Origin of the sequence: Leptolyngbya sp. CCY15150 (assembly GCF_016888135.1) — a bacterium.
Lineage (GTDB): Bacteria > Cyanobacteriota > Cyanobacteriia > RECH01 > RECH01 > RECH01.
Map to the genome: position 1 here is coordinate 1 of NZ_JACSWB010000132.1, position 57671 is coordinate 57671.

Genomic DNA, 57671 nt, shown 5'->3' on the forward strand with positions numbered 1-57671 from the left:
ATTGAGAACAGTGTCAATAGATTTGTTGAAAAAGCTCATTCTTTCGTTCAGGATTCGGCAGATTGGGCAAGCTACTGGTCAAAATGAGAATTGCTGACTCCCTCCTATGCAGACTATTTGCAAAAAATCCATCCTGATGATCGCCCGACGCTGATTCAATATGTGGAACGGGCGATCGCCCATGGAATACCCTATACCTTTGACTACCGAGCCATTCAGCCCGATGGCTCCATTCGCTACCATGAAGGGCGGGGTAAGGTGGAGCAAGATGCCCAAGGGCAGGTTGTGCGACTCTTTGGCACTGCCCTGGATATCACGAAACGCAAGCTGATCGAAGCGGCTTTGCAGGCCAGTGAATCTCGATTCCGGGCTATTTTTGAGCAGGCCGCTGTGGGGATCAACCAAGCCGATCGCACCGGCCGCTTGGTGGAAGCCAATCAGTATTTCTGTACTCTGTTGGGATATTCTAGGGATGAGCTGTTAGCGCTCACGGTTCAAGATATCACCCATCCCAATGATACGGTTTTCCATGGCCGTCCTGCTCCGCGCATCTTTGAGGGAGATCTAGATGCATTCACCGTAGAAAAACGCTATCGCCACAAAGACGGTACATGGATCTGGGCAGAGGTGACCATTTCAGCGGTGCGGGATGCCCATGGATATCCCTACTGCGATTTAGCCATCGTGGTAGATATTCGCGATCGCAAACGCCTAGAGCAGGAACTGAAAGCATCTCAGGCCCAACTCAGCAGTATCCTCAACAGTGCTGAAGCCTCCATCAGTAGTTTCCACTACTACGATGACCAAACCTGGGAAACGCTTTACCACTCTCCCGGTTGCACCGTTGTGTTTGGCTATCCCCTGGATGACTTTCCTGCGGAAAAATGGCTGTCGTCCATCCTGCCCGATGATGCTGCTCGGGTCATGCCCCAACTGCTGCAAGCTATTCATGATCAGCAAACAACAACGGTGGAATATCGTTATCATCGTCCCGATGGCAGAATTTGCTGGATTGCAGATACCATCACGTCGCGACGAGAGGAGTCTATCTCGGGCTGGGTGGTGACCCTGGTGGGCATTGATATCAGCGATCGCAAGCAGGCAGAAGTTGCCTTAGAGCGAGAGGTGCTCCGTCGTAGAACTCTCTTTGAGGCATCGATTGATGGCATCGTGATCCTCGATCGAGCTGGCCATGTGATGGAAGCCAATGCTAGCTTTGCCAGAATGTTGGGCTATTCTCTGGATGAAATGACCAGCTTGAACATCATGGATTTTGAAGCCTATTGGTCGCCTGAAGATCTAGATGCTAAGGCTGAAGACATGGCGTTTTGCGGTACCACCTTTGAAACCCTGCATCGTCGTCATGATGGATCGACCTATTCTGTCGAAATTAGCGCGAATTCCGTTGATTGGTATGGAGAACCGGTACACTTCTGTATCTGCCGCGATATTAGCGATCGCAAACAGATGGAGGCAGAACCTGTCCATAGCCGAGATTTCCGCGAGTTGATTTTCAACGAATCGAGCGATGCTCTCTTTCTGGTGGACCTAGACACTATCCTGACCACAGACTGCAATCAACGGGCCGTCGAGCTGTTTGAAGCCTCTTGCAAAGAGGATTTGATCCAGATGGAGGGGCATCGACTGCAAAAGCGACCGTTTACAGAATCGGAAATTGCTAGTATTCAGCAAGAGATCCAGCAGAAAGGATTCTGGAGTCTAGAGTTAGAATACATTACCTTCCAAGGACGAGAATTCTGGGGTGATTTATCTGCTAAGAATATTACCTTTGGCGATCAGCGTTTTCAGTTGGTGCGCGTAGCGGATATTACCGATCGCAAGCAGGCGGAGCTAGCGCTGCAACAACTGCATGAAGAGCTGCAAACCTTCCTAGACTATGCGCCAGCGCTGATTAGCTTATTTGATCAAGAGGGTCGCTATGTGCGGGTGAATCCAGCCTTTGCTCAGACCTTAGGGCGATCGCAGTCGGATATTGTTGGCCATACCTTTGAAGAGCTTTTTCCAGATGCTATGGCAATGGTGTTTCGAGAACGGCTGCAGCGACTGATCATCAGCCGATCGCCGCTGATGGTGGAAGATGATGTGGAGCTTGAAGGCGAGTTCAGAACGTTTCAGTCGATTCTGTTCCCTGTTGTCAGTAGCGGTGAAACCGATAGCTATTGGGCGATCGCTACGGATATCACTGAGCGCAAGCAGATGGAACAAGCGTTGCAGGTTCAAGAACAACAGTTCCGAGGTATTTTTAACTCGGCGGTGCGGTTTATTGGTCTCTTATCTCCAGACGGTAGGTTCTTGGATATTAACCATACTGCTCTGCAACTCTGCTCCGAGACTCGTCAAGATCTGATGGGTGTACCAATATGGGAGGGGCCGTGGTTTGTATCGTATCCAGAAACTCAGGCGATTATGCAAGAGGGGGCAGAACGAGCTAGCCATGGAGAGACAAGCCAGGCTGAAATTTTGGTGATGGGGATTGATCAGGTTGAGCGCTATGTGGATGTTACCTTCAAGCCGTTGCTGGATCCAGATGGACAGGTTTATCAGATTCTCGCGGAGGGGTCAGATATTAGCGATCGCAAACGGGCAGAGATGCACCTACAGGAAGCTCGCATTGCCGCAGAAACTGCCAACCAGGCTAAGAGTCGCTTCTTGGCCAACATGAGCCACGAGCTGCGCACGCCCCTGAATGCTGTGCTGGGCTATGCCCAAATTCTCATGCGCGATCCTGACCTAGCCTATCAGTATCAAGACTACGTCCAAACCATTTTTAGCAGTGGTCATCATTTACTGAGCCTGATCAATGATGTTTTGGATCTGGCTAAGGTTGAATCAGGCCATATGGGTATCGATCTAGAGGCCGTGAATCTGCCATCCTTACTCGACTCGATCTATGGCCTACTCCGCCAGGAGATTAAAACGCGCGGTCTAGCCTTCGACATTGAAGCTGATCCAAGATTACCCAAATCCATCATTACCGACGGTAAACGCTTGAAGCAGGTTTTAATTAACCTCTTAGGAAATGCGATTAAGTTTACGCCCCATGGCTCCATTACCCTGCGGGCGATCGTCGGTGCAGCACCTTCTCCATCTAACCTGCCTACGGCGGCTCTGACGTTCCAGGTGGAGGACACAGGCATCGGCATTAGCCCTGAGGATCAGCAGCGGATTTTTGAGGCGTTTGAGCAGGCCGATGCTGGCCGGCAACTGTCGGGCAGTACAGGGCTGGGGTTAGCCATCAGCCAGCAGTTGGTGACGCTGCTGGGCGGCCATCTCCAACTGTGCAGTGAGGTTGGTCGGGGCAGCACGTTCCAGTTTACGCTGGTGGTAGACCTAGCTGGAGACGTCTCCAATATCCTTACCTTACCACCGACCGTTACGGGGCTAGCTATCGGGCAACCACCCTGCCGCATTTTAGTGGTGGATGATCAAGCGGTGAATCGGCAGTTTTTAGAGGATGCTTTAAGTCATTTAGGATTTGAGGTTTATTTAGCTGAGAATGGTCAGGAGGCGATCGCCTCTTGGCAATCCTACCAGCCCGATCTGATTTTGATGGATCAGCGTTTACCCGATTTCCGTGGTGAGCAGGTTACGGCCAACATTCGAGAATGGGAAGCCCAGAACCAGCTATCTGCTATACCCATTTTTATGGTATCAGCCAGTTCTATGGAGAGCGATCGCGCTACTGCGATCGCGGCAGGCTGCAATGCATTTTTGGAAAAGCCCATTCAAATTCCTGAACTGTTGCAGTTCATTGCTCAACATTTAGACGTAGCGTTCACCTCAGAAGAAGCGATCGCCCTCTCAAATACGGCTGCTCTGACCTTAACACCAGAGGATCTGAAGGTGATGCCCTTAGACTGGATCTCTCAACTGTATGAAGCCGCTACCCAATGCCGAAATGATCGGATTGATCAGCTCATTGCAGACATTCCAGATGACTATACTGTTCTCAAACAGGCGTTGTCGGACTATAACTACAATATTCAGGTCGATGTGATTATGGATCTATCGTTTGCCTGTTTAGAAACTTAAGGAGCGATCGCTAGACGAGGCCAGAGCTTGATGGACTCCCGCCATGATGTCTATTCAAGGATTGGATAGGCTGAGAAAATCAGGGCTTGATCTCTTTTGCCGAGCTAATCAACGAGAGATTAGGATGGCATACCCTTGTCTCAACTGCATCCTCTAGTCATCCTCGCTATGTTTTTGATGCCAACCTTGCCTATAGAACTGAGTGAGGGCACTTTGATAGCGCTGTACTAACGGCTGGAGACTGTAGACCCGATCGGGGGGATGGGTAAGGGCATGACGCACATCAGCGGCGATCGCTTCTTCATCAATCCCAACTACCTGACCCGCAGAGACCACCGGATGCCCGGCCACGTATAGGCTATCCACATATCGAGATGCTCCCCGAGCCATGACCAGCGCCGCCTCATCGCAGAGATCTGGCACCACATCCGCCATCAGCGCCGCGCGGTTGAGCATGAGAATATCCGCTGCCATGCCCGGCTCCAAGGTACCAATGTCCTGGCGGTGGGTGACGACGGTGGCCCCGTAGCGATGGGCGCGGAAGAAGTGCGATAAGGTCAACGATTGTTCCATGCCTACCTCAGCGTGCAGATGATAGTTCAGCCGCAGTTCTTTCAGGGCATCATCATCATCATTGATGGCCATCCCATCTAAACCAAAGGCCGCTGGCACCCCGGATTGCACCAGTTGCCGATAGGGAGCTAGCCCCGATCGCAACCGTAGGTTAGAACTAGTATTCACGGAAACGATCACACCGCGCTCCGCTAGCCGCTCCATTTCAGCAGGAGTTAGCCAAATGCCGTGGGCGATGGTCAATCGAGGCGACAGCAGGCCAATCTCATCCAAGTAGGTGATCAACCCTTGGGGGTAGTGGGCGTCGGCCCATTCCCGCTGGTAGCGAGTTTCCAGCACATGCATATGCACCCGCCGTCCCGTATTGGCCGAGGCTTCAGCGATCGCTTCTAGCAGCTCCGGTGAACACCACTGGGGGCCGCGCGGGCCATACTGGATGGTGATGCGATCGTCATCACCACAGGTGGCGGCCAGATCGTCTACGAGCTGAAGCTGCTCTTGGGGCGATCGCGGTGGCTGGTTCCAAAGCTGTTCTACGGCAGAGCGATCGCTCTCTGGTATAAGGTTGAGTAAGCGATCGGTATGGCCATAGGATAAGGAATTGCGATCGTTCATCGATACCGCCAAACCCAAGCGTACGCCCACGTCTCGCGCCGCTTGACAAACCTGGAGCATTTCCTCCATCACGTTGGGGCTGGCGGGATTATGGCAATGCATCACCGACCCCACGCCACCTCTGGCCATGCGAGCCATGGCTAGGGCGGCGGATTCATAGACTGGAACAGATGGGCTGAGCTTCAGGGACGGTAGCCACAATTCTAGGGCCTGATCCAGGGCTCCAAACACGAAGGGAGCTACCCCGCGCCCATGGTCGTGGGCATTGGCTAGGGCCGGCAGAGCCAGCCAATCGGGATGGTCAGCCAGGTCGGCAGGGGCGATCGCTTGGATCACGCCATCGTTGACGGTCAAACTCACTTGATGTTGCGGGGGTTGGTCTCCAGGATGGGATAGGAGGGTACCAACAGACTTCGACCAAGTGGGCAGAGGGTTCGGCATGAATCAACTCAAGTGAATAATTTCGTTCTCGTCCGCCAGCAGAGCGGTGGATCACGGTGGAGTGTCTGGCTGCAACACCAGGACAGACTGAGACCTACGGTTCAGTAAGTCCATCGCTGTCATTGTCCCATGGGATGGAGCAAGAGGAGGTTACATGAGTTGACGATCGCCCAATTCAGGCAGGAAGCGATCGTCGAAGACATCCTCAGGTTTAGGCGTGGTGGGCAGTTCAAAGGCCTCTACGACTTGACCGATGGTTTTCTCAAACCGCGTGGGATCCACCGCTCCAAAACCGTTGGCCTCCACCTCCGGCGACAGGAAAAGGGTGTCGATGGCAATCTGCAGCCGTTCTCGCTCTAGGGGAATCTCGTAGAGTTCGTCAAACTGGGCCATGATCTCCACGGCCTCATCGGGATTGGCAAGGGTATCTTGCAAACCCTTGGTCAGCGCGCGCAAAAAGGCCGACATTTGCTCAGGGTTGGCTTCTAGGACATCTTGCCGAGCTAAGACCGCGTTGCCGTAGAAGTCTAGACCATAGTCAGCATAACGGAAAATATTGAGCTTATCTGGAGGATAACCCTCGGCGTTGAGGTTAGGTAGGGCGGAAATGGTGAAGGGGGCGATCGCATCAATTTCCTTGGTCAGCAACAACGTCTGCTGCAGGCGCGATTCAATGGCCGGCACTTCCACTTGGTCTAGATCAAAGCCTGCCGTTTGGGCAAACAGGGGCAGCATCCGTCGGGTAGCACTACCGGCTGGAATACCCAATATCTTACCTTCTAGCATGGCTGGCTCTGTAATTCCAGTCTCTTCCAAGGACATGATACTCATGGGCGACTGATTGTAGTAGATGGCGATCGCTTTCACCGGCGTATCGGGATTGGTGATGTTGAACTCCATCAGACTATTGATATCGCCAAAGCCCATATCAAAGGCTCCTGCTGCCACCTTGGTGATCGAATCGGCAGATCCTTGACCGCGCTCAAACTGCACGTCTAGCCCCTCATCTTCAAAATAGCCCTTGGCGATCGCCACGCCTAGGGGCGCATGAACTCCTTGGATGGCCCAGTCAAGGGTGAAGCGAATGGGGAACAGCTCAGACGGCGCTGATTCGGTAGAACTATCGGCAGCCGCATCAGGGGCGGAAGAATCGGCAGATGGCGATGGATCCGATGGTGAGGCGCAGGCTTTGAGGAGCAAGGTTGCTCCCACGGCGGCAGATGCCCGCCCCAAAAATTTGCGTCGATTCATAGGTACCATGGTCGATCCCTCTTAGTTACTGGCTTGGTCATCGCTCAACCCGCGTCAGAGTCGAGGTTTCTGTAAATCATATATGATGTATGATATATCCTATATCGCTATGCGTTGTAGTGTGGGCTACTAAATGGGGTATCCTGCCTGAGGGCTCCATGAGAGCTATCTGAGTATGGGGTTAGATTAAAATAAGTTTTGACGCTGACCGTTTTTTTGAAAACAGATTAGGGTAACATCATCTTAGTTGAGCTCAAAATCTGGCGTTGCTGAATAGCAGTGTAATTCTGCAACATTCTACAGGGAGTATCAGATCCCGTAGCTATAGGTTTATTTCCTGGGTCAGCAACGCTCAAGCTCTGTTGCTCATCGGCTTCAGGGTGTGCCATGGGTGTAGATATAGTCCTGCGGTACATCGGAGGCTGCCTAGACATGGGTAACATCTGTTCCTAGATCATGCCTAGATTAGAGGGTAGGAGGTTCGATCCTATGACTATTCGCGCATTGTTTCGCGCCGCAGCAGTGCAGGGTGTAGCAGCTCCCTACAATACCCTACACCTAAAAGTTTTTTATCCAGGGCAGATATCAAAGAATGACCCAACTCAAAACTTGGGGGTGGTGCCTGCTGATGTGAGCCAAGCCCCTTTTCCAATCGTGATTTTCTTCAATGGGATTAACTGTGGTGCAGAGCTATACCAATGGCTAGCGGTGACGTTGGCAGAACGCGGCTTTGTGGTCGTCACGTTTAACTGGGTGGCGGAAAATAGTCCCGGCATGGTGGCCATAACGCCCGGCGTAGATCTTGCCATGATGGCCCCTGCTCGATACGGCACTGGCCCCAGTGCAACAGCCCTACCAACCATCATCCGTGAACTAGAGCATCTACAGACGGAAGGGGTGTTGGCAGGTTTGCTAGATCTTGAGCGGATGATCCTGGGTGGTCATTCGGCTGGGGGGCGGGTCGCGATCGAAAATGCCAATCCCACCTTTTTCTCCAACGTTGTTGCAACGTTTGCCTATGGCGGCCATGCAGCGGCAGCGGTGCAGCTTGGCTATGAGGCGGGTCAAATCTTACCCCTGCCGGATCAGGTACCTATGTTGCTGATGGGGGGCACCCGTGACGGGGTGATTTTTAACAGCAGTTATCGCTACGGCATCACCTGGGATCAGGCACAAACGCCGGTGGTGCGAACCTTTCAGGAAGCGATCGCTGGTGGTAGGAACGATAGCTATCTCTGTATTGTAGAGGGCGCAAATCATTTTTCAATCGCGGATGGGGTTGATGGTACGACCGGCTGCCCCTTCTTGGATTACCCTGAAACTCAGCCAGCAGCAGCGGTGCGATCGCTTTTGGCTGACACTATTGGGCTGTTTATAGATGCCCATGGTCGAGGAAAGGAGGGAGCGATCGCGACTCTGAATCAACTCCCTGTCACCCATCAATCGTTAATCGTTCAATGGGATAGGAAATAAGGCGTTACTAAATTGCCATAGGATTTGCGCTAACGAACCGTCAGTGAGATGCTCATACTCACCATTCATTCACCATGAAGGTAGTGTCAGCATCTTGCTCACATTCCGATGCCATATCTTCATTAGACTTAATCGGAATTAGGAAAAACAATCAAGTCTTGGCCCGAAACCGATCGATCGTATGGTTACTACATCCATTTGGATATCGAGCAACTCATGACCGATCAGGTCTATTCAGTAACGCCGAAACAACGAGCTAGGGGGACGCACATGTTGAACCATGGGATGTGTGCGTCTGAATGGCCCTATTCAGCCATAAGAACGCCCCGGAGCTCTCCACCGCGATACCAAGTTGTATGAACATCAACATAGAGCATGTTGCTATCTAAGGCGGCTAACTGCTCGTCGGTGAGCATGTAGTCTCCCATCACCCGTCCACCGTAACCAGTCTCATCCAGCATGACGTCTAGAGCATATTGAAAGGGGCCGTTTTCACTGGCCATGCCCTGATGAATGTGAAAAGCAGAGGTAATGTTTGGATTGGGAGGATCTAAGGGATCGGTTGCATAGTCCCGTAATGGGCTAGACATATCTTTAAAGCTGCCTCGCACGATCAAGCGATTGCCCGCAAGCGCTGCGCCTACCGTGCCGATGGATGGAGCCATCACAGCATTGGGGACAATCTGATCGCCCCCCATAATCGCTACATAGGTTTTAAAAGGACTAACCGTCATCCCTTGAGCCATCAACACGGACTGAGCAGCCCGGAGGTTGTTTTGAATGTCTGCCTTAGTAGCCAGATCGGCAGGTTGCTCAAGAGTATGGGGCGTAGCGTTTTGAGAGATGGCGGACAAAAGAGATTGTCCGATGCCTGGGGATGAGAATCCAATGACACAGACAAAGCTGAGGGCAGCTATAAGCATTGTCTTGAACCAGTTTTGCATGGCGTATTTGCTTCCTAGGTGATTTGAATACATCAACAGTAGCCCTTATGGTTTGCAAGGGCCTAAAGATAGTACGGCGCTCCCCGCATTTTGGATGTCCTAAATTCAGAAAACCCAACATCATCCTATGGAATGATGATCTTCTGTAAAGCAAGGGGGCGTAGATTTACCGAGCCTGTGAATTGGGACTAGCATTTCAAAAATACAAAATGAAATGAAGCGCAAGATTAGTTTACAAAAAAGAGTTGTGCCAACAAGCGATCGCTGCCCCCATACCATCACCCCATGACCAGCATTACCATGACGTGTAACGTTTTGTCGCTGCTGTCATCAGCAGAGCGCATAATCCCCATGGAGGAAGCGATCGCTATTAATGTTCAGTTCTCGATAATCTAGAACAGATGATATTTTGCTTGCCTTATATTATCCTCACAGCATGATCCTTTCAATTCAATCTAAGCTTGAGTTGAAGATCAATCACCTGATTGAGATTAGCATCAACGATCTGGATTGACTGGAGATTCTTCTGGACTAAAACGATGATCTAAGCTATTCAGATTTGAAAAAATGGACTAAGAGATGAACGCTAAAACCTGCCCAATCTCAATTCATAGACTATGATTCAATATGCCAAATACCGGGAAAGCCAAGCCAGCCCACTTCTCAGCGATCGCCACTAGTTGAGGAAATTCAACACAGATCATTCTGAAGTAGCCTCAGATTACTTTACAGAAAGCATCAAGAACTGTTGCGTATTATGTATATTTAAGGCTTATACAGTGTAATGATTATAACGCTAACATCTACGACTTGTTACAAACCCTGCAGTATCCAGGTTCATGAATGATCACGTCGTGAAATCAGTAATTATCCTATGGGTTACCTATCACCAGGGTTGTTATAAATGAAGTGTTGAACCGAAGATTGAATGTATCGCCTAGCAACTCCACGGAGCGTCTATATAGAACAACCCATCATTTCCCAGAAATCTATTCAACGGCTTAACCACTGTTGCTCGCTCATCCGACTCAGTCAGCTCATACTCAACAACAGCACCATGAATCACTCTAGTCTTCTCTACAGTATTCATCCCTGCGACCAGCTATCCGGATGTCTAGAGCATGATTTCTCATTAGCCGCTGATCTCATATAAGACAAACAAGCCCCTACCCAATCGTTCGATAAAAGGAATCCGAAGCTATGGCTATTAACGTTGAAAAGCTCAATACACTTTTACAAAACTTTGTGTCTGCAACCAGTGATGTTGAAGGTGCTGCCCTAGTAACTCCAGATGGTTTACCGTTAGCAACCAGCTTGCCCGGTGGCATGGATGATGAACGGGTATCTGCTATGTCTGCTGCTATGCTGTCCTTAGGTGAACGCATTGGTAGTGAGCTAGCCCGAGGCAGCATCGATCGCATCTATGTTGAAGGAACTCACGGCTATGGTGTATTGACCAGTTGTGCCGAAGATGCTGTATTTCTAGTCTTGGCTAATCGATCAGCTAAGCTAGGGGTCTTGATGTTAGAAATCAAACGGGCGATCGCTGAACTGAAGCTTGTTTTAATGTAATTGCTGCGCAATTGCACCTGTATCTCGTCTTGCTTTACTAGTCCTGTCGTCTGTGGTGATCCAACTCATGGAAATCATGCGCCTAGTTGTCACCGGGCCCGTCGGAGCTGGGAAATCTACTTTTATTCGCTCAGTGAGTGAAATAGATGTAGTTGATACCGACCGACGGGCAACCGATGAAGCCAGCCTCCTCAAACCAAAAACGACCGTCGCATTTGACTTTGGACGACTTCAGTTCTCTCCTGATATGGCGCTTCACCTCTATGGAACGCCTGGACAAGCTCGGTTTGACTTTATGTGGGACATTTTAATTCAACGTGCCCACGCCTACATGTTGCTTGTTGCGGCCCATCGCCCTCGGGAGTTTCACTATGCTCGTCGAATTCTTAGTTTTATGCAGCGGCGATCGCGGGCTCCTCTCATTATTGGGTTGACCCATACCGACCAGCCCGGCACCTGGGATGAAGAAAATATCCTGATTGCCTTAGGCTTTCCAAATCCAGACCGCCATCCTCCGATCGTTAGCGTCGATGCAACCGAAGCCGGATCCGTTGCCGTTGCAATCATGACGCTGCTACAACACTATAGCCAAGTCCAGCAACGGAATGTAGAACAGCCTACACCGCATCGATAAGGTTCAAGCACGCTGATTGTATGCATGATTTTCACAGGATATAAAGCCTCAAGTCACTGTCACACATCAGCCCTGAATTTGTAAACCCATTTAGCGATGATTGACAACAAGGAACATTATGGCAATTACAGGACATTTAGTAGAATTTTCCTTGGCGGAAATCTTTCAATTTCTAGAACAGGGGCATAAAACCGGGCTGCTGACTATCTTTGAGCAACCAGAGCCTGCCCCGCCTCGTGGCCGAGAACATTATATTTGGTTCAATCAAGGTCGTGTTGTCGCTGCTGCTAACCGATCCGACCACCGAGGACTGATTAGCAGCCTCAGCCAACGAGGCCTCCTGGGCGATCGCGCCGCTAGTCGTTTGGCCCAATCCTGTGGGCCCAAGGTGCCGCTCGGGTTATATCTGAAATCTCAAGGGATTTTAGACGCCGAGCAGCTAAAACTCTTGTTTTACACCCAAGTGATGCGGCAGGTTTGCGCTTTATTTTCCGTGGTGGATGGATGGTTTCATTTTGATAGCAAGGCCGTGCTGCCCTGTGATGAAATGACCGGTCTGAGTGCTCCTGCAACAGAAGTTACCCTGGCTGGTCTGCGAGCGCTTCGTAATTGGAGCATGTTAGAGGATAAGCTACCGGATCCTATGTCAACTATTGTTGCTTTGGTAGAGGGCCAACCTAGTCTCCGGTTGAATGCTGTAGAGTGGCAAGTTTGGGAATTTACTGGAGGAAAAGATTCACTACAAACCATCGCTCAACATTTGCAGTTGCCGATTCATAAAGTTCAAGAAATTGTGTTTCGGCTCAATGTCGTGGGCTTATTAGAAGAAGTACCCATGATGGCCATTGAAGCTGAAGCGGCTCACCAGCATGAGGAAGAGGACGAACAGCAGGTGCCATCACCCTTACCTGATGCGGCTGTTAGTCAGTCATTTCTCAACAATCTGGTTAGCTTCCTAAAACATAAAGTGTAGGCGCTACAAATCCCTACGCTAGATCGGTTCAGATGAGTCTAAGCAAATTGCGATCGCCTCAAACACCAGTGATTTGCTAAACACAACCTACGCTGATTTTCATCAACATCACAACAGAGGTCATAATTATGGCTACTGAAGAACAAAAAAGACAAAATCAAGTTCGCCTGTCGAATTTGGCTTTATTAAGCTTAGCCGCTGGAGTTTGGGATATTTTAGGCAAAGGCGTCAATGCTTTCAGTGGCTCCATGGGCGATGCTATTCTTGAAGTCATGGAAAACGAAATGGGGCTAGAAATTGCAGGCGAAGACCCTGAGGCCGTGATGCATGAAATTAGCCGTATCTTTGTTGATGAATATGGATTTGCCAGTGATATTGAAGTCGTCATTCAAGATCAAGAACACTTCCAATTACGGGTCAAAAACTGTGTAAACCGCGGCTTCACAGATAAGCTCATGCAGGCAGGGGTGGAAAAGCCATTCATTTGTCCCATTATGAACTCTTGTCGCTCAGCTCTCAAACGCATGGGCTACAAAATGCATGAAGATATTGTGCAATGGAAGGAAGGAAAAGGCTCTATTATCTCGTTTTCACAAGTCTAGTTTGGCACAGAAGTTGTGGTCGTTCAACGATGATCTGAATGAGCGACCCCAAGGAGGGCTGCATTCATGAGAGATCCGATTATCCTGAACCACCGATCGCCCCTAGCACCGAATGAAGCTCGATACTGGAAAGACTTACTTTATCGAGTCACTAAGGTGGGTACAGAGATTGAGGTCGCGCCACCCAAGCGGGTTAAGCGAGAGGATTTTGAAGCCGATGTGCAAACGGCACTGCAGCCATCCCATGACTTTGCTTGTTTAGGAACCCATGGGGTCGTAGATGTGGTTACGGAGCATTGTGGCGTCGAAATTCAGGTTATTGGACGACAGCCTTACTTTCGAACGTTGCAATCTCAATATGCCAGCATTATGTCTTTTTTGCACCGTTCAGGTGCCCGCCCTAGAGCTACCTGTGGGCTACACTTCCACCTGCTCACCCCTGGATTAGCCGAGCCCGTTCCAGAAGTCATTGTTGCCAACCTCTGGAATTTAGTCCGACGCTATGCACCAGAGCTTAAGTTTTTGACCAGCGGAGGTGATAAACGGGAAACGCTCTGCCGGCGGCGCAATTATAATAGCCATCTAGAGATGGTTCAACATTCTCCTGTGATCATGACGATGCAAGAGATTCATAGGGTGTTAAAAAACAGTTCCGTTGTGCCTGAGCATCAAAACTTCTTAAATTTAGAACATCTGCAGTTTAACGCTACAGGAGATGTTCTGCCTTTTCATCTAGAGTTTCGCTTTCCCGACGCGGATCTTGCCCCTACATCAGTGACGGCAAAGACGTTTTTATTCATGGCGCTGCTACTTAAGGCTGTGGATTTAGGACAGTACGGCGTGATTCATGTGGGCAAGATTAGACCTTGGCGACGCAAGATAGAACTCCTCAATCTGTTGAGCAATAATGACGGTAGTTTAGCCGCTAGCGATACCAGCGGCGTCACAAATACCGTGATTGAGGAACTCCAGCAGGGACTCTATGAGCTATTAGATCTGCTTGCACCGACGTTTAATTACTTTGTGGATAATCCTGCCCTACCTGTGCTCACAGCTTTGGTAGAACAACCTATCTCTCTACGGCGCTGTGCTGGCTATGATTGGGCTGAGATTGAACAAACGTTGAGCGATCGCACCCGCTTAGATGATATAGGCTTTGATGAAACCGATCGCGATATGATGCAGCATATTGACCTAGGAGATTGGAGTCAGTTTCCATCGCTGGAAGCTTGGTGTTGGTATGCAGCGCGAGAACTCTATTTAACACCACAAAACTTAGAACACCGCCTAGAGCATCTTGAGACATTGCGGGGTATTCGCTGGGATGAAAACCAAGGAACTCTAGTATTTAATAAGTAGCTAGTGTAGCCTGTACATTTTGTTACAACCAGACTTTTAGCTTATCCTATGACTCAGGCTATTTAGGTGTACGGGGTAGACAAATAGGTAGCTCAATAATGAACTCAGTGCCAACGCCTGGAATAGATTGACAACTGAGGCAGCCGTGGTGCTTCTCAATAATTTGATGGCTGATGGATAACCCTAAACCGGTACCACGACCTACTGGTTTGGTGGTGAAGAAGGGATCGAAGATTTTTTGCCGTACCTCGTCGGCCATGCCAATACCGTTATCTTGAATACGAATCATAATCCATTGGGGCTCCCCATCACAGATAATTGCTGTCTGAGCATCATCATAATCAGGCGTGTCCTGCGATCGCCCTGCTCGCACTGTTGTTGTTAGGGTAATGGTACGGGGAGCCGGTTGATGTTCTAGGGCATCAATAGCATTGCTCAACAAGTTCAGAAAGACTTGGTTAATTTGGCTAGCATAACAGTCGATCGCTGGAAGATCGCCATAGTTTTTAATGATCTCAATGGCGGGAGACGAGCCGTTGGCTTTTAGGCGACTCTGTAAGATCACCAGGGTATTATCGATGCCTTCATGCAGATCAACCGCCTTTACCTCCGCCTCATCTAGCCGAGAAAAGCTGCGCAGGGATTGTACGATTTGACTGATGCGATCGGTGCCTAGCTTCATGGAGTTCAATAAATTCGCGTAGTCATCCAGCAAAAACTCTAGTTCAATGTCTTGAATGCAGACTTGGATGTCGGGGGTGGGGGTGGGGTAATGCTGTTGATAGAGACGCAGTAGACGCACGAGGTCACGGAAATAGCTATCGGCATAGGTAAGGTTGCCGCTGACAAAACCAACGGGATTGTTAATCTCATGGGCAATACCAGCTACAAGCTGACCCAAGCTTGACATTTTTTCGCTATGGATCATTTTAGACTGGGTTTGCCGCAGGGTCTGGAGGGCATCACCAAGCTGCTGGGCCTGCTGCTGGGCCGCCGTGGCCGCTGCCCGGCTTTGGGCATAGAGTTCAGCTTGATCGATGGCGATCGCCAACTGGTTGGTGACGGCCTGCAGCAATTCCACCTCTGCCTGACTCCAGTGGCGAGTGCCCTGACCGTGGCTACAGACGATCGCCCCGAGTTGACCAGCATGGGTTTCTAGGGGCATCAGCAGGAAGGACTGAATACCCCAATCCTGCAGCCAAGCATAGAGATCCGTCGAAGCCGGGAGGTCTGTCGTTTGGTCGAGGATCAGCGGTTCTAGGTGCAGCAGATACTGGGTGAGCGATCGCCGCAGGGTTGGTTCGCATTCTCCCAGTAAACTAGGTAAGTTAGCATAAAGAGACTCGTGGGTAATGGCGAGGGTGGGCGGTTCATCCACGGGGGCATCGTCTTCCCGCAAACACCATAGAAAATAGCAGCCATCGATATGCAGGAGATGGCGAATTTCCTGGACGGCTGCTCCCAAAATTGTATTGAGATCTAGGGAATTGCGGATTTGGCTGGCCAATCGAAATAATAATGATTCGCGACGACTGAGCAGTTCAGCCCGCGCCATACTCAAATCAATGGCGATCGCCATACTGTTGAAAATCCATTGCAGCGTGGCATAGGTACCTTCCAGGATGGGGCGACGGCTGAGGAGGGAAATCACGCCAATCAAGCGATCGTCCACAATCAAGGGATAGCCCACAAACGCCGTAATTTTTTCCTGGGTAGCCCAATCCTGCAGTCCCAAACAGGCATCCCGACCCACCTCATTGGTGAGATAGGGCTGTTGACTTTGGGCAATCACACCGACAATGGAAATACCGAGGGAAATGCGGCGGGGGAGATCGGGCACGGGGGGCACCGTACCGGCGATCGCCTGTAGGTCTAGCACATTGCTGTCTGGGTCAAACAGCCAGATACGCGCTAGGGTGATTTCTTCTAGCCCATTCATCAAGGCTTGAACACACCCTTCCAAGGTATCGGATAGGCTGCCAGCCCTAGCTAGGACTTGGCTAATCGAGGTGTTGAGGCTAGAAAGACGGGTATGTTCGAGAAGCGAGGCGACGGCTTTGCGATGCACGGTCACATCCCGGAGATAAAGAAATAATCCCCCCAAATGTGGACAGGCGATTAACTCCAGCACCAGGCCAAAGGGAGCATAGGCATGTTCAAAGCGGATTTCGGTTTGTTGGGCAATGGCTCGATGGCAAGCTTCTTCCACATCCGACTGAGCAAAGTTGGGAATGGCCTGCCACAGCGATCGCCCGATTACCTGGGTGCGATCGCAGCAGAGAATTTGTTCTGCCCGTAGATTGAGGTGGCTAATACACCATGACTGATCAACGGCAATGAATCCATCCGGCAAATGCTTATACAGCTCACTAGCCTGGTCTTGAGAGCAAGGGAGCTGGTCTTGGATAATGCCCTCTAGGTCACAATAGTTGCGAATGGGGCGGTTGATTTGCAGCATCAAACTCGGCTGGCCCCGATCGGTCAACTGCAGCATCCAAGAGCTATTGATGGTGAGCCGCTGGCGATCGCGGGTGGACTGCACCATCACCCCATCCCATTGACCCTGTTGCAAACACTGATGCTGAATGGCCGCGATCGGCGCATCGGTGACCGGTTGCAGCAGCGTGGTATAGTCTTGCCCCAAGGCTTGAGCTTTCTTCCAGCCATAGAGCTGCTCTGCCCCACGGTTCCAAAAGGTGATCCGGCCGCGCAGATCGAGGGCCAGGATCGCATCGCTCGCTAGGTTCAGCAGGTGCGACTGGGTGGTGAGGGCCAGGGCGGTTGCGGGAGCAGGCGTTGCTAGGTGCTCGACCTGGGCCACCACTTGGCGGGCGATCGCTTTGAGACCTTGCTGTTGCCCAAACTCTAAGCGCCGGGCGGCGCGATCAAAAACCGAAAGCGTGCCCAGCAACTCTCCAGTACTGGTCACCAGCGGCACCGCCGCATAAAATCCTAAGCCTAGGTTGGCGATCAACGGATGGCGCTGCACCGTCGCTGGCAGTTGGTGGGCAGCGATCGCCTCGGCGACATCTGGAATCAGCCACAGCGTTTCCACGGAGGGCGATCGGCGCGCCCACTGCGCACAGAGACTTTGTTCGTAGGGCACAGAATGCAGGGAGGTGCCATAGGCCACCTGCACCCACTGACGATCCTCTGTCCATCCGCCTAGGAGAGCGATCGGAGCATGACAGACTTGGGCTGCCAAGAGGACAGCATCCTCTAGGGCGCTGGATGTCACGGCATTTAATCGTTGATCACAAAGCAAGGGTTTAATGCTGTGGCTCAAACGCCCAGAATAAAGTGAGGTCATGTGGACTTAATGTATCCATTAAAAGAAACCAAGGCAAGAGACCATCACCCTAAACGTGACGGCGTCTTTAGTTCCCCTTCAGCACTAGATGCGAGGAGGTCAATCGATGCTGGGGTCGCTGCGATCAGCTCCGATGCTTCCACTCTCCACCCCTGAAGAGAACTACGTAGATATCCCTGATTTCCCGGAGGGGGTTCTCTACTACAGCTTGATAGATCGTGAACCCCTATGTCAAAGAACGTATTGAAATATTAAAATTACGACACAACCCTAAATTTTTGTACAGGTAGAGAATTCACCTGTTCTTGATGGCAGCGCCTAGCAGGGAGGGCGATCGCCCTCTCCAGTACAGAGGCTTTCAGCGCAGGAATGTGTTATCACATCATCAGATCTGTCCTTTCATTCAGGCATTCAGGTCTGTCCTTCTATCATGATGGGTCTTGTGCCCTATGCTACCCTCCACATCCGGTATCCTCTCGTCCCCATACCGCGACCTGATTCGCCTTGCCACCCTGGCCCCCTCCGGCCACAACACCCAGCCTTGGTTCTTTACCCAGGGCGATCGCTGCATCCATCTCCACCCAGATCAATCGCGACGGCTGCCGGTGGTGGATCCCGATGACCATGCTTTATGGATCAGCCTAGGTTGTGCCCTAGAAAATCTAGCGATCGCTACCCGCTGCACAGGTTTCAGCCCTCGCATTCAGCCGCAGCTTACGACCGAGCACCCTGTTCTCAGCGTATATCTAGAACCCAGCGATATCCCTCCTAGCCCCACTGACCTAGCCCTGCAGGAGGCTATTTCCCAGCGCCAGTCTACCCGCTGTGCCTACGATCCTCGTGAAATTCCTGCCGACCATCTCCAACGCCTCATCCAGGCTAGCCAGCAGACCGGCGTCCAGGTACGCCTATTCTCAACGCCCGATGCGATGGCACCCTTCATCGCCTGGGTGCGCGAGGGCAATCGCCAGCAGTTTAGCGATCGCGCCTTTGTTGAAGAACTGATGCAATGGATCCGCTTTAGCCGCCGAGAGGTGCAGCGCCATCAAGACGGTATTCCTAGTCGTGCCATTGGGATGCCCTACGTGCCGCGCTGGCTCGGCAAACGGCTAATGACCTGGTTTGCCACGCCCCAGAGCCAAGCCCAGCAGTTTGAGCAGCGCATCCACCAATCCTCCGCCCTGCTCCTGTTCATCGCTGACCACCACGATCGCCCCCATTGGGTCAACCTAGGGCGTAGTTTCCAACGCGTTGCCCTGACGGCCACTAGCCTCGACCTAAAACATGCGCATTTGAATATGCCCTGTGAGGTGCTATCAGTGCGATCGCAGATGCAGCAACACTTTGAGCTAGGCAACGCTCAGCCCCTCCTACTCATTCGCCTGGGCTATGCCAACGCCATGCCCCGTGCTCCCCGGCGATCGCTCGACGCGGTCATCCAAGCTAGGGCCATGGATGATCCTTCCCCATCCAGCCCAAGCGAGTAGATGATCCAAGCCTGGAACTGCTACAGCTATACACAGCTATGCACAAGAGCCTGCAGCGCCGTGGAGCCATACTACGAGCAACGCCGGATTATCGATGAAGCAGGGGTTGAGTAATATTCACCAGTTCTTCAAAGCGGTAACTGCTAATCAGAATTTTTAATTGTTGGACTAAGTCGTGATGCTGACTGGAGGTTTTCTGAAGCAGGGCGAAAAGTTTGGTATCGTTGCATTCTAGGGCTGCTGTGTAGAGCTGTTCTGTCCACTGTTGGGGCATCGCAGCTAGGCGGGCTCTAATCTGGTCATGGCTGTACTTGCGCTTAGGAGTTTGGGGAGGAGAGGAGGAGAGGGTATCCTGGTATATATATTGAATTTGGAGATGCTGCGCTATCCTATCTAGGAGGTCAGAAATCTGAAAAGGCTTCCCAATCACAGCATCACACCCAGCAGATAAGCAAGACTCCTGTTGTTCTAAAAAGGCGCTAGCTGTAACGGCAATAATGACTGGATCTGTCGATTGATGATCAGATGAGTCGCAGGCGATCGCTCGTTGAGATACCTGTTGGCGAATGATTCGGGTCGCTTCATAACCGTCTAGCACTGGCATATGCATATCCATAAAGATAAGATGAGGCTGCCAGCGTTGCCATTGCTGTATGGCTGTTTGTCCATTTTCTGCTTCTGCGACGTCAAAGCCAGTTTTAGTCAGGATTCTCACCAACAGCAAGCGACTCACTGGGTTATCTTCCACTACCAGAATACGAGGGGCAGGTCTATCAGGAGGAAGGGCAATGGTTTGGATGGCGGGTTGATCCATGGCTTCTGCATCGCCTGGTATGTCCACTTGGATGGAAAACCGAAAGCAGCTACCTTGACCAACGGCGCTCGTAACGGTAATGGTTCCACCCATCATGTGTACAAACTTCTGGCTAATGCGTAACCCCAAACCTGTCCCCTCTTGAGACTGAAGACCTGATTTGGTTTGGGTAAATGCCTGGAAGAGCTGGTTCATTTCTTCCGGCGCAATGCCCTGACCAGTATCCTCGACTTCAAAATGAAGCTGTACCGGAATCGATGCATCCATGGACTCCATGGTGCGATCGCAGAAAACCCGCAGCGCCACAAACCCTTGATCGGTAAATTTAATAGCATTGCTGAGCAAATTAAGAATCACTTGCCGCAGCTTATTTTCATCCGTGATGATTGAGGTGGGTAGGGTAGGATCCATATCGAGCTGAAGCTTCAGATTTTTGTCCGCTGCTTTCATTCTCAGCATAGCTTCAATTTGCTGCAGAAATGACCGAAGCTTAACAGGAGCTGTATACAGAGTGGTTTGCCCTGACTCAATTTTAGAAACTTCGAGAACATCGTTAATTAAGGACAGTAGATGTTCGCCACTGCTGTTGATAATCGACACATATTTTTTGTGTGTAGGGGCGATCGCTTGATCGCGCTGCATGAGTTGGGCGAAGCCTAAAATAGCATTGAGGGGCGTGCGCAATTCGTGGCTCATATTGGCTAGAAACTCGCTTTTGGCGGAGTTGGCCGAATCGGCGACCTCTTTGGCCTTCTGCAATTCCTTAGCCTGGTGCTGGGTATGGGCAAACAGCTCGGCTTGGCGCACCGCCACCCCCAACTGGTTGCTAATTTGCAAGACGATTTGCACCTCGGATTCTTGCCAATCTCGGGGGCGATCGCTTTGGTAGATAGCCATTAAACCCCAGAGCTTTTGTCCACAGAGAATGGGGGCAATCACATAGGCCCTGGCCTGAAATTGTTCTAGAAAGTTGATATAACAGGGGCTCAGCTTTGCCTCATAGATATCTGCGACGCAGCAGCAGGCATCTTTTTGGCGATAGATACCTCCGGATTGGGTTTGGAGGTAGGTGTCCGTGTGGGCAAGCGGACTAGACGTGAGCTGGTTAACCGTACAGCGATCCTCTTGGGCAACGACTTGAGAAAAACCTGGATCTTGGGCCCGGCTAGGGAGAATAGGCGTGAGGCGGCTGTCTACAGATTCTGCCATGATGCTGCCGCTCCAGTCTGAATTGAAACGATAAATCAAGACGCGATCGCAGCTAATTTCCTGCCGTAACTCATCGGTAGTCGTGTCAAAAATCTGGTTAATATCTAAACTTTTGCGCATCTGCACCGTCACCCGATTGACAGCCTGCTCCCGCCGCATGGCTAGCTCCATGGCTGCTTCTGCCGCCGATCGCTCTGCCACCTCCCCCTCTAGGGCCGCATTGGCCGACACTAATTCGGCGGTGCGCTGCTCAACCCGTTCCTCTAGATCGTCATAGGCTAGATGGAGCTGTTCTTCGGCCCACTTGCGCTGCAGTTCGGCCGCTGCCCGATCAGCAAAGATGCGGATGAGCGCTTGGGTGCGATCGTTGATGTGCATGGGTTTGGTATTGAAAATACACAGGGTACCAATCACATCCTGCTCTTGGTTGATTAACGGTGCGCCGATGTAGCTTTCTGCATTCCGGCTGGTTAACGAGGGTTGGTTAGGAAAGGCATCCTGCAAACCACTGGAGTACACTTGTAGTTGCCGAGTTTGAATGACCTGCCCCGGAGGCAATCCCTGCACGCCACACCGACTATTTTGGCCTAAATGATCCACGTCCCATATCGCTAGACTGCTGACCTGTTCTCCATCGTCGATGAGTTCAAAAATGCCCACGTAGGAAACCTGCAGGGCCTGAGCCAAGCTTTGGGCCAAGACCGGGAAGAAGTCATGACCGGTGACAGATGCGGTGCCTATCAAAATGGCCTGTAGAATATCTTCTGCCTGCTGTCTCTCTTGGATCTGCTGTTCCAGTTCCTGGTTCACCGCTTCCAGTTGTTCCGGTGTACGCAGAGACAGAAAGCGCGGCAAAAGCTCCACCAACATCAGCGCTGTGTAGCAAGAGACTAGGGCCGTGATGGCCTGCTCAATGCCCGATACCCAATAGTTGGGGTGCCAAAGCGTCCAAATATCCAGTAGATGACCCACCCCACAGCAGAGGATGAAGGCGCTAAACAGGATGAAGACCTTCGAAAAGGGAATGTCACCGCGTTTACGCACAAAGTAGATGAGCAGGGCCGGGATGGAAAAATAGGCGATCGCAATCAAGGCGTCACTCAGGAGGTGAAGTCCTACCAAAGGTGTTTGCCAAAGATAGCAGTGACCATGGGGAATATAGGAAATCTGGAAAGGCAGCATGGGCAGTGAGTCTACAACTGAAAGTGATACGGGCCCATTTAACGGCTGGTGTTGTCTCGTTGCATGGACGTTAGATCGTTGAAAAACCTACGTTCTTGGGCTGATCTAGAACAGTTTGAGGTAGACAAGCAAGGTGGTGAGATGCCATGGTGTAAGCTGTCGAAGACCAAGCGTAGTCATATACCAAGCCTAGATATGCTAGGCAAGGGTGTCATTCCTAGTCTTGGGATAATGGAGGCGATGTGGTGGGATCAGGTAGGCAGTTTCAACAATGTTAACATTGACGCATTTAGAGTCGATACCTAAGCATTAATACTGTGTTTTGGTAGGGATGACCGGTGCGAATGGATGAGAAAACAACGCTTGAACTGCACCAGAATGAATAGAGCCAGCATTAATTGTAGTAGTGCATCCCTATCTAGAAACAGCATAGCGAACTATAGGGTGGTTTTATCAATGAGTCGATGATGAAAGATGATGATACCTAGGGAGCGATCGCTCTCTGTGGGGTACAACCTCTAGCAGATTAGGTGTTTACCTTGATTGAACTCTCATATCTTCATCAGGTCTTCATCTAGTTACCAAGTAGATTAACGAGCAGGTTAAGTCTCAAGGGGCTCTGTCCTATATATGCCATGGTATGGGTAGGGCATGGTTTGAGATAGATCGTCCCCAACAGCATGTTTAGCAGCCGTCTACGTCAGCAGCCTGTACGTTTAGACCAGGTTCCAGACCTAAAAGCCACGATGTAGCAGGTTGTCTAGCCGCCCACGGACGTCACGATCCAGCGATCGCGTTTCGGCTACAGGGCGCAGGGCCGGTGTGCTTTTATGATGAGCTAGCGGTGCCCAGTGGTGATCTCTACCGTCGATCGTTCGCCCAGGTTCTAGCTTGCTAACCATTGAAGTCAGCGATCGCGATCAATCTTGCCCCGTTTGTTCAGAACTCTCCTAGGATGATGAAGAGATATGAAGCATCTCTAGTTGAGGATCATGGTGACGAGCTACTTTTTGACGTCTAATTTAGAGCGAGCCCTGCCCGAATCATCGGGAGAGTTTGCCGGCTGGGTCAGTGCGCTGATTATTTTGCTGCTGGTGGCAACGGCGGTGGCCTTGGTCACCCGGCGGCTGCGGATTCCCTATGTGGTGGGCTTGGTCTTGGCTGGATTGGCGATCACCCAAGATGCCCTGCCCGCCTCCATTCGCCTCAATTCAGATGTCATTTTGAACCTCTTTCTGCCAATTCTGATTTTTGAAGCAGCCATCAATACCGACATCAGTCGCCTGCGCAGCACCATCAAACCTATTGCCCTGTTAGCCGGCCCAGGGGTCGTCTTGGCAGCGGCGATTACGGCAGCTTTAATCCAGCTAGGGCTGTCGCTACCCTGGATTACCGCCTGTGCCATCGGCGTCATTTTGACGATTACCGATACGGTCTCGGTGATTGCAGCCTTTCGAGAGGTCTCGGTGCCGGGGCGCTTGGCGACGATTGTGGAGGGAGAAAGCCTCTTTAATGACGGCATGGCCCTGGTGCTCTTGGGCATCATTACCACCATCCATCTGCAGGGATCGTTTACCGTGGGTGAGGGGCTTGAGCAACTGCTGATTGCCTTTGTCGGCGGTGGGGCGCTGGGGTGGGGGCTGGGCTACCTCTGCGTGGGCATTTTCCGCCAGTTGGACGATGCTCTTAGCCATATTTTGCTGACGGTGGCGGTGTCCTTGGGCACGTTTCAGATTGGGCAACTGTTGGGGGTATCGAGTGCGATCGCTGTTGTGGTAACAGGTCTGGTGATTGGTAACCTCGGCTTCCGTCAAGCGTCCGCCTCTACCAAAGTCGCCCTCACTAATTTTTGGGAATATGCTGGCTTTGGGGTGAATACCTTTATTTTTCTGCTGGTGGGTATTGAAGTCAACCCGTTGCTGTTGCTCGATGCTCTGCCCGCTACGTTATTTGTCGTCGTCGCCTACCAACTGGGCCGCATCTTTTCCATCTACCCGCTGTTGGCGTTGCTAAGTCGCTTCGATCGCCCCTTGCCCCTGCGCTGGCAGCATGTTTTGATTGCGGGAAATGTGAAAGGATCGCTATCCATGGCCCTGGCCTTGAGCCTGCCCGTTACCTTACCCGATCGAATGCAGGTGATTACCCTCGTGTTTAGTACTGTACTCGTATCTTTAGTAGGCCAAGGTCTGAGCTTACCGTGGCTAGTAAAACGGCTACGCCTCTCAAAACCTTCTCCCACCAAGCAGCGTATTCAGTCCTTGCAGCTCAACCTGATTGCTTCCAAAGCAGCCCAGCAGGAGCTATCCGAATTACTGCAGTCCGGCAGTTTACCTAAATCCTTGCATGAGGAATTGTTCGCGACCTATCAAGCTAAGATTGCCAGCTCTGAACGCGAGTTGCGTGATCTATACAATGTCCGTGGAATGGTGGGGCAAGGTAGCGTTGATGACCAAAATCCCCTAGACAGTCTGCTGCGGCGCTTGTATCTAGCGGAAAAAGGAGCGGTGAACCAAGCTATCCGCAAGGGATTGTTATCGGATGACCTAGCTCAACCCTATCTAACAGTACTTAATGAAAAACTTCTGTCTCTTAAGGACGATTAGACAACTCCGTTCAGACTAGCTTGGGGCAAGATGCTGGCGCTCGGGCCGCAGTCCTGGGTGCATAACCCCATGAATTCAATCATTTGCCGCACAAGGTGGGGTTTGGTGACCGCTAGGATGGTGGAACCATTTTCTAGGATGGTGCTGCCATTGGGAATAATCAGGTCTTCATGGGGATGGGCTTGGTAGCCGATGATCAGGGAGCCGGAAGGGAAGCGCGGATCTTGGGCCACTTCGGCGACGCTGCGCCCGACGATGTAGCACTGCTGGGGAATCGATAGCTTCAGGACTTCTACCTGTCCTTGCTCGAAGTGCATCATGGCATCCACTTGGGGATATTCGATAGCGTTCACGATACGGGCGATCGCTAACTCGGTGGTGCTGATGATATGGGTGGCTCCGGCGAGACGGTAGGGGGCGGCAAAGTCGCGATCGCGCATTCTCACCACAATTTGATCGACGCCATAATGTTTAGAAAGGGTGACCATGGCGAGGTTGAGGGCATCGTCCTGGAGGGATGCGATCACGGCGTCGGCTTTGCGGATACCGGCTTCCATCAGCACGGTGGTGTTGACAGCACTGCCTTCAAAGGCCATGACGCCAATTTTCTCTCGGGCATGTTGGCAAGCAAGGGGGTTGGTATCCACGATGGCGATGGTATGACCCATTTGCAGTAGGGTGGTGGCTAGATCTAGCCCCATCATGCTAGCGCCTCCAATCACAACGTACATAAGCTAAACTCCTCGTGCGATCGCCTGTGCTTCTACTTTAGATGGTTTTTTACGTTTTAGGACATTGACACCATGAGGGTAGCGTTCCTTATAAAAGTCTGATAGCTTTAAGCCTAATTTATTGAGTCGTGAAGCGATCGCTCGCCCAGGTGATCGTTTTCTTTGAGTAAGCAACTGATAGAATTCTCCAATCAGGACTGGTTCGTTTGCAGCATTATTATATTTTTCTGAATGAATTTTATTGATGCTTTTAGGTCAAAACCTTGCAGCTTCCGGAATCTGTCGCTATGGTTTTAGAGTAAAGCTATCATCTGATTAGCCTTTGTGGCTCAACGTCTGGTGATATCACGGTATACACTGCTCACAGCGATCGCATGACCCCCAACGACGTCCAACGGATTCAGGCATTTATTGAAAAATGGCAAAGCTCAGAAGGAAATGAGCGAGCTAATTACCAAACCTTCTTTGGCGATCTTTGTGCTGCTCTCGGTGTCGAGGGGCCGCCGCCGAAGGGTAGTGTATTGGGGGATCCCTATTGTTTTGATAAGGACATCAAGTTTTTCAGCAGCGACAAGGCAGAATCTACCCGCTTTGCCGATTTCTACAAAGAAGGCTGTTTTTTGATTGAGGCGAAGCAGGGGAGTAGTGAGTCGGGCAAGGGGCATGGCAAGCGGGGCACGAAGGTCTACGACGACAACATGCAGAAGGCGTTCAACCAGGCGAAGTCCTATGCCTATAACCGTATGTTGGGGGCGATGCCGCCGTTTTTGATCACCTGCGATATTGGCTCTCATTTCAATATTTGGGAAGGCTTTAGTGGGGAATATGGCAGCTATGGGGCGCGGCAGCGGATCAACCTAGCGGATTTGCGCGACCCGGAGGTGTTCGATCGCTTCGTCAAAATGTTCACGGATCCGCAAGCGCTCAACCCTGAGAAGTATCGGGCCAGGGTGACGCGGGAGGTGGCGGCAGAGTTGGCGAAGCTCACCCGCTGGATTGAGGAACAGGGGCACGATCCTCAAGAAACGGCTAATTTTTTGATGCGCTGCATTTTTACGATGTTTGCCGAGGATGTGGAGCTGCTGAAGGGGGAGGTGTTTACCAAGGCGTTGCGCGATCGCTGGATTGCGAACCCGGCAACCTTTAAGCCCGAGATTGAGCAGCTTTGGCAAACGATGAACACCGGGGGTAGCTTTGGGTTTGAGCGCATCTTGAAGTTTAATGGCAGCTTTTTTGAGAACGCCAGTGCGATCGCTCTCCCCAAGGAACAGCTAGAGGTTTTGTATGCCGCTGCTGCGAAGGATTGGAGCCAGGTGGAACCTGCGATTTTTGGGACGTTGCTGGAACGGGCACTGGAGAAGAAGGAACGCAGCCGTCTGGGTGCCCACTACACGCCGCGATCCTATGTGGAACGGTTGGTGCGTCCGGTGGTGATGGAGCCGTTGCGGGAGGAGTGGGATGGGATTGAGATTGAGCTAAAGCGTTTGTTAGAACCTGCTGCTGGTCAGGAGAACCCCACCGCCACCCAGCGCAAAAAGGCAGAGCAGGAAATCACCACTTTCTTGAAGAAGCTGCGCACGATCAAGATTCTTGATCCGGCTTGTGGGACGGGCAATTTCTTGTATGTGTCGTTGGATTTGCTGAAGGGGTTGGAGGCGGAGGTGCAAACGCGCCTGGTGGATGTGGCAGGGCAGGTGCAGCTCAATGTGTTGGAGCAGATTAACCCATCGCAGTTTTTGGGAATTGAGCTAAATCCCAGGGCGGCCGCTATTGCTGAACTGGTGATCTGGATTGGTTATCTCCAGTGGTATTTCAAACGCTATGGCAATGCAGAACCGCCAGAGCCGGTGTTGCAGGCGTTTGGCAATATCGAAAACCGGGATGCGGTGTTGACCTATGATGGCAAGGAGCCGGATGTAGACCCGAAGACGGGGCAGGTGCGAACCCGTTGGGGTGGGCGAATGATGCGGCATCCAGTGACGGGGGAGGAAGTACCCGATCCCATGGATCAGGTGGTGATTTATCGATATTTGAATCCTCGCCCTGCGGAGTGGCCGGAGGCGGATTATGTGGTGTCAAATCCACCGTTTTTAGGAAAACTCTTTATGTTCGAGAGATTAGGAGAAGGCTATGTTAAAGCTCTTAGAGAAGCTTACAAAGGTCAAGTTCCTGATAGTTGTGACTTTGTAATGTACTGGTGGTATTTTGCAGCCGAATTAGCATCTAATAAAGAGCTTCAACGTTTTGGACTCGTAACTACAAACAGCATTACCCAAACCTTTAATCGTCAAGTTCTTAAGAAGGCTTTACAGCCACCAAAACCCATTCATTTAATTTTTGCGATTCCCGATCATCCGTGGATTGATAGTGAGGAGTGTGCTGCTGTAAGAATTGCAATGACAGCAGCAGAGAATGGAGTAGGTGCTGGACAACTCAATTTAGTCACTACAGAAAGCGATATAGAAGATGGAATAGCGTCTATTAGCTTATTAAATAAAAAAGGAATCATTCAAGACAATTTAAGTATTGGCGCTAATACAAGCTCTGTCATGCCACTCAAAAGTAATGATGATTTAAGTGGTATGGGCATGATGCTGGGTAACCGAGGATTTATTTTAGATGATGACGAAGAGTTTTCTGAACCAGTCATTAGGCCGATTATTACTGGTCGAGATATAACAAATACAATCCGAAATCGTCGAGTTATAGATTTTTATGGGCTAACTCCAAAAGAAGCTCAGAAAATAGCACCTCAGTCATTCCAGAAAGTTCTCTTAAAGGTCAAACCTGAGAGAGATGTAAATTCACGCAAGAGCAGAAGAGAAAGCTGGTGGCTTTTTGGAGAAACGATGCCAAGAACTAGACGAGCTATCGAGGGATTATCGCGCTATATCGTTACTCCAGAAACTTCAAAGCATAGGATTTTCATGCTAATTGATGGAGCGGTTTTACCTGAACACGGTTTGATTGCTATTGGAAGTGATAGTGGTTTCATTTTCGGTGTTTTATCCAGCCGAGTTCACGTGGACTGGACTCTTTCTGTTGGAGGCACCTTAGAAGATAGGCCACGTTATAACAAGAGCGTCTGCTTCGACCCCTTCCCCTTCCCAGATCCCACCCCAGAACAAAAACAGAAAATCCGCGAACTGGGCGAACGGCTTGATGCCCACCGCAAGCAAGTCCAAGCTGCCCATCCCGACATCACCATCACCGGGATGTATAACCTCCTCGAAAAACTCCGCGCCGGGACACCCTTCACCGACGCAGACCGAGAGTACAACAACAAAGCCCTCGTCTCCACCCTCAAACAAATCCACGATGAGCTAGACACCGCCGTTCTCGATGCCTACGGCTGGCCCCACGACATCACCGACGAGCAAATCCTCGAACGCCTCGTTACCCTCAACGCCGAACGCGCCGCCGAAGAACGTAACGGCCTCATCCGCTGGCTCCGCCCCGACTACCAAGCCCCGGAACAAGCGCAACCTGTTCAAACAGCGATCGAAGGTGTGGGTGCCCCCGAAGAAGTGATCATCGCCCCTGTCGAAGCGCAAAAGTGGCCCACCCAGCCCAAAGAACAACTCGCCGCCATCCGCGACCTGCTGCGCACCACCCCCGGCGAATGGACAGCCAAACAAATTGCGGCTCAGTTCAAAGGACGCACCACGCCAAAGAAACTCCAAGACATCACCGACAACCTCGAACGCATGGAGTTTTTCAGCCAGGTGATCGCCGAACAGCGCGACGGCATAACCTACTGGCACTATATTGAATCGTCCGTTGCCGCCTAAGGACAATGCACCATGTTGTTTAGCCCCAACGTTGCCCTGTTTTTTAAGAATCGCTCTGTAATGCTTCAAAGCCAGCGATAATATCGAGAAGTTCCTCCGTCACTAACGTTTGGCGATGCTGATTGTAGTCACTTTGGATTTGGGCAAGGCGTTCTTGGATATTTTTTTCGGCCACCTGCATCGCGGCCAGACGGCTGGCATTTTCGCTGGCGAGGGATTCCGCACAGGCCCGGAATAGTCCTAGAAAGAAAAGCTGTTGGAATAGGGCAGAGAACAGTTGTTCTGGAGGTAGAGTAATCATCGGCACCTGACGCGATCGCCATGGCTGATGCCGTAGATGGTTCAGCCAATCAGCATCCAGGGGATAGAGCTGAAACGTTTTCGGTCGATAGCTAGATCCACCCAGGAAGCGATGATGAAATACATAGATAGAGCCAATAGCTGAGTGCGATCGCCATTCCTCAAGCTTTTGCACAATCGTTTGCACCATGGGCGTGATGCCGCTCACCGAGCTGGGCACGCTGAAGCTACTATCGGTGGCATAGCCATCATCAGCCAGGCGCGCAGCCAAGCGGGTGCCCACGGTGATTAAACGAGGAGGGAGCGATCGCTCGTTAGCCTGGGAAAGGTGGTTTTGTAGATGGTCTAAAACAGCGGCGGCTAATTGTTCATTGAAACGACCACACATCCCTTGGTCGGAGCCGAAGATAACTAAGCAAGGCGGTGCAGCGGTGGGACGGATAGGTAAGCCGTTGGGCGTATGGTGTAACAAGACTTGTAGGCTTAGCTCTAAGACCTGTTGGTAGGTGCTTAGGGACGATACGGCCCGTTCATATTGGTGGATGCTGACGGCAGCCAAGGCCTTCATGGTTTTGACAATGGACTGTAGTTCACGGGCGCTGCTGATTTTGCGTTGGAGGGCTTCAGTCGTGGGCATGGGGTTCTAGGCTCCTAACCACAAGAGTTGCTAAGTCGAGCAGGGCTTTATGGTCACCCTCGGAGAGGGGAATGCCGCTATGGATGCGATCGCTCACATCGGGCAATTGCTCTTGGAGTGCTTGATGAATCTGGGCTTCAGCGGTAGCAATCTGGTGGCGAGGTAGAGCATCAAACACCCCTTGGGTCACCGCCAGCAGCACGGCAATTTGAGTGGCGGCGGGCAGATGAACGAACTGGGATTGCTTCAGCACTTCCCGCACCCGCTGCCCCCGATCCAGGGTCTTTTGGGTAGCATCATCTAGACGAGTGCCAAAGCGGGCAAAGAGTTCTAGCTCCTCAAACTGGGCGTAGGACAGCCGCAATGCTCCGGCCACCTTGGCATAGGCAGGGAGCTGGGTCTTACCACCTACCCGCGACACCGATCGCCCCACGTCTACAGCAGGTAAAATACCCTTCTGAAATAAGTCGGGGGTTAGGTAAATTTGTCCGTCGGTGATTGACACTAAGTTAGTGGGAATGTAGGCGGATAGGTTTTGGGCTTCTGTTTCCACAATGGGCAGGGCCGTCAGGGAGCCACCGCCGCGCTCGGTGCAGAGATGGGTAGCCCGTTCTAGCAGGCGAGAATGGATATAGAAAATGTCGCCAGGAAAGGCTTCCCGTCCGGGGGGACGGCGCAGCAGTAGGGACAGTTCTCGATAGGCGCGGGCGTGACAGATCAGATCATCGTAGACAATCAGAACATCGCGGCCCTGTTCCATAAAATATTCGCCCATGGTGGTGGCGGCATAGGGGGCCGTGTACTGCAAACCGGGGGTTGTGTTGCCAGCGGCGACCACAACGATGCAATAGTCCATGGCTCCTTCCTGCTGCAGCGTGGCAATCAATCGGGCCAGGGCCGATCCCTGTTGGCCAATGGCGCAGTAAATGCAGATCATATCCTTACCGGCTTGGTTAAGGATCGTGTCGAGGGCGATCGCTGTTTTACCAATTTGGCGATCGCCTAGAATTAACTCCCGCTGACCTCGACCTACGGGAATCAGGGCATCAATCACCTTAATCCCCGTCTCAAGCGGTACCGTCACCGGGGCGCGATCGAGGATCGATGGGGCAGGGCGTTCGATGGGCCAACGGGCGATCGCAGCAATCGGGCCACGACCATCTAAAGGACGACCCGTAGCATCCATCACCCGCCCCAATAGAGCCGGCCCCACCGGCACATCCATCACCCGCCCCGTGCGGCGCACCTCGCAGCCCGCCTGCAGCCCCTGGCTATCATCCAGCAGCACCACGCCCACTTCGTCTGCATCCAGGTTGAAGATCATGCCTAGGCGATCGCCCGGAAATAAAACCAGTTCTTCCGATTGTCCATGGGGTAGCCCCACCACTCGGGCAATGCCATTACCTAGATACGTAACGGTGCCGACTTCTTGGCTGGCCAATTCAGGCTGATGATCCTGAACAGCTTGCCCAAAGGTTTGAAGGGCCTGGTCGAGGGCTGATTGTAGAAATACGTTGGATTGGGTCATGGTTATGGTTTCTCCGCTTAGGTCACCTCATTCAGCCTGTAGATCGGGCATTGCCCATCCTAAAGATATAAGTTGCTTATCTAGTATGACTGAGGGCGCTGGCAAGCTTGGTGTCTAGTTCATCTAGGTAATGGGCAATATTCCAATCGAGGAGATAGCCAGCGGTGGTCAACTGAATGCCGCAGATCAGGCTTGGATCGGTGTCGAGGTCAAGGGCGATCGCCTCTGGTACATGGTCACCAATCGCTTGGCGCAGGCGATCGCTCTGGGCTGTAGACAGGGGAAAGCCGCTGCGAAGGGTCAGATGGCGATCGGGGCTGTGGGTGAGGGCAGTGTGGAGGCGGTCTTGCTCCTGGGTGGATAGATGGTGAAGTTGGTGGATAAAAACCTGAACGATGTGTTCCTCCAGATCAACATTGGCAAGGTGGGTCAGCACTTGGCGCGTTGTGACTACCAACTGCTGTGTAGTTTGCTGATGAATTGTATCCCAGATCTGCTGATGCTCCTGCTCTAGATCCTTGAGCCACTGCTCCCGAGCGATCGCCACCGACTGCTTAGCCTCGTCTAACCAGGTCTGACGCTGCTGTTCTACCTGTTGTCGCGTTTGTTCCAGCCAATCATCATGCTGAGCCTTGAGGGTCGCCTGCATCTGGCGATAGTATTCGGCTTCTTGGGCTGCTTCTGTGAGGCTGGTTTGGGCATCGGCAAGCTGGCTAGCAATCAGCGCCTCGCGTTTAGACATAGCCTGGGTAATTGGCCCATAGAGAAAGCGTTTGAGCAACCAGACAAGAACAAGAAAGTTAAAAATCTGGGCAACAACGGTGAACCAATCAATGAGCATGGTCTAGCCTCCTTGCTCAATCAAATAGGCCCAGTAGGGATTGGCGAATAGCAAAATTAAGGACACCACTAAGCAATAAATTGCGGTGGATTCTACTAGCGCCATACCGACAAATAAGGTACGGGTGATGGTGGCGGCTTCATCGGGCTGTTGGGCTAGGGCGCTGAGGGCTTGGGCCAGGGCGCGTCCTTCCCCTAGGGCTGGGCCAATGGAACCAATGGCAATGGTGATGCCAGCGGTGACAATGGAAGCGATCGCAATCCAAGTTATATTATCCATGATCAGACTCTCCGTGTTCTTGCTGTATGCGGGTGGCGGCGGCTATGTACACCATGGCCAAAATTGAGAAAATATAGGCTTGGATCAATCCGGTCAGTAGTCCCATGGCTTGCATGACGACGGGAAACAGCAAGGGGGCGATGGATAGCAGAATACCAACAATCATGGTACCGCTCATCACGTTGCCGAATAGACGTACAGCCAAGGCCAGGGTGCGAGAAAGGTCACCAATGATGTTAAACGGCAGCAAAATGGGGGTGGGCTTGAGATAATCCTTTAGGTATGCGCCGACGCCCCGTCGATGAATACCGAATAGGGGAATGGCGACGAATACGCAGATCGCCAAAGCCGCTGTGGTGGATAGGGAACCGGTCGGGGGTAAGAAGCCTGGGACAATGGTCAGTAGGTTAGAGGCAGCGATAAAAATAAATAATGTACCTACAAAGGGTAGGTAGGGTTCTGGGTCTTGATCGCTAATGTCACGAATCTGGTCGGCGATCGCTCCTACGATCACTTCTAAACTATTCTGTCCCGGTGAGATGCGCGTGGAGCTAGAGAGATGGCGACTAATCCATAGGGATAGCCCAACCAACAGCGCCATCACCAGCCAGGTAAAGACAAGGGTAGCATTCAGGGCGATCGCGCCATGCTGCCAAAGGATTACGTTGTCGGTGCTAATGTTCATGGTGGTTTAGGGCGTGGAACTGGGATAGCGGGCGGCGATGGTGAACCCGGTACGCACGATCAGTAGGGTGAGGAAAGCAATCAGCAGATTGGTGAACTGGGCCGTGGGCAGGGGCGATCGCATCAACACCCACCAAAAGCCAGCTAAACAGAGGCTGAGGCGTAGCAGGAGGCTAACAACCAGAATTTTTACGGGAGTTTTACTTTGGGGAAGATGGTCTACGGTAACCCAAAGACCGCCAAAATATAAGATACCGATGACAAAACCAGCGATCGCTCCCTCGACCCAGGTTTGTCCGTCAATAAAAGATGTCCAGATCAGCATAATAGTTACCTTTTTGTTGTTTCTTATGGTGCGATCCAATCTGCTTAGACAATCTATGGATTTAAGGCTTGGGCTGTATCCAAGTGCAGCGGGCGATCGAAGGTAGGATGTTCCGGATATGAACCTTCAGCCAGATTGGATAGAGATGGAAAGGGACTGAAATTAATCATCTTGACTCTCCTTTTGAATCCAATACCAAGCATTCATGCAGCCGATAGCAACTCCAAAGACCAGACCCATTAGCGTCCATGAATAGGGACTGGTAACGTGCCGATCGATCCAGATGCCGAGGGCAATGCCTAACAGAGCCGGAATGGTGACCGACCAACCCACTAGGCCAAACATGCCAAACCCATACCAAACGCTGTGGTTGCGACGCTGGGCTAGCAGCTTACGCGTGACTTTTGTGGCAATCTGATCGGGTAAGGTGCGTGAACGTTTGCGGGTGGGAGGATCGGGAGGCATGGGTTGAGATCTCCAAACATCTAGGATAGGTTGAGAAATAGGCGGGCCATGGAGGCTTCTAGTTTGGCTAGGGACGAGCGGGTCTGGCGTTCTTGGTCATCGAGAATACGAAACTGCTGATCGACCAACTCCCGTAGGCTTTGTAAATCCTGACCTTGGATGGCATGGCGGGTGGCCACCAACACCCCATCTCCTTGCTTGACCAACAGCCCAGAATCCACCGCCAGCACATGGGTCTGACCATCGGGGCTGTCAAACATTAAGATGCCGGGAGCCAGGGCGGTGACGTAGTCTACATGGCGGGGCAGTAGGCAAAAGGCACCGTTTTCAGCCTCAGCAATCACCTTGGTGACCGGCTGGTCAACCAAGATTTTGGTGGGTAGGGTGACTTTGAGATGCATGGCTCAATCCTGGGCCGCAGGGGCTTCGTCAATCGTGCCGATCATATAGAGAATCGTTTCAGAGCGATCGCTAAATTCATCGTTGAGAATCCGCTCACAGCCGTCTAGCACGTCCTCTAGTTCCACCAAGCGCCCCGGCAAGCCCGTAAATTGCTCGGTGGTGAAGAAGGGCTGGGTGAGGAATCGCTCCAGCCGCCGGGCTCGGTAAACCACCTGCCGTTCATGGCGGGCCAGTTCTTCTAACCCCAGCATGGCAATGATGTCTTTAAGTTCCTCATAGGTTGCCAAGGTTTTACGCACCGCCTGGGCAATGCGATAGTGGCGATCGCCCACCACCAAAGGCGTCAGCAGCTTGGAGCCAGACTGTAGGGGATCTACGGCCGGATACAGACCTTCGCTCACCCGTTTGCGCGACAGGACGATGGAGGTTGAAAGGTGCGAGAAAATATGGGCAGCAGCCGGATCGGTGAGATCATCAGCCGGCACATAGACCGCCTGTACCGAGGTGATGGAATGGCTGGGGGTGCTAAAAATCCGTTCTTCTAACTCCGCCAACTCCGTTGCCAGGGTTGGTTGATAGCCCACCCGTGACGGCAGCCGCCCCATCAGCCCCGACACCTCCGACCCCGCCTGGATGAACCGGAAAATGTTGTCTATCATCAACAGCACATCCCGATGGGCATCATCCCGGAAATATTCCGCCATGGTCAGAGCCGCATGACCCACCCGAAACCTTGCGCCGGGCGATTCATTCATTTGCCCAAACATCATCACCGTATTGGCCAACACTCCCGCTTCCTGCATCTCGCGGTAAAGTTCTTCAGCTTCCCGGCTGCGTTCACCAATGCCGCAAAAGATACTCACCCCCTCCAGCCGCCGCACCACGTTATGGATCATCTCGGTGATCAACACCGTTTTACCCACCCCAGCTCCCCCGAAGAGTCCCGCTTTACCGCCCCGCTCTAGGGGTGCCAGCAGATCGATCACCTTAATGCCGGTACGAAAAAGCTCGGTGGCGATCGCCCGTTCCTGAGATACCTGAGGATTGGCATGGATGGATCGCCAGTCACCGCCTTCGATCGGGGCTTTGCCGTCAATGGTCTGCCCAAAAACGTTGAACATGCGTCCTAATAAGCGATCGCCCACGGGAACCTGTAGGGAGGTGCCGGTGGAGGTGAGGCGATCGCCCCGCGCCAGGCCGGTGGTGGGCGTGAGGGCTAGCCCTCGGATAACATGGGGGGTGAGGTAGGTTTCGACCTCAATGGCGGTGGAGCGATCGTCCCGCAGAATGTCATGCAAGTTGGGTAATTGCTCGGGAAAGTGTACATCAACAACACTGCCCCGAATCGCTGCAATCGTTCCGCAGACGACCTTTGAGTCTATGTTCGATGGACTAGAAGCTATGGTCATGGAAACTTGACCTCCTTATCAATAAGCTGTCACAACGTACCTAGCTTATTTTTCAGAGGCTGGGCAAAACATAGGATGATAACAGATGCTGCTTAGGATAGATGTCATGGTGTATGTCCTCTGATGCGATCGCCGTTGATGGCAGCTATAGCCTAGGGTTTGGGTGCTTAGCTCTAGGAAGTTGGCGATCGCCTATGGATCCTCACTACCTAAAACAGAATTTTTTCAAGGCTGATGTCTAGAACCCAAGTACCTCAACGATGTGGATGGATATACAGCAAGGGATTCAAATCGCCCTAATTGTGCTCTCTTTCTGTATTTTAAGATGCGATCGCCTACTTTTTAGATATGGTCAATACTTCGACACAACTTGTTCATGGTTCGTTATATAAAGGCGTTGCTGAATCGCGATAGATGTTGCTCAGGAACCGTGAGCGAGACGCGCTTGCCTGCGCTGTGAGTGAGGATCTTGCTCCCATTGCCGTTTACAAGGCACTGGTTGTCTCGCTGAAGTGATAGGTGCTGCGCAGACGTTGATGAACCGTTCGGTATAGCGATGGATCATCGCCCTTCATGCCAACCAGGGTGTAGAGACGTACGGTATTGCGTTCCCGCCCTTTCAGGGGATGATTGCCCACACACACCACATTCACCTCATCCTTCACCCACTGATAGACAGAATCTGTGATTAAAATATCTGTCCAGAACTTCCGGGTCATGCCTTCCACGCGGCTAGCAATATTGACCGTATCACCAATCACCGCATATTCTCTACGGCGCAAGGATCCGATATCACCAGCAACGACTTCACCGAAATTTAGACCTATACCGTTAAATAAGATCGGCTTGCCTGCATCTTGCCACTTAGCCTGTAGATGAACCAACGCCTTCCGCATCTCTAACACGGCGCGCACAGCATTGAGTGTATCAGTCTGTTCTCCTTGAGACAGCGGCGATCCAAATTCTGCCATGATCGCATCGCCAATGAACTTATCTACTGTACCACCGGCATTTAGGATCACCTCAACCATCACATCCAGATATTCATTGAGCTGTTCTACGAGGGCTTCCGGGTCAGAGTTCATCGATAGGGTTGTAAATCCTCGGATGTCGCAGAACAGGATTGTAGCATTGAGGCGCTTACCCTTGAGTAAGGATTGGTAGTCTTCAGAATAGTGGGTGAGAATTTCCTGCACGATGGGAGAGGCCACGTATCGTTCTAGCGTACGGCGCAAGCGCTGTTGCTCAAGCTGGCTTTGGACAGAATTAGCGACGATCGCCGTTGAACCACTCAGGGCGATCGCTCCTAGGGGAATCATCGTGGGTAACGTATACCTCCCTAAGGTAAAGCTAATATAACTAATGCTTGCCCAACTGAGAATCAGGACGAGGGTTAACACCACCTGACGGGATGCTTTGTGAACAATCCACAGGAGAATGCCGCTACTGCCGGTGATGATCAACACCAGGATTGCATCATACCCTGGATGGGGCAGCCAATGGGTGACGACCTTTCCCTGCAAGGTGTTGGCGATCGCTGTTGCATGGAGTTCAACGCCGGGGGTTCGATCATCGAAGGGAGTGCGGACGATATCCTCTAAACTGACGGCGGTTGCGCCAATTAAGACAAGTTTGTTGTTAAACGTTCCTTGCCGCTGATGCCTAGCCCAGGTCACGGGATCTAAAATCTCCCAAAACGGTACCTGACGAAACGTTACCCCGCCTGGGCCATAGTAGTAGAGTTCCGACCGTGCCATCTCGGGCGTGAGTGTTGTTGTTCGGTCAGCGGCCTGTAGGCTGGCCTCTGCAAAACTTGGGATCTGAGGAATCGAGGTGGCAATTACCTCGTCATAATAGCGACTGGGCTGATCATAGATGCGGCCATCTACCCCTGGAATGACGTTAATATGTCCTTGATGATTATCCTCTGCACCCCATAGAATCGGCTGAGCTAGTTGATGGATAAGGTTACCGTCCTGAATATAGGCATCATAAAACCCTGCCAACACAATGCGATCGCCATAGGCTTGCAGGGCTTGCTCTAGGCTCTGATCGTCTTCAATGCCGTAAGAACTAGGGTCTAGGAATAATATATCTAGGGATACCGATCGCGCCCTCGCCTGCATGAGACGATCAAGGGCGATCGCATAGGCACGGCGCTGCCAGGGCCAGTTTTGGATAGGAGCTAAATCGGCATACTGTTCTGGCTTGGATGCATAAAACTCGCCTTGGATCAGAGATGCTTGGTCAATTGCTAGAATGATAATATCGTCGGGTGGTGTGACAACCCCACGCAGTCGATAAAATATAAGTTGCGATCGCTTTTCGATCAGTTGAATTAAGGGATGGTTGGTAGCCGTTAGCGCGGTGCTGCTGAGGGTGATACACCCAATGATTAAATAGCTTAGGTAGATAAGATTTATCTTCCGTCTACCCGATGTGCTTTTAGACGGTGGGCTGGGGTTAAATTTCAATAAAAAACGGCGTAACATGGTCATAAAACTCTTATTGTAATTTTTATCTTTATGGGTTTAGTATCAGTAAAATGCGCATAGCCTACGGCATGGCTTTGCTAAAGCGACAGCGTAACGCATTCAGTCCTCATGAGATAGTGCATTACGGCTTCGCCTAACAGCACCCTACAATAAGGTTGATTGAGAGATCCCCCTACTGTCCACCTATTGATTAGGGGGCGCGCACAATAACGAGTAATCAGACGGTGGGAAGGCGCTGCTGATCAAGCTGATCCATCTAGTTGGGTTGAACCTAGTTGGGTTGAACCTAGTTGGGTTGAACCCCTGCTCTTCTCTGGAAGAGCCGTGAACGGTAGATAGATAGCTGTACTCAACAACGCCCTCATCTATGGCAGTTAAAGGAGGACGGGACAAGGCGATCCCTCCGTCCTAGACGCTAGAAAGGTAGGCTAGGCCGAGGAGGCGCTATGGACTCTACTGGTGAACCACCGCTGGGGTACGGCACATCTGGAAAGAGCTGGGTAAAGCTCTCACGAATTTGATCCATGCCTGGCAGTTCAGTCAAGAAGGCATCGAATAATTCTCCCAGCAGAATCTCAATGAAGTCATTCGCGGTCATTCGCTCCACGGTGCCAAACTCTTCACCCTCTGTGGTTTGAATTTTTTCGCCTGCCGTCAGCGTGATGGATTCACGGTTGACATCTGATGTAACGCCTGGGCTTTCTAGGGGAGCCGCAGCCGCATCGCTTGGGGGAGCCGCAGCCGCATCGTCCGCCACCTGCTTGCTCAGCGTCACTTCACCTTCTAGTACCTGGATGGTCTCCCGGCCCGCCTCATCCACCGACAGCAGATAGGTCGTACCTCGTACCCCAGCTAGGGTAGAAGGTGTGCAGCCATTGATCGAACCATTCACCAATAATGTACCGCTTTGTAAATTGGCACATTGCCCAATGGTCAATACGGAGTTGCTGGCTAGACGAGCGACCGCTCCTGTATTGAAGTTAATTTGAGCACGGGCACTGCCGGTACGCACGCGCTGCCCTTGGCTGGCCGTGTCGTTCACCCGAGCGATCGCCTCTTGGATATAGACCTGATCGCTATCTAAAATTTCGGTCACTCGTCCAGAGGTGATCGATTGCGCTGTACTGGGCGTACTGACCAATGCCAGCCCAAAGCATAGACATAATCCCAACGAAAAACTCAAAACCGTTTTCCAGTGACGATCCATGAACCCCGTCAATCTTCGTAGCATTCAAAATCTCCTGAGCATCAAGAACGTGTAGAGGGCTCAACTCCATGAAACCCCCTAGAGATTGTAATGGTGGATACTGTTTATCATGATTCAACACGTAAGAATCTTGCCCTAAATTGTTAAGAAAAAGAGACAAGACATGTTGATAGACTGCGTAGATTCACGTGATCCCCTGATTGTAGCAATCCGATTTTAAGGATGGTTGCTGCTTAACATGAAGTTTCCGTTGTCTCCCAGCCTGAGAGCTGGTTCGATGGGATCGAGCGAGGACGGCTAGAAGCCATAGATGCTGTGATAGGCTTAGAAAAAGCTGGTTTTAGTGGGAAGCAGCCACTAAACGTAAGGGGGAAAGTCCGGTGAGAATCCGGCGCTGTCCCGCAACTGTGATGAGATGCGTGATCGATCTCTAAGTCAGGATGCCCGCCGCTGTCAGTTCGATTCATATCCATCTGCGAGGTACGGATGAGCCATTGGTTGAGTTACGTTGTGCATAATAAGTGTCTTCCATCTAGTTCTAGGCGGCAGAAATTTCCCGACTACCGTCGCGCAGGCGTCGCGCCTGCAGCAAGCCAGAGGCTTGTGCGACAGTGGACTCCATGCATATATGGATGTTTCTCCACCTGACGTCAAGTCTTCATGTTGCGACCTAGGTGATCGGCATCGTCCGCAACCCTAGTTCGCGACCCTAGTTCATAACCATGGTCAGAGGGGGGCGATCGCCTCTCTCTAGACCCATTCATGACGTTACTAGGGGCGATCGTTCCCAATGCTATGAGCGATCGCCCGACCCTTTGCTCGTTGTTCATGTCTAGTGTATGAGACTGGTTCTATGCGTTTTCAACCGGATCAGTGGACAGACCACTGTGACTCCTGGATGCCCTCCTTCATCCACGACCATTATTTGATGATTGGCTCCATGGCTTGGCAAGGCTATCAGCAGGCGGGACGTGGGCTGGTGTTCTGTGAGATTTACCCATCTCAGGGGCGATCCTCTAGCTTTTGGCCCTATCGTCTGCGGTTTACGCCTCAACGACATATGCCTAGTCGGCTACAGCGGCTGGCGTTAGAGGATGACACCATCGATCAGGTGGGGCGATCGCTGACCACCTATGATCCCCATCAAGCCATGGTGCTGCTGCTGGTCGCGGGTGACCAGATTGAGATCGACCTACTGCAGAATGTAGCGATCGCTCCGGAGATCTGCCATGCCCAAATCCTACAGCGTTGGTCAGAGTTTCAGCCCTGTTTTACCCATCCCTGGCTCGATCAACCCTAGCTGTTGGCCCCTAGGACGCTTTCAAGATCGGTCTATGCCCCCGCCAAAGGTTTCGCCGATCGGCTACAATGCCTGCGATAGTCTCGTACTCATCCGGCTTTTGAACGTGACAACGTTAGGGCGTGACAACCTTAGAGGGTAGGATGTCATGCCCAAGGCTGATTGAGCTCATTGAGATCATCGTCTCACCTACCTCTCTCTGTTAACTTGCTGTACCCTATAAAACTGACGCTGTGACGTGATCTGAGATGTCGGAACAATGGCTGACATTCCCAGAGCAACAACGCTGATCCTTGTAATTGCTTGAAACTACCTATGGTCAACCCAGTTCATCCAATTGTTGTTCATCTATCTGGGCTGCTACCTCGCCGCCAAGGAGTTGCCCTATGATCGACGCTCAATACAACCCGCCTCGTCCGCGCTGGGATGTGATCACCTTTACGATCGCCCTCCATCTGGCTGCCCTGCTTGCCATCTTCCCCGCCAATTTCAGTTGGTCGGCCGTAGGGGTTGCAGTAATGCTCCATGCCCTCACCATTGGTTTAGGTATTTCCCTAGGGTTTCATCGTCTGGCAACCCACCGCAGCTTCAAAGTACCCAAGTGGCTAGAGTACTTTTTTATTCTCTGTGGCACCTTAGCTGGTCAGGGTGCGGTAAAGGGATGGGTGGGATATCACCGGATGCATCATCTCTATGCCGATCGCCAGGGCGATCCCCATGACTCTAGCCAAGGGTTTTGGTGGAGTCACATCGGCTGGCTGATGCACACCATTCCTAGCAGCGGTGAACTGCGGCGGTTTACCCAAGATATCAACGGCGACCCGTTCTATGAATTTTGCCATAAGCACTACATTGCTTTGCAGGTTGTGCTAGGTGTTTTACTCTATGCCTTGGGCGGAATGCCCTGGGTGGTGTGGGGTATCTTTGTACGGCTCTTTGTGGGCTTTCACAGCACCTGCTTTGTGAACAGCGCTTGTCATATGGTGGGCTATCGCTCCCATGAGGTTGAGGATACCTCCACCAATTGCTGGTGGGTGGCCCTGCTCACCTTTGGAGAAGGATGGCATAATAACCATCACGCGAACCAATCGTCTGTGCGATACGGCTGGCGCTGGTGGGAGCTTGATATGGTTTGGCTGACGGTGTGGTTCTTGCAATCCATGGGTCTGGCGAGTCAGGTTAAAGCAACCCTCCCTTCTAGCAAATCTCTAGCGACAAAATAGGTGTATCGGATGGCGAGACTGGATGTGCCTCAGCAAAAACCAAGCCAATTTCCTGATCCTCAGGGCGATCGCTTTGATCGTCTACCACCGGGTGAGCGCTATCTCTATCAACTCTTTAGTCAGATTGAAGATGGCAATTTAACGGTGGTCAATCCTCAGGGGCAAATGTTTCAGTTTGGCAATACTGAAGGATCGCCATCCCTGCGCCTTTTGGTTCATAATCCCAAAACCTACGATCGCATTCTAGCCTTCGGCACCCTAGGCTTTTGTGAAGCCTACATGGAAGGCTGGTGGGATGAAGCAAACCAGAATTTAGTGGAGCTGATTGGGCTGTTCTATCGCAGCAATGTCTACGCCAAGGCCCGAGATAAGGTGACCCTGGGCCTTGCGCTGACGGTGCTGGCTCAGCGCTTCAAGACCGTGCCGGTGCTGATTAAAAATAGCCGCAAGAATGTTCAGCACCACTATGATTTGGGCAATGAGTTCTACCAGCGCTTCCTCGATCCGACGCTTACCTATTCCTGTGGCTATCAACTGCAGCCGACGGATACCCTAGAGCAAATGCAGTGTCAAAAGTATGACCTGATTTGCCAAAAGCTAGCCTTGCAGCCCGGAGAAACGCTTGTGGATATTGGCTGCGGCTGGGGTGGAATGCTCACCTATGCGGCAGAGCGCTATGGTATCTCAGGTACGGGCATTACCCTCAGCGTAGAGCAGGCAGATCTAGCCCGCCAGCGCATTGCAGAGCGAGGGTTGAGCGATCGCATCCAGATTGTGATTGCCGACTACCGCGAAATTCAAGGTCAGTATGACAAGTTCGTCAGCATTGGCATGTTTGAGCATGTGGGCAAGGGTAGCTTTGGCACCTTTATGACCCAGGCGTCGAAGCTACTGAAACCCAACGGCGTGGGCCTGCTGCATACCATCGTCACCCAGAGTAAAGAACGCAATGGAGCTTGGGTCGATAAGTATATTTTCCCCGGTGGCTACGCGCCGCAGCTCCACGAACTCACCCATGAACTTTGGCTGACCAAGCTAGTCCTGGCCCACTGTGAAAATCTGAAGCCCCACTATGCGGAGACGATGAAGCGTTGGGCGGAAAATTTCACGATGAATCGAGGGGCGATCGCTGCCCTATCGCCGACCTATGATGAACGCTTTCTGCGCATGTGGTATCTCTACTTGCAGTCCTTTGAGGCATCGTTTCGCTACGGCGGACTGCATGTGTACCAGCTCTTGTTCTATAAGGGCAAACCTTGGTGCTTGGATGTGCCGCTGCAGTTTGCCGCCACACCTCATGCCTAACCTGCCAGCAGTTGCCTGAGGGAGACTTCAGGTCTAGGGGGCAAACCTGGGGGGCGATCGCAATTTTCGGTGTTGCTTAGATGAGAGATGAATTCCCTGAACCAACCGTTGCACCATCGGCTGTTCAGAAATAGGTTCATCTCAGAAATCAGCACCGCTCAATTTTTTTTTTTCAGAGTAATGTCCGGAATCCGGAAACTTGCCCGTGTATTTACGGTTGGTTTTGCATCTTGGTGCAAAGCCGATCATGGATCAAGGTCTCTTCGTGATCGTTCGGAGTGACTCGCTACATAGGATCGAATCCTCAATTTTCGCTCCATCGCTTGAACTACAGTACTAGTCCCTGTACTTCTGCAACCGATGGTGTTAGATAATGGGGGATTGAAACATTCTGAGACGGTTGATCAGACGGCCCATCTCTTCGTGAAACTTGGGTTTGCTGAATCAGACGGGCCAGAATTTAGATTCAAGGTTTTCAGTTTTCTGATGATCTGCTGCATTGTCTTGACTATCTAATAATTTATCTAGTTGTGTTTGTCTAGGTAAATTTATCTTGTTAGCCAAGCCTCAGAGGCGCGGGCGATCGCCCACGTCTTGTCAATAAATGCTTGCAGAGCATCACGGTTTTAAGATTTTTGGTTCCTACCTGTAGAACGCTCGAATCATTGATGTGGCAGTGCTCTATGCCTGCTGCAAATTCGACATCTATATTTTTCCTAAGGATGCATTATGACAGATGTATTTGCCCCCGCAATTGAACAAGATTGGCTTAATCTTGAGGTTTCCCATGGCGCGAAGGAACTGGCTCCTACTCACTATGGCTTACCAGATTTAACCCATCCTTTTGCTAGTCCATCCCTGTTAAGCCTGCGTGATGCTATTGCAGCGCTGGGCCCCTTGGTTGATCAATCCCCCCACGATCTACGAAGCTATGATCCATCGCTTGTGACGTTACCAAGTGACGATAGTTCCCTGGCCGATGGTACAGACTCTGTTCTTGGTAGCCTAACTGAGCAAAGTTTGGTGGGTAATCTATCGGACAGTATTCTGCTTGCACCCAATCGGGCCACAGCGGTCATCAATAGGCAGGGAGAAGCTGGGACAGATGATGCCTTATCGACAGCCTTATCCACTGGTCTCTATTCCGGATTAAGTGAACTGACCATCAATGGCACCATTGGCGGGACGAACCACCTAGCTCCTGATCTGGATGTAGACTTCTACTCGGTTTCACTGCAGGCGGGCGATCGCCTTTTGATTGACATTGATGCTGAGCTACTGGGGACGTCCCTCGATTCCGGTCTGCGCCTCTTTGATGCAGCCGGTAATGAGCTAGCTTGGAGCGATGATGATCAAGCACCGGGAGAAGAGTTTACCTTTGATTCGTACCTAGACTTTACTGCGAATACGACTGGAACCTATTACATCGGAGTCAGTGGATACCCCAACTTCGACTATAGTCCACTAGTGCCGTACAGTGGTTCATCAAGCAGCAGGGGAGATTATCAGCTCAATCTTACCCTGACGCCCTACGCCCGTGAACAAAATGATCTGATCACCCAGGGAATTTTAACAGGGCTCAGCTCTAGTAATCCGGGACAGGTGCAGTTTACCGGGGTGATTGGTGATAGCCCGAACGTGAGCCCAACCTTCGATCGCGACTTTTTCCATGTGCGCCTTGATGCCGGTGATGTGCTGACGGTTGATATCGATGCCTTTGCCCAAGGAACCTGGCTAGATTCTGTGGTGCGGGTGTTTGATGCCAATGGCAATGAGGTGGCATTTAGTGATGATGCAGCAGCGCCTGGAGAGACACTATCCTACGATCCTTATCTACAGTTCACTGCCCAACAAACCGGAAATTACTACATTGGCATCAGTGGATATGGTAATGATCTCTACGATCCGTTTGACCTATTCAGTGGAGTCTCAGGCAGCACTGGGGAATATACTCTAACCCTAGACGTTGCTCATAACTTGAGTAGTGATGAATCCAACGATACGCTCACGGAAGCTATTTACACGGGTTTAGGGCCTGCAACTCCCGGCACCATTGAAGTACAGGGTGCAATAGGCGACAATCCATCCTTGGCTTCTGGCCTGGATGTGGATATGTTTAGTGTGCAACTGAATGCGGGCGATCGCTTAATTATTGATGTAGATGCCCATCAGTTCGGTGGATCCCTGGATTCAGGACTGCGGATCTTTGACGCTTTGGGCAATGAATTGCTTCTCAGTGATGATAATCCAGCGCCCGGTGAATCTTTCTCCTTCGATCCATACCTTGAATTCACCGCTACGGAAACGGGTAACTACTATATCGGTCTGAGCGGATACTGGAACTACGACTACAACCCGTTTCTTGCCGGTAGTGGCACCCCAGGCAGCACTGGGGACTACACCATGATCATGACGGTTGAGTCAGGACTCTCTACCCCAGTCACCCCTGGTTTTAGCAGTATCTATGGCTATGGTTTGGTGAATGCAGCGGCGGCTGTTGCGGCGGCCATTGATGAGCCTACCTTCCCCGATCAGCCCAACCTCGGGGGCAATCTCTGGGGCCTAGATAGGGTGAATGCGCCGGAAGCCTGGAGCCAAGGCTACACGGGCGAAGGAATGGTAGTAGCTGTGCTGGATACCGGGGTAGATTGGCTACACCCTGACCTCAGCGCCAATATCTGGGTCAACCAGGCTGAAGTTCCTGGCAATGGCATCGATGATGATAGCAATGGTTTTGTTGACGATGTCCGTGGCTGGGATTTTGTCAATGATGATAATACTCCAGATGACGTAGATGGCCATGGCACCCATGTCTCCGGTACCATCGCAGGGCTGAATAATGGGTTTGGCATTACTGGCGTTGCCTATGATGCCGCTATCATGCCTGTCCGCGTCATCGGAGACTGGGCAGAACAGGATGAATATGAGTACCTGAGAGCGATCGCTGATGGAATTTACTATGCGGTAGACAACGGTGCCCATGTCATCAATATGAGTCTGGGCTACGACCCATCGTGGTTCCCCGGCGGTGTGCTGCCCCCGGAAGCTACGGAGGTTGAAGCAGCTCTTCAGTATGCATCCCAACAGGGCACAGTGGTGATCATGGCAGCCGGTAATGACTATAGCTCCCTGCCAGGATATCCAGCCATTCATGCTCTAGACTGGGGAATGGCAATTGGGGCCGTGGATGAGTTTAATCAAATGGCCGACTTCTCAAACTACGCTGGCTCAACACCTCTGGACTATGTGGTCGCTCCTGGTGTAGATGTCTATTCGACCCTGCCTAATGGTAATTTTGGGGTTTTCAGCGGCACCTCAATGGCAGCTCCCCACGTTGCTGGAGTAGCAGCCTTGGTGATGCAAGCCAATCCTAATCTAACAGCGGCTGAGGTAGAAAACATCTTAGTCAGCACTGCTAACCCTGCAGGAATTACGGTGTAGTTCTGTCGCGACCTCATCGTAGGCACGAGTGATTCATCCGAACGTCCCTCTTGATCAAGGGGGACGTTTTATGTAGGAGGTTGGCTCGATAGCAGGTGAATCCTCTTTTGTCACTCTTGGAAAAGAGGAGATCAAACCCTCAGTCTCTCGTCAGATGTCCCTAGCTGTGACGAGAATTCGTTGGGATGTCGCCAAGAGATAGAGGGATGAGAGATCTCCCTAGCTTTCTTTGAGGAAAACTCTCGATGGTTAAATCTGTGTTTTCTCGCAAGACTCTAGGTCTAGAAAACCACGAACCAGATCGAAGGTAAACCCAAGATAGATGTATTCCATAAAGTTTCTGTGAAGATGGCGGATTGTTTCTTCACAGAAACTTGATAAATTAAATCCCTGTATTTTTATGATTTTCTTTGCGTTTTAATGTCATGGTTTTTGCGTATAATTGCTTGTATAGCCTGTTACTTATGTGTCATTGTTGTAAGGAAAATGCAAAGACTTGAAACGTTTGTTTACATGGATGTTTAGGTTTAATCAGCAATTAGCCGTAGAAGTCTATTGTATTACTTGTGACTTAGATTGCTTAATGGTGGGCTATTGAACGCCTTGCTTGCTGGGCTGAAATGTCTAAATCATGGAGTGATGAAGATAACCTTTCAACGATTGCTTCTAGCGCTTGGAAAGGCTATCATCTTTGAGCCTTGCTAAATCGTCATTTTAGCCAGACATTATTTGGATAGTTGGCTTGTAAAATCCTGGCATTGTTAAGTTTCGCGGAATCGTCATTGCACTGGCCATCCCTATTGACCTAGCTATCATTCTGTTTCAGGCAACTACTGGTCAATCCTTTATCGTTTGTGGGCTAATTCAGGTAGACGGGGTTGATGGTTTCTACGTTTGATCGTCTGAGATCCTGGTCAACGCAACTGAGAATCCAGGTACAAATTTTCTATAAATTACACAAACGCAGGGTACTAGTATATGGTGACTATTAACTTAACGGATACAACCTACAATCAGGCTTTTGACGACTTGCCCGTATTTGGCCTCACCGGCAGCGCGTTACCAACGGGCTGGTCATTTCTGGAAGCCGGATCGGGCAATGCCGTGTACAGCATTAACAATGGCAGCTTCTCGACGGGCAACACCTATCTCTATGGGGCTGGCAGTGGTGCCAACAATGATCCTGAAAGAGCCTTGGGTGGACTGCGCTCTGCCACAGTGGTTCCTACCGTTGGCGCAAATTTCACCAACACCACCGATTCCACGATCACAGGTCTTGATATTTCCTATGTGGGTGAGTTGTGGCGCTTAGGGACGCCTGGGCAAGAGGATCGCTTAGATTTTCAATACAGCTTAGATGCCAGTTCCCTCGATACAGGAAGCTGGGTGGACGTTGATGAGCTTGATTTTACGACGCCTAACACGACGGGATCAGCGGGGGCACGGAATGGTAATGCGGCTGAAAACCAGGCTAATATCAGCGGTCTGATCGCCGGTCTTGAAATTGCGCCGGGAGAGACGGTCTGGATTCGCTGGACTGATGCTGCAGTTCCCGGTGCAAATGATGGCCTGGCCGTAGATGACTTTTCACTGACGCCACTGTTTGAGGCTCCTCCAGTCAGTGATATACAGATCACCGAGTTTATGTATGCAGGTGGTGCTGGTGAGTTCATTGAGTTGACCAATGTGGGGACGGCACCTGTCGATATGACGGGCTGGAGCTATAGCGATAGTGCGCGTCTACCCGGCTCTTTCTCGTTGGACGGGTTTGGCTTGGTGCAGCCGGGTGAGTCGGTGATTCTCACCCAGGCCAGTGAAGCAGATTTCCGAGCAGCTTGGGGACTGGATGTCTCCTTTAAAGTCATAGGTGACCTTGACGTTCAAAACCTTCTCAGGCGCAATAATGAGATCAACTTATATGATGCAGAGGGGAACTTAAGCGATCGCCTCACCTATGGCGATCAAGACTTTCCCGGCACCATTCGCACGCAAAATGTCAGCGGTTGGACAACCCTAGACAATCTAGATGCCACAGAGATTAATGATGGTTGGCTGCTATCGAGCATCAATGATCCACAAAACTCTCGGGAAGGAGGGGGCTCTATTGGCAGCCCCGGCGTTTTCAACGCTGGCCAACCCGGCATTGTCTTGATTGAGTCGGCAGCCCAGACGGATGTGGAAGAGGGTGGTGCGACGGATACCTACGCGATCGCTCTCCGCAGCCAGCCGAGTGCTGAGGTTGTGATTACCATTAACCCCAATGGTCAAACCAGCACCAATGTCACCACGTTGATCTTTACGCCAGACAACTGGAATGTGGCGCAAACGGTGATCGTTACGGCGGTCGATGATGATGTGTTTGAGGGAGATCACACGGGTAGCATTACCCATACAGTTACAAGTGACGATGATACCTATGATGGTATTAGCGTTCGTCCTGTGACGGCTAACATCACGGATAACGACAGCCCACCGCCTCTCGTCAATGGTCTGCCTGCTACCCAATACATCAACAGTCGGGGAGTTGTTGTCGGCCCTGCCTATCAAATGGGTGAACTCTATGCTGGAGAGCTATTCAGCAACTCTGACGGAACGGATAACCCAAACGATACAATGGCTGGCACGGATGGAGATGACAACATCTGGGGCGGCCTTGAAGGCAACGATACCATTGATGCTGGTGACGGTAACAATATCGTTGGTTTTGGTAATGGTGACGCTTGGGTTCGGGTTGGTGACGGAGATGATTTTGTCTATGCGGTTGGTGATGGTGGCGGTGATAATATCGTTGACTTGGGGCTTGGCACCAATAGTTTTTGGGCAGTAGGAGGCAACAATACGATTACGGCTAGAGGTAGCAATGTCATCGGTATTGGCATCGGTAATGACACGGTTACGACAGGTGCCGGCAACGATTTTATCTACAGTGTTAATGGTGGCGGTGGGACTAATAGTTTACGACTCGGAAGTGGTGCCAATGAAGTTTGGCTAGAAGGCGGAGACTATACCATCGTCACCGGTCGTGACAATGACGTGCTCGGCCTTGGCACAGGGACGGATATCGTTAATGCTGGTGATGGAGACAACATCATTTACATGGTTAATCCGGATCTTCCTGCCGGTAATAAAACCATCCAGACCGGAGCCGGAGATGACTACATAGCTACTGGATCTGGAGATGATCTCTTGGATGGTGGTGCTGGCAACAATATCTTATTGGGTGGAATTGGATCTGATACGTTTGTTATCAGCAATGGGGCATCTAACTACATCGGTGATTTTGAATTGGGTATTGATCAAATCCAGCTCATTGATGTAGAGTTCGAACAACTCAGTTTTATTCAAGGACAAGGGGATACGGCCCTCGATGCTTTCATCGCTGTTGACGATGTAATTTTGGCTCAGGTCGCTAATCTTGAGGCAAGTCAGCTTGGCACAATCGCGAACTTTGTCTAAATAAGATAAAAGTTGATGATGATGTCAAACGGTGCATGATGCCTATTCGCCGACGGTTTTGGCTCCTTGCCCTATTGGCTACGCTGTGGGCGATCGCTATTATGGCTTGCGATCGCCTCCCTCAATCTAATTCGCCGCCTCTGCGCGTAGCCTTTAACCTTTGGCCAGGCTATTTTCCGATGGTCTTGGCCCAAGAGCGTGGATATTTCGCTGAGCAAGGGATAGAGGTAGAGCTGAGCTTAGTGGGGGGCACGATCATGAGTGATTTTCGAGAGGGCCGCTATGATGGGCTAGCCATGACGATTGGGAATGCCATTACCACAGCGCCTGAGCAACCAATTCGGATTGTGATGGCGCTGGATGATTCCATGGGGGCCGATGCGGTAGTAGCTAGCTCTGAGATTGAAGCGATCGCTGATCTGCAGGGGCAATCCGTTGGGGCGACCCTAGGGGGCTTTGGCGAATTATTCCTTGAGCAAATGCTAGATTCTGTCGGTCTCAGCCGGGAAGAGGTTACTTTTGTCGAATCTGATCCTAGTGAGGTACCGGAAGAATTGGGCGATCGCCTGATCCAAGCGGGGCATACCTGGGAGCCCCATGTCTCTCGTGCTGTGGAGCAGGGTAACCGGATTTTATTTACTAGTGCGGAGACGCCAGGTTTAATTACCGATGTGGTTTTCTTCAAGGAATCAGTGATCAGCGATCGCCCAGATGATGTTCGTGCTTTTGTTAGAGCTTGCTTTCAAGCGATTGAAACCTGGCAGGAAGATATCTCAGGGGGAACAGCCTTAATTGCAGATGCTCTAGACTTAGAGGCTGATGATATTTCCCTGGATGGCATTCGTCTGTTGACCTTGGCAGATAATCAACGGCGGTTTGATCCAAGTGATGAAAGCTCGCTCTATCAAAATACTCAGCTTTATACAGACTTTTTCTTGCGCACGGATGCTATCACGGCACCCATTGATCTCGATCGGCTGATCGACGATGCTTTTTTGAACTTGACTGACTTGTGATCTTATCCTGAGAGATGGCCGAGGCCTCTCCCTGAATAGCGATTCTGACCAAATTTAATATCCAATTTAATGTCAATAGACTATCCCTGCTCAAACAGAACAAGGGATAGTCTACAGAGTAGTCTAGAAAGTCTTCATGAGCTAGGGTTGAACTGTATGAGCTCCAGATGCGATCGCTCCTTCTGATGATGCATCAACGGATGAATCAACGGGGTCATCAGACGATTGCAGCAGGTGCGATCGCCTGATAAGGCTAGCTAAAGCTTTTGCTTAACGATGCGTTGCCTTAACGATCAGGTGCCTGACGATCTGTTCAACTGATCAAGATAAACCCTAGGATTTGGGTTGACGTGGATAATGGACTACGATAATCGACACCTCCGGACAGCGGCGGGCGATCGCTTCTGGGGCTCGTCCTAGTAAGGGTTCACCCATACGATGGCTGCTGGCCGTGAGCAGGAGGAGATCCTCTGGTTCCAGTTGACGAGTCACCTTGGCGATCGAATTCCCCTGGATGGTGTCAACCCGTAGATCGGGATCCAAGTCTAGATCTCTGTAGCGACTTTGTCCGCCACTTTGCACAAGCTGCAGAACTTGGAGATTAGCTTTTAACTCACCGGAGATCTGTTGTGCAAGGGTGATCGTTTGCAGAAATTCCTCTTTGGTGGTTTCGCTTTCATCTACGGCAAGAATCACCCGACGGGTGTTTTTAATGGGCACTGGAAAGCGCGTGACTAAGACAGGAACATTAGCCGCGCGCACAATCTTATCCAGCATTCCGCCGAAGAAATTATCGCGATAGGTGGAATATCCTTTCCATCCACAAATAATTAAACTTGCGTGGCGTTCCATTGCAGCGCGAATAATGCCTTTGTCAATGGAATCATCAACCCGACCAATGGCCTCCACTTGGGCGACAGCGGCATGGGCAATTTGTTCGGCGGCAGCAAGGAGCTGGGACTGCTGGGTCATGGATGCAGGGGCGATCGCTTCCCCAGCATCAGATACGACGTGAATAGGAAGTAAGGTGCCCTGCCCTCGTTTCACCAGCATCAAGGCTAACTGCAATAGGTTATTTTCGGTGTTGGGGTTAGCAACGGGGACTAACACCCGTTTACCCCATTGGGCATTCTCTGAAACAGATTCCTGGGGTTCTTGAGGTTGCAAGCGACTACCCCAGCGAGCGGTAATCCATGGTGATAGAATACAGCTCATCAAAATCATCGCAATAGTACCGTTGACCGTCAGTTCATCCACAAGGTCAATATTAAAGGCAACGGTAATGGCGGCGAGGGTTGAGGCGGCTTGGGCAACCGATAAGCCAAACATCACCATCACCCCATTGTGGGGAATATGAAACCATCGACCGATTCCCCAAGCTGCGCTATATTTGCTGATCAGCTCTGCCCCAATCATGACAACGGCAACCAAGATTGACTGGGGTTCCCGAATCAGCACTAAGGGATCGACTAACATGCCCACAGAGATCAGGAAAAATGGCACAAACAATGTGTTGCCGATGAACTGAATTCGGTTCATCAAGGGGCTGAGTGCAGGAATAAGTTGGGTAATAGCAATGCCTGCTAGAAAAGCTCCCACAATCGGCTCAATCTGGATCATGCCAGCAATGGACGACACCACAAATAAGGTGGTGAGCACGAAAATAAATTCGGCACCTTCATCATGGCCAAATTTCTGGAAAAACCATCGTCCAATAATCGGTACACCTACAAGGGTAGCGATCGTGTAAATCGTTAAGGCCGGAATGAGAAATAGCCAAAAGCCAAGGGTGAGTTCACCTTCAGCAGCACGCACAACAATGGCTAAGACCAGTAGGGCTAACACATTGGTGATCAGAGTTCCACCTAAGGTCACGGTGACCAGCCGCGATCGCATGATACCCAGCCGCGACACAATCGGCAGAGCCACGAGGGTGTGGGAGGCGAAGCAGGAGGCTACCAGAATCGCGGCTAAGAGATCGTAGCCCAGCATGAGCATGGCTGCGGTGCCAAGTAACATGGGCAATGCGAAGGTAGCAAGCCCAAAGGTTACTGCTTGTTTGGCATTACCCTTGAGGTCTTCTAAACTCGTTTCTAAGCCTCCCAAAAACATGAGAAACAGAAGCCCTACGGTTCCCAAGAGTTCAATCGTGGCGTCGCGTTCGAGAATATTGAGACCATAGGGCCCCACAATTACACCAGCGATGATCAAGCCGATTAAGCCCGGCATGTTGAGCCGTTCTACAATCAGGGGAGCCACAAGCATGATGGCAATGATGATCAGAAAGATCTGAACAGGGTCAGTGATGGGCCCCGATAGCTGGGCCAAGCTGTAGGGTAATAATGGTAGAGAACAAAGGGTCATGCGATGGGCCAGCAGGCTTGCTAGCGGCTAAAGATTAAAGGGAGGTTATGGCTAAGGTTGAGAGCGATCGCCTTTGCCCTAGATGTTGCACCCATACCCGACTGTCAACTAGCTGATGATCTTAGAATGCTCGATAGAATTATAGAAGACCAGAAGCATCATCACTCTATCTGAGCCATCAACGAAACTCAATCTATTCGTGACCATGTATCAAGATCCTTAAGGGTGAATGATGGCATAATCTTAATACTGACGGGCCCCTATCCATGGCTGAGTCATATTATGTCAAGTCTGGCTGAAGGGGCATAGCTAGACCATCCTGACTTCGACCCCCGCTTCACTGCCCCCGTGCCAAGGAGGAGCCAAACACCCAGGCACTGACCAAGCTTTGGATAAGTGGCTTGTCTAACTAGATGGGATGGTATGGGGAAGAGGTTGGGCATTGTTGTGGAGGACGGGTTGAGCTGTATGGTGTTTAGAGCTGTATGGTGTTTAGAATCATGGGATGAGATCGGCTTAGGGCATGGTGAACTCAGGCCAATCAGCAAGGGTATACCTGTCGTTCCAAGGTTTTGGGGAGACAGTGCCACTAGGCAGAAGAGCTATTTGTCCTCACCTTAGCGCCTCTTCAAACCTTCCTAGATGTTCTTGAGAACTAGATGCTGTAGATGGAGAGAGCGATCGCTTGGGCGATGGATAGGGCTATCACACCGGAGGTGTTTTACGAGAAAGCGTTCTGGAGAAAGAGGGGGCGTTGCTGAATAGCAAGATGATTCCGCAGGATTTTATATGGAGTTTGGGAGTTTCTAGTTCGAGGTTCATCTCCTAACTCAGCAACACCCAAAAGAGGTTTACATGCGAGGCATTTCGCCTGAGTCTAGCGTTCTATCAATAGATTGAGTAGTAGTGGTCTGCTTGTAAAGCTGTGATGTTCTGGTCTCAAGTTCATGCGTCTGAACATGGATGTTAGCTGAGACCAATGATTAATCAAGGTGATTTAATCAAGGTGATTGTCCAAAGGCTACCAGTACCGATGTAGCAGAACAATCATCCGCTGGATAGATTTACGTTGAGGCTGCTTACCACTTGGATGGTTGAGAGGTATGGTAATAGTGTAGGCTAAATCTTCCGTGCCCCATGGTGGCCTCAAACTCCAAGGAGACAAGTCTGTGGCAAAACAATCTGCCCAAGCTCGACTACCTCAACATCAGCAAACCTGGCATGATCTCAGTCTTCCGACGATTGTGGATCACCTTAAACTAGATGTGAATGTAGGGCTTACGTCCCAAGAAGCTGAAAAACGCTTGGAACAGTATGGCCCCAATGAGCTTAAGGCTAAGTCGGGAAAGCATCCCATCTTGCTATTTCTCCTGCAGTTTAATCAACCACTTCTGTACATTTTGCTGATAGCTGGTTTGATCAAGGCATTCTTGGGGCAGTGGGTGAATGCCGGTGTTATCTGGGGCGTAACGGTGATTAACGCCATCATCGGTTTTGTCCAGGAATCTAAAGCAGAAAGTGCGATCGCTGCCCTAGCATCGGCCGTGGAAACCGATGCCATGATTCGCCGTGATGGACAAAGTATTCAAGTATCCTCCAAAGATTTGGTACCAGGTGACTTGGTGCTGCTGACGTCTGGAGATAAAGTACCAGCCGATCTCAGACTGGTGCGTTGCCGTAATCTTCAGGTTAATGAGTCTGCCTTGACAGGTGAATCTGTAGCCGTGGAAAAACAGGCGGGGGAGAGCGTATCTCCCTTAGCTGAGGATACGCCCCTGGCTGAACGGCTGAACATGGCCTATGCCGGTAGTTTTGTTACCTTTGGCCAGGGAGAAGGGATTGTCGTTGCCACGGGGAGCAATACCGAAACCGGTCGGATCTCAAAGCTGATGGAGGAATATACCTCCTTAATGACCCCCCTAACCCGTAAGTTCGATCGCTTTAGCAAAACCCTGCTCTACGCTATTTTAGCTGTGGCTGTCTTTACCTTTGTGGTGGGGTTAGGCTATGGTAATTCCCCGATCCAGATGTTTGAAGCGGCGATCGCCCTAGCTGTGAGTGCAATTCCAGAGGGGCTGCCAGCCGTGGTCACCATTACCCTGGCGATTGGGGTTTCCCGGATGGCTCGCCGCAACGCTATTGTTCGCAAACTGCCGGCGGTGGAAACTCTGGGCAGTGCAACGGTGATCTGTTCTGATAAAACCGGCACGCTAACCGAAAATCAGATGACGGTACAGATGGTGTTTGCCGGGGGGCATCACTACTACATCACCGGAGATGGCTACATGCCTCAGGGGGACGTGCGGGATGGCGAAGACCAACCGATTCCACCTGAGCAGCTACCGCCGCCGCTGCGTCAATGCTTGCAGGTAGGCATGTTATGTAATGATTCTGAGCTAGAGCAAAAAGATAAGATTTGGGGCGTGGTTGGGGATCCTACGGAAGGGGCTCTGCTGGTGGCTGCTCGCAAGATTGGTTTTAATCGAGTAGATTTAAACCGAACCTATCCGCGATTAGATAGTATTCCCTTCGAGTCTGAGTACCAGTATATGGCGACGCTCAATCGGGTGGAGGGGGATAGGGCAGCGATCTATGTGAAGGGATCGACGGAGGCAATTGTATCGCGCTGCCAACAGGTTTTGGCTGCCGATGGATCGACTCATCCCATTGATCCGCAGTACATTTTTGAGCAGGTCGAGCATATGGCCTCTCGGGGTCTACGAGTGCTGTCGTTTGCCTATAAACCAGCTCAGGGGCAAACTGTCGATCACGATGATATTCAAACAGGATTAATATTTCTTGGACTCCAGGGCATGATCGATCCGCCGCGAGCAGAAGCGATCGCCGCCGTGAAGGCCTGTAAATCAGCAGGCATCCAGGTGAAGATGATCACGGGGGATCATCAGGTCACGGCCTCAGCGATCGCCAAACGGATGCGCCTTAGCGATCGAGACACGATTTTATCCTTTACGGGCAAAGATCTGACGGAGATGGATGCCCAAGCGCTAGCCAATGCTGTTCAAGATGGAACGGTTTTTGCCCGAGTTGCGCCGGAACAAAAGCTACGTCTGGTTGAAGCGCTGCAGGCACGCGGGCATGTGGTGGCTATGACTGGAGATGGGGTGAATGATGCGCCGGCGCTCAAGCAAGCAGATATTGGCATCGCTATGGGTAAGGCAGGGACGGAGGTGGCTAAGGAAGCTGCGGACATGGTGCTGACGGATGATAACTTTGCCTCCATTGAAGCAGCCGTGGAAGAGGGGCGAGCTGTTTTCCGTAATCTGATGAAAGCGATCGCCTTTATCTTACCGGTGAATGGTGGTGAGTCGATGACCATCTTGTTAAGCGTGCTCATGGGACGGGGAGATATCTTGCCG

Annotated in this window: 35 protein-coding genes and 1 riboswitch (1 of these 36 running past the window's edge); of the genes, 17 read left to right on the forward strand and 18 right to left on the reverse strand. The window is 51.3% G+C overall.

Features of this window, described 5'->3' with window-relative positions; translation table 11 throughout:
- Positions 1–90 precede the first annotated feature (90 nt).
- The gene (locus tag JUJ53_RS03315) at positions 91–4053 is read left to right on the forward strand and encodes a PAS domain S-box protein (protein WP_204150559.1); all 3963 of its coding nucleotides are present in this window, start codon (positions 91–93) and stop codon (positions 4051–4053) included.
- A 153-nt stretch (positions 4054–4206) separates the two neighbouring features.
- Here the strand turns inward: JUJ53_RS03315 and JUJ53_RS03320 are convergent, their stop codons facing one another.
- Positions 4207–5682 (reverse strand): amidohydrolase family protein, encoded by a 1476-nt coding sequence (locus JUJ53_RS03320; protein WP_204150560.1) that lies wholly within the window; start codon positions 5680–5682, stop codon positions 4207–4209.
- Between the two features lie 150 nt (positions 5683–5832).
- Complete coding sequence (locus JUJ53_RS03325) at positions 5833–6942, reverse strand: ABC transporter substrate-binding protein (RefSeq protein ID WP_204150561.1); 1110 nt, start codon at positions 6940–6942, stop codon at positions 5833–5835.
- A gap of 480 nt (positions 6943–7422) precedes the next feature.
- Here JUJ53_RS03325 and JUJ53_RS03330 point away from each other — a divergent pair, with 480 nt between their 5' ends.
- Positions 7423–8406, forward strand: coding sequence for a dienelactone hydrolase (locus JUJ53_RS03330; RefSeq protein ID WP_204150562.1), 984 nt, complete (start codon positions 7423–7425; stop codon positions 8404–8406).
- A 305-nt stretch (positions 8407–8711) separates the two neighbouring features.
- Here JUJ53_RS03330 and JUJ53_RS03335 read toward each other — a convergent pair whose 3' ends face one another.
- Complete coding sequence (locus JUJ53_RS03335) at positions 8712–9350, reverse strand: CHRD domain-containing protein (protein WP_204150563.1); 639 nt, start codon at positions 9348–9350, stop codon at positions 8712–8714.
- 1200 nt (positions 9351–10550) lie between these two features.
- Between JUJ53_RS03335 and JUJ53_RS03340 the strand changes: the two genes are divergently transcribed.
- The 5 genes from JUJ53_RS03340 (at position 10551) to JUJ53_RS03360 (ending at position 14490) form a co-directional block, all read left to right on the forward strand.
- Positions 10551–10922: a roadblock/LC7 domain-containing protein gene (locus tag JUJ53_RS03340; protein WP_204150564.1), complete on the forward strand. Its 372-nt coding sequence runs from the start codon at positions 10551–10553 to the stop codon at positions 10920–10922.
- 67 nt (positions 10923–10989) lie between these two features.
- Positions 10990–11556, forward strand: a complete 567-nt coding sequence (locus tag JUJ53_RS03345; protein ID WP_204150604.1) for an ATP/GTP-binding protein — start codon at positions 10990–10992, stop codon at positions 11554–11556.
- Between the two features lie 118 nt (positions 11557–11674).
- On the forward strand, positions 11675–12529 hold the full coding sequence (locus tag JUJ53_RS03350) for a DUF4388 domain-containing protein (protein WP_204150565.1): 855 nt from the start codon (positions 11675–11677) through the stop codon (positions 12527–12529).
- 128 nt (positions 12530–12657) lie between these two features.
- Positions 12658–13131: a hypothetical protein gene (locus JUJ53_RS03355; protein WP_204150566.1), complete on the forward strand. Its 474-nt coding sequence runs from the start codon at positions 12658–12660 to the stop codon at positions 13129–13131.
- Positions 13132–13197: 66 nt separating this feature from the next.
- Positions 13198–14490, forward strand: coding sequence for a hypothetical protein (locus tag JUJ53_RS03360; protein WP_204150567.1), 1293 nt, complete (start codon positions 13198–13200; stop codon positions 14488–14490).
- 58 nt (positions 14491–14548) lie between these two features.
- Here the strand turns inward: JUJ53_RS03360 and JUJ53_RS03365 are convergent, their stop codons facing one another.
- A complete protein-coding gene (locus JUJ53_RS03365; protein WP_204150568.1) occupies positions 14549–17800 on the reverse strand; it encodes a GAF domain-containing protein in 3252 nt (1083 codons plus the stop codon).
- A 449-nt stretch (positions 17801–18249) separates the two neighbouring features.
- Here JUJ53_RS03365 and JUJ53_RS03370 point away from each other — a divergent pair, with 449 nt between their 5' ends.
- Positions 18250–19287 (forward strand): nitroreductase family protein, encoded by a 1038-nt coding sequence (locus tag JUJ53_RS03370; protein WP_204150569.1) that lies wholly within the window; start codon positions 18250–18252, stop codon positions 19285–19287.
- 88 nt (positions 19288–19375) lie between these two features.
- Here the strand turns inward: JUJ53_RS03370 and JUJ53_RS03375 are convergent, their stop codons facing one another.
- Positions 19376–22492: a GAF domain-containing protein gene (locus JUJ53_RS03375; RefSeq protein ID WP_204150570.1), complete on the reverse strand. Its 3117-nt coding sequence runs from the start codon at positions 22490–22492 to the stop codon at positions 19376–19378.
- Positions 22493–23484: 992 nt separating this feature from the next.
- Here JUJ53_RS03375 and JUJ53_RS03380 point away from each other — a divergent pair.
- Positions 23485–25095: a sodium:proton antiporter gene (locus JUJ53_RS03380; protein WP_204150571.1), complete on the forward strand. Its 1611-nt coding sequence runs from the start codon at positions 23485–23487 to the stop codon at positions 25093–25095.
- Here the strand turns inward: JUJ53_RS03380 and JUJ53_RS03385 are convergent.
- Positions 25092–25826 (reverse strand): TrkA family potassium uptake protein, encoded by a 735-nt coding sequence (locus JUJ53_RS03385; protein ID WP_204150572.1) that lies wholly within the window; start codon positions 25824–25826, stop codon positions 25092–25094. The two genes, JUJ53_RS03380 and JUJ53_RS03385, sit on opposite strands and share 4 nt — an antisense overlap.
- A gap of 374 nt (positions 25827–26200) precedes the next feature.
- On the opposite strand from JUJ53_RS03385, the gene JUJ53_RS03390 reads away from it, so the two are divergent.
- Positions 26201–29617, forward strand: a complete 3417-nt coding sequence (locus JUJ53_RS03390; protein ID WP_204150573.1) for a class I SAM-dependent DNA methyltransferase — start codon at positions 26201–26203, stop codon at positions 29615–29617.
- A gap of 43 nt (positions 29618–29660) precedes the next feature.
- On the opposite strand, the gene JUJ53_RS03395 is transcribed toward JUJ53_RS03390, so the two are convergent.
- The 11 genes from JUJ53_RS03395 to JUJ53_RS03445 form a co-directional block, all read right to left on the reverse strand.
- Entirely contained in the window at positions 29661–30554 is an 894-nt protein-coding gene (locus tag JUJ53_RS03395) for a F0F1 ATP synthase subunit gamma (RefSeq protein WP_204150574.1), read from the reverse strand.
- Entirely contained in the window at positions 30541–32082 is a 1542-nt protein-coding gene (locus JUJ53_RS03400; protein WP_204150575.1) for an alternate F1F0 ATPase, F1 subunit alpha, read from the reverse strand. Before JUJ53_RS03400 ends, JUJ53_RS03395 begins: the two co-directional genes overlap by 14 nt.
- A 76-nt stretch (positions 32083–32158) precedes the next feature.
- On the reverse strand, positions 32159–32923 hold the full coding sequence (locus JUJ53_RS03405; protein ID WP_204150576.1) for a F0F1 ATP synthase subunit delta: 765 nt from the start codon (positions 32921–32923) through the stop codon (positions 32159–32161).
- Positions 32924–32926: 3 nt separating this feature from the next.
- Complete coding sequence (locus tag JUJ53_RS03410; RefSeq protein ID WP_204150577.1) at positions 32927–33202, reverse strand: F0F1 ATP synthase subunit C; 276 nt, start codon at positions 33200–33202, stop codon at positions 32927–32929.
- The gene (locus tag JUJ53_RS03415) at positions 33195–33887 is read right to left on the reverse strand and encodes a F0F1 ATP synthase subunit A (RefSeq protein ID WP_204150578.1); all 693 of its coding nucleotides are present in this window, start codon (positions 33885–33887) and stop codon (positions 33195–33197) included. Before JUJ53_RS03415 ends, JUJ53_RS03410 begins: the two co-directional genes overlap by 8 nt.
- Before the next feature lie 6 nt (positions 33888–33893).
- A complete protein-coding gene (locus JUJ53_RS03420) occupies positions 33894–34211 on the reverse strand; it encodes an ATP synthase subunit I (protein ID WP_204150579.1) in 318 nt (105 codons plus the stop codon).
- A gap of 162 nt (positions 34212–34373) precedes the next feature.
- A complete protein-coding gene (locus JUJ53_RS03425; RefSeq protein WP_204150580.1) occupies positions 34374–34676 on the reverse strand; it encodes an AtpZ/AtpI family protein in 303 nt (100 codons plus the stop codon).
- A 20-nt stretch (positions 34677–34696) separates the two neighbouring features.
- Positions 34697–35077, reverse strand: a complete 381-nt coding sequence (locus JUJ53_RS03430) for a F0F1 ATP synthase subunit epsilon (RefSeq protein WP_204150581.1) — start codon at positions 35075–35077, stop codon at positions 34697–34699.
- A gap of 3 nt (positions 35078–35080) precedes the next feature.
- Complete coding sequence (gene atpD, locus JUJ53_RS03435; RefSeq protein WP_204150582.1) at positions 35081–36487, reverse strand: F0F1 ATP synthase subunit beta; 1407 nt, start codon at positions 36485–36487, stop codon at positions 35081–35083.
- A gap of 485 nt (positions 36488–36972) precedes the next feature.
- Positions 36973–38979: an adenylate/guanylate cyclase domain-containing protein gene (locus tag JUJ53_RS03440; RefSeq protein ID WP_204150583.1), complete on the reverse strand. Its 2007-nt coding sequence runs from the start codon at positions 38977–38979 to the stop codon at positions 36973–36975.
- 418 nt (positions 38980–39397) lie between these two features.
- Positions 39398–40213 (reverse strand): FecR domain-containing protein, encoded by an 816-nt coding sequence (locus JUJ53_RS03445; protein WP_204150584.1) that lies wholly within the window; start codon positions 40211–40213, stop codon positions 39398–39400.
- 294 nt (positions 40214–40507) lie between these two features.
- Positions 40508–40656, forward strand: a riboswitch (cobalamin riboswitch).
- 386 nt (positions 40657–41042) lie between these two features.
- On the opposite strand from JUJ53_RS03445, the gene JUJ53_RS03450 reads away from it, so the two are divergent.
- The 6 genes from JUJ53_RS03450 to JUJ53_RS03475 all read left to right on the forward strand — a co-directional run bounded on the left by JUJ53_RS03450 (position 41043) and on the right by JUJ53_RS03475 (position 51930).
- The gene (locus JUJ53_RS03450; protein WP_204150585.1) at positions 41043–41489 is read left to right on the forward strand and encodes a hypothetical protein; all 447 of its coding nucleotides are present in this window, start codon (positions 41043–41045) and stop codon (positions 41487–41489) included.
- 386 nt (positions 41490–41875) lie between these two features.
- On the forward strand, positions 41876–42712 hold the full coding sequence (locus tag JUJ53_RS03455; RefSeq protein ID WP_204150586.1) for a fatty acid desaturase: 837 nt from the start codon (positions 41876–41878) through the stop codon (positions 42710–42712).
- Positions 42713–42736: 24 nt separating this feature from the next.
- Entirely contained in the window at positions 42737–44017 is a 1281-nt protein-coding gene (locus JUJ53_RS03460; protein ID WP_343327879.1) for a class I SAM-dependent methyltransferase, read from the forward strand.
- Between the two features lie 729 nt (positions 44018–44746).
- Positions 44747–47458: a DVUA0089 family protein gene (locus JUJ53_RS03465; protein WP_204150588.1), complete on the forward strand. Its 2712-nt coding sequence runs from the start codon at positions 44747–44749 to the stop codon at positions 47456–47458.
- A 978-nt stretch (positions 47459–48436) separates the two neighbouring features.
- On the forward strand, positions 48437–50914 hold the full coding sequence (locus tag JUJ53_RS03470) for a lamin tail domain-containing protein (protein WP_204150589.1): 2478 nt from the start codon (positions 48437–48439) through the stop codon (positions 50912–50914).
- A 38-nt stretch (positions 50915–50952) separates the two neighbouring features.
- Positions 50953–51930, forward strand: a complete 978-nt coding sequence (locus tag JUJ53_RS03475) for an ABC transporter substrate-binding protein (RefSeq protein ID WP_204150590.1) — start codon at positions 50953–50955, stop codon at positions 51928–51930.
- Between the two features lie 333 nt (positions 51931–52263).
- On the opposite strand, the gene JUJ53_RS03480 is transcribed toward JUJ53_RS03475, so the two are convergent.
- Positions 52264–54294 (reverse strand): cation:proton antiporter, encoded by a 2031-nt coding sequence (locus JUJ53_RS03480; protein WP_204150591.1) that lies wholly within the window; start codon positions 54292–54294, stop codon positions 52264–52266.
- Positions 54295–55463: 1169 nt separating this feature from the next.
- Between JUJ53_RS03480 and JUJ53_RS03485 the strand changes: the two genes are divergently transcribed.
- Positions 55464–57671, forward strand: partial view of a cation-transporting P-type ATPase gene (locus JUJ53_RS03485; protein WP_204150592.1) — the 5' portion only. 594 nt of this gene lie beyond the right edge of the window; the window shows 2208 of its 2802 coding nt (coding positions 1–2208); it begins with the start codon at positions 55464–55466; its stop codon lies off the right edge, out of view.

Coding starts and splice junctions, on each gene's coding strand:
- JUJ53_RS03320 (WP_204150560.1), bottom strand. CDS start 5,682: ATGCCGAACCCTCTGCCCACTTGGTCGAAGTCTGTTGGTACCCTCCTA.
- JUJ53_RS03325 (WP_204150561.1), bottom strand. CDS start 6,942: ATGGTACCTATGAATCGACGCAAATTTTTGGGGCGGGCATCTGCCGCC.
- JUJ53_RS03330 (WP_204150562.1), top strand. CDS start 7,423: ATGACTATTCGCGCATTGTTTCGCGCCGCAGCAGTGCAGGGTGTAGCA.
- JUJ53_RS03335 (WP_204150563.1), bottom strand. CDS start 9,350: ATGCAAAACTGGTTCAAGACAATGCTTATAGCTGCCCTCAGCTTTGTC.
- JUJ53_RS03340 (WP_204150564.1), top strand. CDS start 10,551: ATGGCTATTAACGTTGAAAAGCTCAATACACTTTTACAAAACTTTGTG.
- JUJ53_RS03345 (WP_204150604.1), top strand. CDS start 10,990: ATGGAAATCATGCGCCTAGTTGTCACCGGGCCCGTCGGAGCTGGGAAA.
- JUJ53_RS03350 (WP_204150565.1), top strand. CDS start 11,675: ATGGCAATTACAGGACATTTAGTAGAATTTTCCTTGGCGGAAATCTTT.
- JUJ53_RS03355 (WP_204150566.1), top strand. CDS start 12,658: ATGGCTACTGAAGAACAAAAAAGACAAAATCAAGTTCGCCTGTCGAAT.
- JUJ53_RS03360 (WP_204150567.1), top strand. CDS start 13,198: ATGAGAGATCCGATTATCCTGAACCACCGATCGCCCCTAGCACCGAAT.
- JUJ53_RS03365 (WP_204150568.1), bottom strand. CDS start 17,800: ATGACCTCACTTTATTCTGGGCGTTTGAGCCACAGCATTAAACCCTTG.
- JUJ53_RS03370 (WP_204150569.1), top strand. CDS start 18,250: ATGCTACCCTCCACATCCGGTATCCTCTCGTCCCCATACCGCGACCTG.
- JUJ53_RS03375 (WP_204150570.1), bottom strand. CDS start 22,492: ATGCTGCCTTTCCAGATTTCCTATATTCCCCATGGTCACTGCTATCTT.
- JUJ53_RS03380 (WP_204150571.1), top strand. CDS start 23,485: ATGGTGACGAGCTACTTTTTGACGTCTAATTTAGAGCGAGCCCTGCCC.
- JUJ53_RS03385 (WP_204150572.1), bottom strand. CDS start 25,826: ATGTACGTTGTGATTGGAGGCGCTAGCATGATGGGGCTAGATCTAGCC.
- JUJ53_RS03390 (WP_204150573.1), top strand. CDS start 26,201: ATGACCCCCAACGACGTCCAACGGATTCAGGCATTTATTGAAAAATGG.
- JUJ53_RS03395 (WP_204150574.1), bottom strand. CDS start 30,554: ATGCCCACGACTGAAGCCCTCCAACGCAAAATCAGCAGCGCCCGTGAA.
- JUJ53_RS03400 (WP_204150575.1), bottom strand. CDS start 32,082: ATGACCCAATCCAACGTATTTCTACAATCAGCCCTCGACCAGGCCCTT.
- JUJ53_RS03405 (WP_204150576.1), bottom strand. CDS start 32,923: ATGCTCATTGATTGGTTCACCGTTGTTGCCCAGATTTTTAACTTTCTT.
- JUJ53_RS03410 (WP_204150577.1), bottom strand. CDS start 33,202: ATGGATAATATAACTTGGATTGCGATCGCTTCCATTGTCACCGCTGGC.
- JUJ53_RS03415 (WP_204150578.1), bottom strand. CDS start 33,887: ATGAACATTAGCACCGACAACGTAATCCTTTGGCAGCATGGCGCGATC.
- JUJ53_RS03420 (WP_204150579.1), bottom strand. CDS start 34,211: ATGCTGATCTGGACATCTTTTATTGACGGACAAACCTGGGTCGAGGGA.
- JUJ53_RS03425 (WP_204150580.1), bottom strand. CDS start 34,676: ATGCCTCCCGATCCTCCCACCCGCAAACGTTCACGCACCTTACCCGAT.
- JUJ53_RS03430 (WP_204150581.1), bottom strand. CDS start 35,077: ATGCATCTCAAAGTCACCCTACCCACCAAAATCTTGGTTGACCAGCCG.
- atpD (WP_204150582.1), bottom strand. CDS start 36,487: ATGACCATAGCTTCTAGTCCATCGAACATAGACTCAAAGGTCGTCTGC.
- JUJ53_RS03440 (WP_204150583.1), bottom strand. CDS start 38,979: ATGTTACGCCGTTTTTTATTGAAATTTAACCCCAGCCCACCGTCTAAA.
- JUJ53_RS03445 (WP_204150584.1), bottom strand. CDS start 40,213: ATGCTACGAAGATTGACGGGGTTCATGGATCGTCACTGGAAAACGGTT.
- JUJ53_RS03450 (WP_204150585.1), top strand. CDS start 41,043: ATGCGTTTTCAACCGGATCAGTGGACAGACCACTGTGACTCCTGGATG.
- JUJ53_RS03455 (WP_204150586.1), top strand. CDS start 41,876: ATGATCGACGCTCAATACAACCCGCCTCGTCCGCGCTGGGATGTGATC.
- JUJ53_RS03465 (WP_204150588.1), top strand. CDS start 44,747: ATGACAGATGTATTTGCCCCCGCAATTGAACAAGATTGGCTTAATCTT.
- JUJ53_RS03470 (WP_204150589.1), top strand. CDS start 48,437: ATGGTGACTATTAACTTAACGGATACAACCTACAATCAGGCTTTTGAC.
- JUJ53_RS03475 (WP_204150590.1), top strand. CDS start 50,953: ATGCCTATTCGCCGACGGTTTTGGCTCCTTGCCCTATTGGCTACGCTG.
- JUJ53_RS03480 (WP_204150591.1), bottom strand. CDS start 54,294: ATGACCCTTTGTTCTCTACCATTATTACCCTACAGCTTGGCCCAGCTA.